Genomic DNA, 55,380 nt, shown 5'->3' with positions numbered 1-55,380 from the left:
GGAGGCGTCGTGAAGCTTGATGCCAGCCAGCGCCTGGGTGAAGACGATGGAGCGCGCGGTGTTATCGGAGCGGGCGCCTTCAAGGAGGGCGTCGGCAAGCTGCGTATCCTCCTTTGCCCACTCTGGGTCGGCGTAAGTGGACTGGGCCATGGCAGCTTGGGAGAGGATGCGCTCCAGCACGGCGAGCTCGGTCTCCGCTGCCGCACCGCGGGCCACGAGCGCCACGAAATCGCGGGCGCGCATCGAGCCCGCGCGGGTCATCTCCCACGCGGTGGACCAGCACAAAGTGCGGGCCATGGGGTCCTCGAACTTCTCGATATTCTCCAACAGGAACTCAAGGGAACCCGCATCCAGCTCGATGAGGCAGTAGGTGAGGTCATCGTCGTTTGTCAGCACGAAGTCGATGTCCGCCTGCTTGCGGCCGATGAGTTCCGGAACCTCGGTGGAGGCGCCATCGATATCCATCTCGATGCGCTCGGTGCGCACCACCTTCTCACCCTGCAGCGCGTAGACGCCGACGGCGACGCGGTGCGTGCGCAGGGTATCGCCGCGCTGGGTGAGGAAGGCCTGGGTGATGGTGCCGGACTCGTCCGTCTCCAGCGCCACACCCAGCGTGTTGACTCCTGTAGTCTTCAACCACTGCTGCGCCCAGAAGGATAGGTCGCGCCCTGAGGCCTCCTCCAAGTGGCGCAGCAGATCCCCGAAGGTGGCGTTCGACCACTGGTGCTCCTGGAAGTGGCGGCGTACCCCGGCGAAGAAGTTCTCGCGGCCCACGTAGGCCTGCAGCTGCTTCAGCACCGACGCCCCCTTGGCGTAGGTGATGCCGTCGAAGTTCTGCTCCACGGTCTCAATATCAGAAGCATCCGTGGAAATCGGGTGCGTCGTGGGCAGCTGATCCTGCTGGTAGGCCCAGGCCTTCTCCACGTTGGCAAAGGTCACCCACGCGGTGTCGTACTGGGTCTCCTCCGCCTGGGAAATCGCCGCCGACCAGGTGGCGAAGGACTCGTTGAGCCACAGGTCATCCCACCACTGCATGGTCACCAAGTCACCGAACCACATGTGTGCCAGCTCGTGCAGGACGGTGTCCGCTCGGCGCTCATACTTGTAGTGCGAGGCTTGCGACGTAAAGACGTACTCATCGCGAATGGTCACGCAGCCCGCGTTCTCCATCGCGCCGGCGTTGAACTCCGGCACGAAAATCTGGTCGTACTTGCCAAAGGGGTAGGCGAAGCCGAAGTTGCGGTGGTAGAAATCGAAGCCCTGCTTGGTCTCCGTGAACAGGCGCTCGGCGTCGAGCGATTCCAGCAGGGAGGGGCGGCAGTAAATCCCCAGCGGCACCTCAACGGACTTAGCAGGTGAGCCCTCCGAGTGCTCCGCCAGCATGCCTGTCCACGTATCCTTCACGCCGGCGTACGGGCCCGCGCACAGCGCAATCAGGTAGGTCGACAGCGGGTAGTCCACCGCCGCGCGCACGGTATTGCCCGAACGCGTGATGGGGGAGTTCGTAATCACGGTCCAGTGCTCCGGAACCTCAAAAGCCAGCGAGTACGTCGCCTTCAAATCCGGCTGGTCAAAGCAAGCGAAGACGCGCTTGGCGTCGGCAGTCTCGAACTGGGTGTAGAGGTAAGCCTCGCCGTCGACCGGGTCAACGAAGCGGTGCAGTCCCTCGCCCGTGCGTGAATAGCGGATTTTCGCCACGACCTTCAGCTCATACTCCGCCACCTGTAAACCCGATAGCGGGATCCCGTACGTCGGGTCATAAGCGCTGGTGGGCAGGGGAGCGCCGTTGAGGCGGACCTCGAGAAGCTCGTCGCCGCGCAAGTCAATAAACGTAGAACCGGCCTTCTTAACTCGGAACTTCACCACCGTGGTGGAGGTGAAAAACTCCTCCCCGGTGAGGTCGAGGGCAACGTCATAGTGGCTTACCTCCACCATGTCGGAGCGCTGCTGGGCTTCCTCGCGGGTGAGGTTAATCGAGGTCATAAGGTGCATCTCCTCTTTCTCTGTACCTAAAGTCTCTGCACCAGCGTAGTCACACGCCTAGGGTGGGGTGCCAAAGACCACAGAAACAAAGGGGATTTACCGTGGCTCAACAAGTGACGTTCTGGTTCGACTGCTCATGCCCCTTCGCGTGGCTGACCTCGCGCTGGATTAAGGAGGTGGAGAAAGTCCGCGATATCGAGGTGACCTTCCAGCCGATGTCCCTCTCCGTTCTCAACAAGGGCCGTGACCTGGATCCGGAGTACATGAAGATGATGGAAGCCAACTGGGGTCCTGCCCGCGTGGCGGCCAAGATTGCCGTGGAGGCCCCGGACAAGGTCGATGCCTTCTACACCGCCATGGGCACCCGCATCCACACGGAGGGCCAGGGCGGCAAGAAGGGTTACGGAGCCTACGACGACATCATCAAGCAGGCGCTTGACGACGCCTCCCTCCCCGCCACCTTCGCCTCCGTGGCCAACACCGAAGAGATGGATGAGAAGCTTACCGAGTTCCACAACCGCGGCATCTCCGAGGTCGGCGATGAGGTCGGCACCCCGGTGGTGAAGTTCGGCGATACCGCCTTCTTCGGCCCGGTCATTACGCGCGTTCCCACCGGCGAGGAAGCTGGCGAGCTTTTCGACGCCTCCGTGCGCCTCGCCCAGTTCCCGTACTTCTTCGAGCTCAAGCGCTCCCGCACCGAAGAACCCCAGGTTTAACGCGTGCGGTTGCGCATTGCCGCCACGATGACGCAGACCAGGACGATAGGGGTGAGCACGAAAGCGGGAAGTCCCGCGATGTTAATGATGGGCAGATAGCTCTGCGCCTGGTATTCCTCCCACTCGGCGGCTAGCCACGTGGCCCACGAAGCGCCCGCAAGTATCGCTAGGACGCCGGCGGTGATTCCGCCGGCGGTGCGTGGCTTATGCAGGAGCCACCACAGACCCACGCCGAGGTGGGCCAGCGTCATCACTGCTGCCAAGAGAAGTGGCAGGATGAAGACGTTGTCGGTGAAGAAACCGGCGGCGAATAAACCTGCGCCGACAAGGATTGCGCCGACGTAAAGAAAGCAGACGCGTGTGGTCATGGGCATAGCGGGGTCCTTCCTAGGGGAGTAGACGTGCCCCACCATATCAATTTTGAGTTATTGCTAAAACGGGTCGGCGGGCGTGCCCGCTGACCGCTAAGATGTGGGCCATGCGCGTTTATTTAGGAGCAGACCACGCAGGGTTCGAGACGAAGAACGTCATCGCCGAACACCTGAAGAAACAGGGCCACGACGTCATTGACTGCGGTGCCCATGAGTACGACGCCGAGGATGATTACCCGGCTTTTTGCATTGAGGCCGCGCTGCGGACCGTCAACGATCCGGGCTCGCTCGGCATCGTGCTGGGTGGTTCCGGCAACGGCGAGCAGATCGCCGCTAACAAGGTGAAGGGCGCGCGCTGCGCCCTGGCGTGGTCCCCGGAGACCGCACGCCTGGCCCGCGAGCACAACAATGCCCAGCTCATCGGCATCGGTGGCCGCATGCACTCTGAGGAGGAGGCACTCGCCATCGTGGACGCTTTCCTTGATCAGGAATGGTCCCGTGCCGAGCGCCACCAGCGCCGCATCGACATTCTTGCCGAGTACGAGCGCACCAACATTCCGCCGGAGCTTCCGGAGGCTTAGTTCATGTCCTTGGGGTGAGTGCCGCCGCGGCCCTCTTCCCCAAGGTCGAGAACGGTGATGGCGGCCATCTCGGAATCATCAAGCTCAAAGCCGAATACATCGAAGTTCTGCGCGATGCGCTCCGGGTTTTCGGACTTCGGGAACACGATGACGCCATTTTGTAGGTGCCAGCGGATGATCACCTGAGCGGGGGAGACGCCGTATTTCTCGGCGGGCTCGGTGATTTCCGGCTGCTCGAAGAGATCCGTCTTGCCCTGGCCTAGTGGGCCCCAGGCTTCGATATGCACCTGGTGGGCGCGGAAGGCATCGAGCTCGCGCCAGCGCTGCAGGTAGGGGTGCAGCTCTACCTGGTTGACCACGGGGGTTTCATCAGTCTGGGTTTCCAGCTGGTCCAAGTGCTCAAGTTCGAAGTTGGAGACACCGATGGACTTTGCCTTGCCGGCCTTCTTCAGCTCGATGAGCTGCTTCCATGCCTCGACGTAGTGGCCGTTGTCCGGACAGGGCCAGTGGATGAGGTAGAGGTCAACGTAGTCGAGCCCCAGTTTCTCCAAAGATTCATCGAGGGCTGCGGCTGCGTCAGTTTGGCGGTCATTCCACAGCTTCGTGGTGATGAACAGCTCCTCGCGCGGGATGCCAGACTTGGCAATCGCGCGGCCCACGCCTTCCTCGTTGCCGTAGATGGCAGCGGTATCGATGTGGCGGTAGCCCACCTTGAGGGCCTCGAGGACCAGCTCTTCGGTCTTGTCGGGGTCAACCTTGAAGACGCCGAAGCCGAGCTGCGGGATGGAGTTTCCATCGTGCAATTTGATATTAGGTACAGTCATGCGGCCCACTCTACGCAGAGCTTGGTCATCCGTGCAGAAAACGATTAAAACCGCACCAACTACCTAAATTAGGTGGTTAGCGCGGCTTTTCCTTGGAGGGAATGACGGGAATCGAACCCGCGTCTTCAGCTTGGAAGGCTGAGGTATTAGCCACTATACGACATTCCCACAACCGGCAATCTTCAACTTTCAAGGTCTTGACTTTGAAAGTCTCAACGTTGAAAGCCGTTGAATCGGCGTGCCGACTACTTTAGCGCACGCGGGCGCTGAAAGGAAAATGGGAACTTAAGCGGGGTAAAGCGCGTTAGTTTGGGTAGGCGTACAAGCAAAACAACACATAGTTCGACACGCAATTCAACTCTGAGATGAAAGTGGTGCTTTCGTGAGCTCGTTATTGCTCCTTATCCTCGTCGTCGGTGGTGGCGCATGGTTACTCTCCTCGAGAAGCGGGAAAAAGCAGCAGGAGCTGCGAGAATCCCAACGTTTTGAGGACGCGATGGCGGATGCCCGCCGGTGGACCGAGCGCCTTGGCGGTCAGGTGATGAACTTGAGTGGCACGGATACTGCCTCCCAGCAGGCCATGGCGGATGCCTCCGAGCGTTTTACCGCCGCCAACTCGGCGATTTCCCGCGCCACAACCGCAAAGCAAGCGCACCTCGCGCGAGAGTCCGCGCTGGAGGGGCTGTACTATGTGGCGGCCGCGCGCGAGATTATGGGCATGGACCCAGGCCCCGAACTCCCGCCGCTGGAGGGTCAGCGCCAGGCCGGCAAGGTCACGGAAACCCGCACGGTGGAAGCAAACGGGGAGACGCTGACGGCGTCGCCAAGCGCATCTGCGCAAACCCCGAACTACTACCCGGGCGGTGTCGTGGCTGGGCGCCCAGTCCCGGCCGGTTGGTACTCGCGCCCGTGGTGGGCTGATGCGTTGACCACCGGCGTGTGGATGGTGGGTTACTCCATGATGTTCAACGCCATGTTCGCGGGCATGTCCGGCGTCGGCTACTCCGCCGCGGCGGCTGAAAGCGGCGACTGGGGTGGAGACCTCGGCGGCGCTGAAGGCATGGACGGCGGTGCCCTGGACGGAGCCGGTGATGTGGGCGCTGGCGATGTTGGGGGAGGCGACGATGGTGGCTTCTTCGATGGCCTCTTTGGCGGCGACGGAGGCGATGGCGGAATGTTTGATTTCGACTTCGACTTCTAAGCGGTTAAACATCCTCTGACATGCATAAATGAACCTAAAATGGGGCCGGTGTTGGGATAGTCAAGCGGCTATCGGTACACTAGCCCCAGTATGAAGCGCAGCTGCGTTCGGAGCTTCCGGGCGCAGAGGCTTTCCATACGGGGCGTGGCGCAGCTTGGTAGCGCACCTGCTTTGGGAGCAGGGGGTCGCAGGTTCAAATCCTGTCGCCCCGACGTATGGGGGCCTGGACACGCATCCAGGCCCCTTCATTACATTTTTAGACGATCACAATCAGGAGAGTTTCTCGTGAAGACCACCGTAGACAAGCTGAGCGATACCCGCGTCAAGCTCACCGTCAACGTTCCGTTCGCTGAGCTGGACAAGGAAATCGCTCAGGCCTACGCGGCGATCGCGCAGCAGGTTTCCATCCCGGGCTTCCGTAAGGGCAAGGCTCCGCGCCAGCTTATCGACGCCCGCTTTGGTCGTGGCCCCATCCTCGAGCAGGTAGTCAACGACATGCTGCCGTCCCGCTACGAGCAGGCCGTTACCGAAAACGATCTCAAGGTTATTGGTCAGCCGGAGATCGACATTGCCAAGCTGGAGGACAACGACTTCGTCGAGTTCACCGCTGAGGTAGATATCCGCCCCGAGTTCGAGGTACCGGACTTCTCCAAGATTTCCGTTAAGGTGCCGGCGCTGGAGACCTCCGAGGAGGACGTCGACAAGGCGCTCGAGGACTTGGCTTCCCGCTTCGGTGAGCTCAAGGACACCAAGCGCAAGATGAAGACTGGTGACTACGCCATCATCGACATCACCACCGAGGTTGACGGCACCAAGCTGGACGAGGCTTCCCACGAGGGTATGACCTACCGCATCGGCGACGACAACCTGATCAAGGGGCTCGACACCGCTCTGCGCGGCATGAAGACCGACGAGGACAACGAGTTCACCACCACTATCCAGTCCGGTGAGCACGAGGGCGACGAGGCCACCGTGAAGGTCCACGTCCAGCAGACCAAGGAGCGCAAGCTGCCGGATCTCGACGACGAGTTCGCACAGATGGCCTCCGAGTTCGACACCATTGACGAGCTGCGCGAGGACACCAAGACCCGCGTCGAGGAGTCCAAGAAGTCCGAGCAGGCTGCCGCTATCCGCGATGAGGTTCTCAAGGCCGCGCTTGCCGACGTTGACTTTGAGCTCCCCGCCTCCGTGGTGGACGAGCAGGTCCACGCTCAGCTGCACCAGGTCATGGGGCAGCTGGCTCACGACGAGAAGGCTCTGGCTCAGCTGCTTGAGGCGCAGGGCACCACTCGCGAGGAGTTTGACGCTGATGCGCGCAAGTCCGCTGAGGAATCCGTGCGCACCCAGCTCTTCCTGGACGCACTCGCCGAAGTCGAGGAGCCGGAGGTGTCCCAGCAGGAGCTGACCGACCACATCCTCTTCACCGCGCAGTCCTACGGCATGGACCCGAACCAGTTCATCCAGCAGCTGCAGTCCAGCAACCAGCTGGGCAACCTGTTCTCTGACGTTCGCCGCGGCAAGGCCCTGGCTATGGCTATCTGCCGTGCAGAGGTCACCGACGAGGCTGGCAACAAGGTTGATGTTGACCAGTACTTCGGCGAGATCGACGAGGACGAGGCTGAGGCTTCCGAGGAGAAGTAATCTCCCGCTTGTAATGTGCCGCTGCCACATGTGTGGTGGCGAGCGCGCGTGAAACCCCGGATTCAGGTAACTCAAGGATGAGCCTGAATCCGGGGTTTGTGTCAGTGTGAACGCCCTCTAGGAGTCTTTGAGTACTTCGTAGAGGGCGTGATGGGTGTTGGCTGGGGATACCGCTAGCCGTTTGTGGCTCTAAAGGCCTTGTCGGTTAGCTGCAGGAAGCGCATAACGTAATCCCTGACAAAGTCTGCGGTGCGTTCATTGAGATGTCCGGACTCTTCGAAAAGGGTGGGGGATTGACCCAGAAATACTTCGGGCTGACCCGGAAGCGGCATATCGAAGTAGGACAGGGCGAGGCGAAGGTTCTTCTGTGAACTGTAGCCGCCCATGCGGCCTACAGAGTGGCTAATGATACCTGCGGGAAGGTTCTTCCACGCCACAGCTGAGTTGGGCTTAGAGCCGATGTCCACTGCGTTTTTGAGGCAGGCGGGGATAGTGCGGTTGTTCTCTGGCGTAATGAAGAGGATCCCGCTCGAGTTCTTGATGGTCTCGCGAAAGGTGGTGTACTCAGCCGGAGTGGGCTTGTCCGTGACGGCGGGGTCATCGTAGTCGAAGTCATAGAGCGGCAAGTCACGGATTTCCACGATGTTTGCCTCGTAGTCTTCAGGGATCATCGTGAGCACCTCGTGTGCAATCTTGCGTGCAAATGACTCTCGGCGCAGGCTGCCGACGATAACGCTGATACGTGGGGTGGTCATGGTAAACCTTCTTTCTTAGTTGGGTGTAGGGAGACGTGGTCAAGGGAGAAAAGGCTTGCAGCCAAAGGCCGGTGGTGGGCCGGCAGCGTGGGCGGCGGTGAGGAAGCCATCTACTTTGTCTCCTTCTTCATGGCGGAAGTACAGTTCGATGAGCCCTAGAAGACCCCCGAGGACGGCCTCTCGTGCGGCGGATGTATTCAACAGCCGCATGGCTGCGGGTTGGTTTCCTTCGCGGATGGCTTCAAACAGCGCAATGGTCTCAAGCCAGCTTCCTTGGTCCGGTCGCGGAAAAGGTTTAGAAATCCCAGTCATCATCACTCGTTTCTTCAGCAGTACCAATGACATAGGAGGAACCAGATCCGGAGAAGAAGTCATGGTTCTCATCTGCTCCGGGGGCTAGGGCCGCGAGGATTTCTGGGTTCACTTCCGTTTCTTCGGGCGGGAAATAGTCCGGGTAGCCCAAATTCATGAGTGCCTTATTGGCGTTATAGCGAACGAACACGGCTACATCATCCATGAGTCCCAAAGGCTCATATAGCTCGCCGGAATAGTCCAGCTCTAGTGCATAAAGCTCTTCGAGCAAAGAAATGGTGAAATCATGCATTTCCTTCTGCCGTAGCGGGGTCGTGGATTCCAAACCGCGCTGATACTTGTAGCCCGAGTAGTAGCCGTGCACTGCCTTGTCACGCAGAATGAGGCGAATCATGTCTGCCGTATTTGTCAGGGTGGCGTGGACAGAAAAGTGCAAGGGAAGATAGAAACCCGCGTAGAGAAGCAGCGAGGAAAGCAGCGTCGATGACACCTTGCGTTTGAGTGGATCCGGCCCAAAATAGTGCGCGAGCACTTTCTTGGCGCGTGCCTGGAGAAGGTCATTATTCACCGCCCAGCGGTATGCTTCATCAATTTCCTTTGTACTGCTCAGGGTAGAAAACACTGAAGAGTAAGAACGGGCATGGACTGACTGCATGAAGGCGATGTTGGTATACACGGCCTCCTCGTGTTCGGTGCGGGCATCTTGAATCTGACAGATTTCACCCACGGTGGCCTGGACAGTATCCAGGGTGGTGAGTCCCGTGAACACCCGCATGGTGAGGTTGCGTTCCTCGGGTGTCATCCTCTGCCATGCCGGGAGATCATTAGAAAGCGGGACTTTCTCTGGCAACCAAAAGTTAGCGGTGAGACGGTTCCACACTTCAAGATCCTTGTCATCGCTCACCCGGTTCCAATTGATGGCGCGGATGCGGGCTGAAGGATCATGCCGGTAGCTCGGCGGTGTAACTGAAATGCTGGTTAGTTCAGCACTGTTCGATGTTGAAGACATAGCTTCCTTCTTTCTGAGTGAATGGTTGTAGACAAGGGGAGGACCGTGTTCCTACAGAGCACAGGAAACGCAGCCTTCGACCTCGGTTCCCTGGAGTGCAGGTTGGCGTAAACGGATGTAGTACAAGGTCTTGATTCCGGCTTTCCAGGCATAGATTTGTGCCTTGTTGATGTCCCGCGTGGTGGTATCAGCGGTGAAGAACAAAGTCAGGGAAAGCCCTTGGTCCACGTGTTGGGTGGCCATAGCGTAGGTGTCGATGATTTTTTCGTACCCCACGGTGTAGGAGTCATCGAAATACTCCAAGTTGTCGTTGGTCATTTCCGGTGCGGGGTAGTACACGCGCCCCAAGCGGCCTTCCTTGCGTATTTCAATCTTGGAGGCAATCGGGTGTATGGACGCGGTGGAGTCATTGATGTAGGAAATTGATCCAGTGGGTGGAACTGCCTGCAAGTAGGCGTTGTAGATGCCGTCTTGCATCACTTGGTTCTTGAGGCGTAGCCAATCCTCGCGTTGAGGAATCTGCACGCCAGCCTCATGGAATAGCTGTTTTACGTGGTCAGTGGCCGGCACCCAGTCTTGGTCGATGTACTTGTCGAAGTAGGCGCCAGTGGCATAGGTGGATTCTTCAAAGCCAGTGAATCGTTGACCTTTCTCAACCGCGAGTGCATGGGATGCACGGAGCGCATGATAGGTCACGGTCAGGAAATAGATATTTGTAAAGTCCAGTGCTTCGGCGCAGCCATAAGGAATACGCTTGGAAGCCAGGAAACCGTGGAGATTCATTTGACCCAACCCGATGGCATGCATGGATGCATTACCGTGAGCGATGGAAGGAACAGCTTCGATATTTGTTAGGTCTGAGACCTTCGTGAGAGCGCGCACCGCGGTTTCAACAGTTTCCCCAAAGTCCGGTGATTCAAAAGCTTTAGCGATGTTGAGCGACCCTAGATTGCAGGAAATGTCCTGGCCAACGGTGGTGTAGTTACCTGAGGCGCCGTAGGTGGATGGCGTATTGACCTGGAGGATCTCACTACACAGATTGGACATATTGATATGTCCTTTGAGGGGATTAGCGCGGTTGACCGTATCCTCAAAGAGTATGTAGGGGTATCCAGATTCAAACTGAAGCTCAGCCAGCGTGGTGAAAAACTCGCGGGCTTTAATGGTCGTGTGAGAAATTCGCGGATTGGCAACCAACTCGTCGTAGTACTCGGTGATGGACATGTCAGACATGGCTACGCCGTACTCGCGAGCGATGTCATACGGGCTAAAAAGATGCATATCCTTGTTCTCTTTGGCCAGCCGGAAGGTTATATCTGGAATAACAACCCCCAGCGAAAGAGTCTTGATGCGGACTTTCTCATCGGCATTTTCCCGCTTGGTATCCAGGAAGCGAAGAATATCTGGATGGTGCGCATGCAGGTAGACGGCTCCAGCGCCCTGCCGGGCGCCCAATTGGTTGGCATAGCTGAAGCTATCTTCGAGAATTTTCATGACTGGGACTACTCCGGAAGCCTGGTTCTCAATCTTTTTGATCGGGGCTCCGGATTCGCGCAGATTGCTCAGCAACAAGGCCACTCCACCACCGCGCTTTGATAGTTGCAGTGCAGAGTTCACGCTGCGGCCAATGCTCTCCAGATTGTCTTCGATTCGCAGGAGGAAGCAGGAGACCATTTCGCCGCGCTGGGCTTTGCCTGCGTTGAGAAAAGTAGGGGTGGCGGGCTGGAAGCGTCCGGTCATGATGTCATCCACCAGCTTTTCTGCGAGCTCTTCGTCGCCCTGTGCAAGGTATAAAGCTGTGGTGGCGACACGTTCTTCGTAGCCTTCTAGGAATCGGGAGCCATCAAAGGTTTTCAGTGCATATGAAGTAAAGAACTTAAATGCGCCGAGGAAGGTGCGGAACTGGTGCTTAGCTTGATGTGCTCTGTCGTACATGGCGCACAGAAAGGCGTCATCATAAAGCTCAAGGAAATCCCGCTCGTAGTACTCGTTATCAACCAACCATTCCAAGCGTTGCTTGGTGGAATCGAACTGATGCATGCGGGGAGCGACATGGTGCGTGACATAGTCTTGTGCTGCCTGAATGTCCTTGTCAAACTGGATTTTTCCAGAAGCGTCGAACAAGTTCAGCTGCGCGTTGAGTGCGTGGTAGCTTTTGCGCTTGCCGACACCGCCGGCATTGTCTGCTGAAGCAGTGCGGGGCGTAGCGCCAATAGTCTGTGTGGGGGTGGCATCAAGAGGCCACATTGTGTTGTCCAATCTGTGTGATGCGGATGTGTTCTTCATCTTGTGGGGGATTAATGGGGTGTCATCGTTAGCTGCTTTTGCTGCTCCCAAAACTTTTGAAGGCCCTGCTTTACGGCGGCGATGTCCTTCTGGGTGCCGAGAAGCTCGAAGTGATACAGCTCCGGTACGTGGCACTTGGCGGAAATGATGCGTCCGGCGACGCAGTAAGCACTTCCGAAGTTGGTATTCCCTGAGGTAATAACGCCCCGGATAAAGGAGCGGTTGATTGGGTCATTGAGGAAGTCGATGACCTGTTTGGGGACTGCGCGTTTGAGCGAGCCTCCGCCGTAGGTGGGAACGATGAGTACGTACGGGTGTGAAACCTGGATCATCCCGGTTTTCTTGGGGCGCAGTGGAATGCGCACCGCGGGTCTATCTAAGCGTTCGACGAATCTTTTTGTGTTTTCTGAAACGCTAGAAAAATACACCAAATCTGGTGAGTCTGACATAGCAATCCTGCTCATCCTGGCCTTAGCCATAAGTGGGATAGGTGATATTCGAAAAGACTAACTACGCAATGGCGTAGTTGCAACTACGGCCCAACGTAGTTTTGAAAAGGGCAGGTGAGAGTAGGATTAATGCAAAGGGGAAGGTCTAACGGCTGTGGTGTGCTACAAACACTGCGTCGGTAGCTGGGCGTCCAAGCACTACCCACTGAGTGCTGCCGGCCACCTGTATTTCGAGAGAATCTGAAAAGGGCGCTCCCTCGCGCGTGCTAAGAACAGCCCCTGTGACAATGCCGCGCTCTTCAAGGAACTTCAGCAGTTGTGGGTCGGAATCAGAAATGCGTTCCACGGTCACTTGCGGTTGCGCACCGCTGTCGGTGAGACGGTGCGCACTGGGGATTGTGATCTGTCCATCAACCGTAGGGATAGGATCGCCGTGCGGATCCCTAGTGGGGTAATTAAGGAACTTATCTACACGTTCTATGAGCATGTCGGACACCGCGTGTTCGAGATTTTCGGCTTCATTATGGACTTCGTCCCACGTGTAGTCCAATGCTTGAACCAAAAAAGACTCAAGCAATCGGTGGCGGCGCACCATGACCAATGCGTACTGCCTGCCAAGTTCGGTTAACTCCACAGAGCCATAGGGCGTGTGTGACACGAGCCCTTGCTTCGACATTTTGCGCACTGCATCGGAAACCGAGGAGAGCTTGAGTCCCAACTGTTTCGCTATAAGTGTGGCGGTAACGGGCTCGGACGACCATTCCTTTAGCCCCCAGATTGCTTTCAAATAGTTCTGGGTACTGGTGGATAGCTCGGAAACAGACATGAGCAAATGTTAACCCAGCTTCCGTATGCGCCTTTGGTGCTGCGCCCCAACGCTCATAGCGAACAGAGGCCAAGTTTGAGAGGAATGCCGGTAAGGTGGGGCCAGTTAAAGCATTCTTCACTTGAAGGAGAACCATTCATGTCTGAGAAGATTTCAATGAACTCGTCGTCTACGGGTATGAATCTGAGCGATAGCGTGTATGAGCGCCTGCTGCGCGAGCGCATTATCTTCCTGGGAACCCAGGTGGATGATGAGATTGCCAACAAACTGTGCGCCCAGATCCTCCTGCTGTCTGCAGAGGACCCCACGCGCGATATTTCGCTTTATATCAACTCGCCGGGTGGCTCCGTTACCGCGGGCATGGCAATCTACGACACGATGAAGTACTCGCCGTGCGATGTGGCTACCTATGGCATGGGCCTGGCTGCTTCGATGGGCCAGTTCCTCCTGTCTGGTGGCACCAAGGGCAAGCGCTACGCGCTGCCGCACGCCCGCATCATGATGCACCAGCCTTCCGCTGGTGTGGGTGGTACCGCTGCAGATATCGCCATCCAGGCTGAGCAGTTCGCGCAGACCAAGCGTGAGATGGCTGAGCTGATTGCTGAGCACACTGGCCAGACCTTCGAGCAAATCACCAAGGATTCGGACCGCGACCGCTGGTTCACCGCCCAGCAGGCCAAGGAATACGGCATCGTCGACCACGTCATTGAGTCCGTTAACGGTCCTATCACCAACTAGGGAACAAGGAGCTTTATCACCATGTCTAATCTTCAGATGCCTTCTTCCCGCTACGTTCTGCCGGAGTTCATTGAGCAGAACGCACAGGGATCCAAGACCACCAACCCGTATTCCAAGCTCTTCGAGGAGCGCATCATCTTCCTGGGCACCCAGGTCGATGACACCTCCGCCAACGACATCATGGCGCAGCTGCTGGTCCTGGAGTCCCAGGATCCGGACCGCGATATCACGATGTACATCAACTCCCCGGGCGGCTCCTTTACCGCGCTGATGGCCATCTACGACACCATGCGTTATGTACGTCCTGACGTGCAGACCGTCTGCCTGGGCCAGGCTGCTTCCGCTGCGGCTGTTCTGCTGGCCGCCGGTGCCCCGGGCAAGCGCGCCGCTCTGCCGAACTCTCGTGTGCTGATTCACCAGCCGCGCACGCAGGGCACGCAGGGCCAGGTCTCGGACCTCGAGATCGAGGCCAACGAGATCGAGCGCATGCGCCGCCTCATGGAGCAAACCTTGGCCGAGCACACCGGCCGCACCGCCGAGCAGGTGCGCATCGATACCGACCGCGACAAGATCCTCACCGCGCAGGAAGCAGTCGAGTACGGCCTCATCGATACCGTCTTTGATTACCGCAAGCTCAACGCCTAAGTGAGCAAGCTTAAAGCCCCGCTATCCGAAAGGAAGCGGGGCTTTAGTCGCGCTTAGGCCTCGTAGGGCGGCAGGATGGCCTCCGGGGACTCGGGAAGGATCTGGCCGCCGTCAATGATGAGGGTCTGTCCCGTGATGTAGCCTGCCTCGCGGGAAGCGAGGAAGGCCGCGGCGTTGCCGATATCGCGCGGGGAACCTAAGCGGTGCATGGGGACGGAGCGCGCCATCTGGTCGAGGTACTTCTGGCCCTGGCCCTCCAAACCCTCGGTGAGGATGTTGCCCGGTAGAACTCCATTGATGGTGATGTCATCGCGCGCCACTTCCAGGGCGGCGGAGCGCATGAAGCCCTGCTGCGCGGCCTTCGAAGCGCCGTAGTGCGCCCAGCCTGGGTAACCGGTGTGCGAGCCGGTGATAGACGTCGTGATGACGATGCGCCCGTAGCCCGCCTTCTTCATGTAAGGCAGCGCTTCCTGCACCACGGTGAACGTACCGTGCGTGTTGATGGCGAACATGGCGTCCCACTGCTCGTCGCTCATGTCCTCGAGCGGGCAGTTGGGGAAGACACCGGCGTTGGAACAGACAATGTCGATGCGGCCATAGCGCTTGACGACGTCCCCATAAAGGGTGCGGACGGAGTCGCGCGAGGTGACGTCGACAAGCAGGGCGTCCGCGCCGAGTTCTTCGGCGGTTTTGTGTGCGGCCTCCTCGTTGAGATCAGCGATGACGACGGTCGCGCCGGCCTCGCGCAGGGCGCTGACGATACCGCGGCCGATGCCGGCGGCACCTCCTGTGACGATGGCAACCTGGTCCTGAAGATCGAACATGTGAAGCTCCTTTGCGGTTGAGGGTGGCTCTGAGCCCCAGCCTAGGCCGCTACCGGTTGTGGCGTGCTGTGCTTCGTGGCCGCCGTGTAGGCACGCACGCCGATGAGGGAGAGCGCGGCCAGCACCACGGTAACACCAGCGAGGGTGTAGAGGCCCGTCGGGGTCCAGCCTGTTTCGAGGAGGTAGCCGGCCAGGATGGGCGCGAGGGTGGCGCCGACGCGGGCGATGCCGATGGCGGCGCCCGTTCCCGTGGTGCGCAGTGCGGAAGGGTAGGCCTCCGGGGTGACGGTATAGAGGCCGGAGATACAGGCGTTGAGGCTAAGGCCTACGCCGACACCGAGGGCGAACATGAGGGTGGGCACGGCGGTGGAGTTGATGAAGCCGACGAGGACGACGGAGGAGACAAGACAGAAGGCGATGAGCAGCGGGCGGGCGTCGATGCGCGTGGTGAATAGGCCGAAGAGGATGGCGCCGATAGCCCCGCCGAAGGAGAGCATGATGCCGCCGATGATGCCTTGTTGAGCAGTCAGGCCCTCGGCGGTAAGCAGCTTCGGGGTCCACTGTGAGGTGAAGTTGTAGGCAAACATGATGAAGCTGAATGCCAGCCAGAGCTTGATGGAGGTGCGCAGGAACTGTGGGGAGATGAGGTCCTTGTAGGACGCCGTGTGGGTGCTGCGGGGGCGGACGCTGACCTCGCCCTTGAGGCCGAGTTTGGCGGTGATGGTGCGCACGGCGCCCATGCGGCCGCGTGCGGCGAGGAAGTCGGCGGATTCGGGGACGACAGCAACCGTGAGAGCGAGGGCCACGACGGTGAGCGTTGCGCCGACCCAGAAGATGGGTTGCCAGCTATCGAAGGTTGATGCGATAACACCGCAGAAGGAGGCGCCAAGGCCGTAGCCGGAGGCATAGATGGCGACGGCCAGTCCGCGGAATCGCAGGTTGGAATACTCGCTGACGAGGACGGTGACGCAGACGAGGACGCCGCCGACGCCAATGCCGGTGATGAGGCGGAAGATGAGGAGAAGGCTAAACGTTGGCGCGAGGGCGGTGAGAACGAGGCCGACGAGGTCGATGATGAGTGAGACGGTAATCAGCGTGGTGCGCCCGAGGCGGTCAGCTAACGGGGCGAGGAAGAAGGAGCCGAGGCCGATACCGATAAGCGCGGCGGAGAGGAGCCAGCCCAGGGAGGAATCGGACAAGGCGAACTCTTCGCTGACAGGTCCGGCGCCGAAGGCCATGGCCACCATGTCGTAGCCGTCGAGAGCGTTGAGGAAAAGGGCGATGGCGATGATGAGCCACTGGCGCGCGCCCATGGGGGAGCGGTCGATGAGTTCGCGGATATCCATGAAAGTCTTTCTGCTGATGGAGAGGTTTCGATGTAAGTTAGTGAACCGCTCTGTCTATGTCCATTAACAGCCGTTTTAAATTCAATGGCACGCCGCCGCGCGAGGAATAGCGCTCGGGTCTGGGTGGTTTACTAGAGTGGAATGGACTGCGGTAAAATCGCTCCACCCAACCCCAGAGAAAAGAGTTGAAAGGCCTTCATGGCACGTATGCAAGAAAGCGCTGACCTGCTCAAGTGTTCCTTCTGTGGAAAGAGCCAGAAGCAGGTGAAGAAGCTTATCGCCGGCGGCGGCGTCTACATCTGTGACGAGTGCATCGAGCTCTGCAACGAAATCATCGAGGAGGAGCTCGGCGCGGCTCAGGCTGAGGCGGACGAAGAGAAGGAAATGCGTCTTCCGCGTCCTTCGGAGATTTCGGCTTTTCTGGATAAGTATGTCATCGGCCAAGACCAGGCCAAGCGTGTGTTGTCGGTGGCTGTGTACAACCACTACAAGCGCATCAAGGCTGAGGAAGCCGCCGGCCTGGAGGGCCGTCGGAAGAAGACTCAGGATGAAGAGGTGGAGATTGCCAAATCCAACATCCTGATGCTGGGGCCGACGGGCTCCGGCAAGACCTACCTGGCGCAGACCCTGGCGCGTTTGCTCGACGTCCCCTTTGCCATCGCGGATGCCACGAGCCTGACCGAGGCCGGTTACGTGGGCGAGGATGTTGAGAACATCCTGCTCAAGCTGCTGCAGGCTGCGGACTTTGATGTGGAGCGCGCGCAGCACGGCATCATCTACGTCGATGAGGTGGACAAGATCTCCCGCAAGTCGGAGAACCCCTCGATTACCCGCGATGTGTCCGGTGAGGGCGTGCAGCAGGCGCTGTTGAAGATCCTCGAGGGAACCGTGGCGGCCATTCCGCCGCAGGGTGGACGTAAGCACCCGAACCAGGAGTTCATCCAGCTGGATACCACGAATATCCTCTTCATCGTGGCCGGTGCTTTCGCGGGCTTGGACAAGGTGATTTCGGAGCGCGTGGGCAAGAAGGGCGTGGGATTCGGCGCCAAGCTGGAGAGCAAGGACGAGAAGGAGTCCGTCGACTTCTTCTCCCAGGTGCGCCCAGAGGACCTGGTGAAGTTCGGCCTCATCCCGGAATTCATCGGCCGCCTTCCGGTGGTTGCCACGGTGGACAACCTGGACCGCGAATCGCTGGTTAAGGTATTGGTGGAACCGAAGAACTCCCTGGTCAAGCAGTACCAGCGCCTGTTCAGTATGGATGGTGCGGAGCTGCACTTCGAGGATGCGGCGCTGGAGGCAATTGCCGAGCTAGCACTCGAGCGCAAGACCGGTGCCCGCGGCCTACGCGCCATCATGGAGGAGCTGCTCGTTCCCATCATGTATGACCTTCCGGACCGCGAGGACATTGCCAGCGTCCACATCACGCAGGACTGCGTGACTGACGGCGGCGAGCCGGAGTTCGTGTACTCGGATGAGGCGAAGGAATCCGCCTAAACGGCATCTTATAAAAGGCATCTTCACGGCTGAAGATGCCTCTTGCGCTGTCTAAAAGGCGTTTTCAGGCCTAAAAACGCCGTCTGTCAGATGCCATCTTCGTGCTGGGGGCAAAGGAACCAGATGAGTGGGACCATTTAGCTATGGCGCGAGATCGTGACCTGGGATTATGCACGGGCCGGCGGGTAAATGGTTCCTTTACTGTGGTTTTATTGCTCGCCCGGTGCTGGGAAGAGGGTTCTACTCGTAGAGGTCCCGGGACACGTCGCCTTCGTCCTCGGTGGAGTAGACGTCCAAGGGCGCGGATTCGGCTTCCAGCTCGGTCTCGTTCTGCTTGAGGTAGGACTCAAAGCCAATGTCGGGGATGTTCGCCGTGAGGAAGGCCAGCACGGCATCGACGGCCATGCGGTGCAGACCCTCGGTGTTGTTGTGGGTGTGCATATCGATGTCGAGCAGATTGCTCATCATCGCGTGATTTGTCACCCGGTACATCGTCAGCGCCGAAATCAGAGTGAAGATATCGTTCGCAGAAATGCCCGGGCGGAAGGCGCCGGAATCTTGGCCCAGCATAAGCAGCCTGTCGAGGTGGAGGGAGATCGCTGAAACGTCGACAAGCGCGTGCGAGGACTCCAGCACACTGTGAGAGGACTCCATCGTCAGCATCCGGATGGCCTCCGGGTTGTCCACGTGCTGGCGGAACATCCAGTCCACCAAAGTGCGCACGCCCTCTACCGGGACCGCGGAATTGATTTCCAAGCTGCCCTCCGGAGGGTTGAGCCGCTGGGCAGCTGCAGCCAATGCCTGCTGGTAGAGGCCCTTTTTATCCCCGAAGTAGTAATGGATCATGCGCTTGGACATTCCAGACAGCTTCGACACGGTTTCGAGCTTGGTATCGGCATAACCGTGCTCAGAAAACTGCGCTATCGCAACATCGATCACGTGCTCAACAGAGCCGGAGTCGACCGTTGCAGTCTCAGTGCTCATGGAAAGTCCCGTCTAGTCGATGAATATGCGTACAGTTGTCCACTATGCCGAAAAAAGACGGCCATGGAGTTCAAGTGCAAAGAACTCGCATCTTTCGGGGGTAAAATCACACCCCATGGGGGCGAAAAACGGGACTAGGGTGGGGAAGTGAGTACCCAGCCGAAAGGATTCACACATGACTGCTTCTCAACCCGTCAAGATCACCGTGACCGGCGCCGCCGGCAACATCGCGTACTCCCTGCTGTGGCGCATCGCTGCCGGCGATGTCTATGGCAAGGACACTCCAGTTGAACTCGCATTGCTGGAAATCCCGGACGCCGTTGGTGCCGCTGAGGGCGTGGCCATGGAACTTAATGACTCCGCCTTCCCGCTCCTTCGCGGCATTACCGTCACCGATGATCCGGAGGTGGCCTTCAAGGACACCAAGGCCGCTTTCCTCGTGGGCTCCCGCCCGCGCACCAAGGGTATGGAGCGCGCTGACCTGTTGGAGGCTAACGGCGCTATCTTCACTGTGCAGGGCAAGGCGCTGAACGCCGTCGCCGCACGCGACGTTCGCGTCCTCGTCGTGGGCAACCCGGCCAACACCAACGCCTATATCGCCGCGAACAGCGCTCCGGACCTGGACCCGAGCCAGTTCAGCGCGCTCATGCGTCTGGACCACAACCGCACGCTGAGCCAGGTGTCCCTCAAGACGGGCGTGCCCACCGCGGAGCTGACCAAGGTTGCCGTTTGGGGCAACCACTCCGCCTCCCAGTTCCCGGACCTGACCTACTCCAACGCCGAGGTAGATGAGACCTGGTACAAGGAGGAGATGATTCCGAAGGTGGCCAAGCGCGGCGCCGAGATCATCGCCGTGCGTGGCCGCTCCTCGGCAGCCTCCGCAGCATCCGCCGCGGTGGATCACATGCACGATTGGATCCATGGCACCGAGGATTGGCGCACCGCCGCCATCGTTTCGGATGGTTCCTATGGCGTGGACGAGGGGCTCGTCGCAGGTTTCCCCACCGTCTCCCGCGACGGAAAGTGGGAAATCGTCCAAGGCCTGGAGCTTAGTGACTTCCAGAAGGAGCGCATCGAGGCCTCCGTGCAGGAGCTGCGTGAGGAGCGCGAGGCCGTAGCCCACCTGCTGAAGGGCTAAGCCTCCAGCACCAAGTTATCGATGAGTCGCACCGGCCCCACCTGCGCTGCAACCAGCGCCAAGGCGGGCCGGTGTTGTGTATCTACGGGCTCGAGCGTGGCTGGGTCCACCACGGTGAGGTAATCCACCGTCACGCCGGGGGAGGTGGCGAGCTGGGCCTCGGCTTCTTTGAGCGAGGCGCCATCCTGCAGCGCGAAGAGCGCCTGGGATAGGGCGACCGCCTGCTCACGCTCGGCGGCACTGAGGCGTGCATTGCGGCTGGACTCGGCCACGCCGTCCGTTGCGCGCACGATGGGCACGCTGATGATGTCCAGCGGCACATCGAGGTCCGCCACCAGGCGACGGATGATGGCTACTTGCTGCGCATCCTTTTGCCCAAAATAAGCGCGGTCCGGTGCGACAAGGTGAAACAGCTTGCTCACCACGGTGGCTACGCCGTCGAAGTGGCCGGGGCGTGAAGCGCCTTCCAAGACCGAGCCCATCTCACCCGTGCGCACCCACACCCGCGGGGTACCGCCCGGGTACATTTCCTCCACGCTGGGGGCGAAGACCGCATCGACTCCCAACGAGTCCAGCAGCGCGGCATCCGCGTCGAGGGTGCGCGGGTAGGCGCGGTAGTCTTCGCAATCGCCCAGGTCCGTGAACTGGAGGGGGTTGACAAAGACCGAGCACACCACGGTGTCGTTGTCTTCGCGGGCGCGGCGAATGAGGGAAGCGTGGCCGTCGTGAAGCGCGCCCATCGTGGGTACCAAGCCCACGGAGCCGGACGTTGCCGCGCGGAAGGCACGGAGTTCGGATTTAGTTGTGAGGATCTGCATGGCTTAAGACCTTAGTCCTCGAAAGACTCCTCGGCGTTGGGGAAGGAACGTTCACCCACATCTGCGACATAGTCCTTCGCTCCTTCCAGCAGCGCGCCGCGCAGATTCGCGTAGCGGCGCACAAAACGCGGCGCCTTGGGACCGCCCAGGCCGAAGGCATCGGTCCACACCAGAATCTGACCGTCGGTCTGCGTGCCAGCGCCGATGCCGATGGTGGGGATGGGCAGCTCCTTGGTCACCTGCTCAGCAAGGGCTGCGGGGACCATCTCCAGCACCACGGCGAAGGCGCCGGCCTCGGCGAGGGCGCGGGCGTCGTCGTGAAGCTTCTCCGCACCGGCACCCCGGCCTTGGACCACGAAGCCGCCCAAGGCGTGGACCTGCTGGGGTGTAAAGCCAATGTGGGCGCAGACGGGGATGCCGGCGGCGACAAGCGCGGCAACAATGGGAGCGCGCTCCGCACCACCTTCCAGCTTCACGGCCTGCGCGCCGGTTTCCTTCATGACGCGCACCGCGGTCTCGAGCGCCTGGGAGGGGCCGTCCTCATAGGAGCCAAAGGGAAGGTCCACCACCACGAAGGCACGGGAGGTCGATGCAACCACCGCGCGGGCAAGGGGGATCATCTCATCCAAGGTGAGCGAGAGCGTGGTTTCGCGGCCCAGGACCACATTGGCCAGGGAATCGCCGACGAGCAGGAGATCTACCCCGGCTTCATCGAAGATTTCGGCGGTCATGCAGTCATAGCTCGTCAGGCACGCGAAGGCCTGAGAGTTTTCTTTAGAGCGGGCGAAATGGCGGGTGCGGAGGCGGGCGCGGTGGCCAGGGTTGTGAGACATGCCCTTACTCTAGACAGGCCGGTGGTGCCAGTTGACGCACAGGGTAGAGTTGGCCAGGTGACTGATCAGAATAAAGAGCAACTCGTTGGCACCAACCGCGCGGACCAGCTTCCCAAGTCCTGGGAGCCGCAGGCAGTAGAGAAAGACCTCTACGAAGGCTGGGTAAGCGCCGGTTACTTCACCCCGGATGCTTCCTCGGAGGCGGAGCCTTATTCCATCGTGCTGCCGCCGCCGAACGTCACCGGCCAGCTGCACATGGGCCACGCCCTGGACCACACTCTGATCGACTCCATCATTCGCCGCAAGCGCATGCAGGGTTATGCCACCCTGTGGCTGCCGGGCGCTGACCACGCAGGTATTGCCACCCAGACCAAGGTGGAGGCCCGCCTGCGTGAGCAGGAAGGCAAGAAGCGCTGGGACTATGAGCGCGAGGAATTCATCAACAAGGTCTGGGAGTGGAAGGAAGAATTCGGCGGCACCATCCAGAACCAGATGCGCGCCATCGGTGACTCGGTGGACTGGTCCCGCGAGCGCTTCACCCTGGATGATGGCCTCTCCCGCGCCGTGCAGACCATCTTCAAGACCCTCTACGACGAGGGCATGATCTACCAGGCCAACCGCCTGGTTAACTGGTCCCCGGTGCTGGAGACCGCGGTGTCCGATATCGAGGTCGTGTACAAGGACGTCGAGGGCGAGCTCGTGTCCATTCGTTATGGCTCGCTGAACGACGACGAACCGCACCTCATCGTCGCCACCACCCGTGTGGAGACGATGCTGGGTGACGTCGCCATCGCCGTCCACCCCGATGACGAGCGTTACGCCCACCTGGTGGGTAAGGAGCTGCCGCACCCCTTCCGCGATGATTTGAGCCTGAAGATCATCGCCGATGATTACGTGGACATGGAATTCGGTACCGGTGCCGTGAAGATCACCCCGGCGCACGATCCGAATGACTACGCCATGGGCCTGCGCCACGACCTGGACATGCCCACCATCATGGACACCACCGGCCACATCGCGAACACCGGCACGAAGTTCGATGGCCTGACCCGCGAAGAAGCCCGCGTGGAGATCCGTGAGGCGCTGCGCGAGCAGGGCCGCATTGTCAAGGAGATTCGCCCCTACGTCCACTCCGTGGGTCACTCGGAGCGCTCCGGCGAGCCCATCGAGCCGCGCCTGAGCCTGCAGTGGTTCGTGGCCGTGGAGAAGATGGCGAAGATGTCCGGTGATGCCGTCCGCGAGGGCGATACCACCATCCACCCGAAGTCCCTGGAGCCGCGCTACTTCGAGTGGGTCGATGACATGCACGATTGGTGCATCTCCCGCCAGCTGTGGTGGGGCCACCGCATCCCGATCTGGTACGGCCCGGAGGGCGAGGACGGCCAGCGCGACATTATCTGCGTCGGCCCCGACGAGGAAGCCCCAGAAGGCTACGTCCAGGACCCGGACGTTCTGGATACCTGGTTCTCCTCTGCGCTGTGGCCTTTCTCCACGATGGGCTGGCCGGAAAAGACCGCCGATCTGGAGAAGTTCTTCCCCACGAACGTGTTGGTCACCGCCTATGACATCCTCTTCTTCTGGGTCGCCCGCATGATGATGTTCGGCACCTTCGCCGGCGCCCACACCCCGGAGCTGCTCGGTGAGGGCAAGGACGGCCGCCCGCAGGTTCCGTTCACGGATATCTACCTGCACGGCCTGGTGCGCGATGAGCAGGGCCGCAAGATGTCGAAGTCCTTGGGCAACGGCATCGACCCGATGGATTGGGTGCGCGACTATGGCGCGGACGCACTGCGCTTCACCCTGGCCCGCGGCGCGAACCCGGGCGTGGACCTGCCGCTGGCTGTCGATGCCGCCGCTGCCGGCCGCAACTTTGCGACCAAGCTCTTCAACGCCACCAAGTTCGCGCTCATGAACGGCGCGGGCGTGGCTGAGCTGCCGGCACGCGACGCGCTGACCGACGCCGACCGCTGGATCCTCGACCGCTCCGAAGAGGTCCGCGCCAAGGTGGACGCCTACCTGGATGATTACCAGTTTGCCAAGGCTAACGAGCTGCTCTACCACTTCGTGTGGGATGAGCTGTGTGACTGGTACCTGGAGATTGCCAAGACCCAGATCCCGCGCGACTTCGATGCGGCGAGCGCCGAGGAGCAGGCCACCGGACGCACGACCCAGATCGTCCTGGGCCGCGTGCTCGACCTGGTTCTGCGCCTGCTGCACCCGACCATGCCGTTCGTCACCGAGGTCCTGTGGAAGGCCCTGACCGGCGGGGAGACCATCGTCACCGCGCAGTGGCCGACTCAGGAGCACACCAACGGCGGCGCCGAGAAGGACGAGGTCGCCGCCCGCCGCATTCAGGACGCAGACAAGCTCATCACCGAGCTGCGCCGCTTCCGCTCCGACCAGGGTGTCAAGCCTTCGCAGAAGGTCCCGGGCCGCCTCGATTTCGCCGCGGCCGACCTGCAGGAGCAGGAAGGGCTCATCCGCAACCTGGCCAACACCACCGAGCCGGGTGAGGACTTCACCGCGTCCGCCTCCATCGAGGTGCGCTTGTCCCAGGCCACCGTCGAGGTCACCTTGGACACTTCCGGTGCCGTCGACGTCGCCGCAGAGCGCAAGCGCCTGGAGAAGGATTTGGCCAAGGCCCAAAAGGAGCTGGACCAGACCGGCAAGAAGCTGGGCAACGAGGCCTTCCTGTCCAAGGCGCCGGAGGCAGTCGTGGAGAAGATCCGCGTGCGCCAGCAGGTGGCCCAGGAAGAAGTCGAGCGCATCACCGCACGTCTGGAGGGGCTCAAGTAGTGGCGGAGGAGAAAGACCGCGAGGAATTTGAGGTCGTCGATGCCCTCGCGGAGGGCACCGATGGCGGGCCGGTCGAAATCACCGACTCCGGCCTAACGCTCAACCTCGGCGGTGAGGATGACTACGAGGAGGTAGCGCCCGAGCAGGCCACGCCGGAGGAGCTCGCGGAGCTGGCTCAGGTGACCGCGGAGCTCAACGCGCGTGCCCCGGAGACTATCATTGAGCCCAGCCTCGAGCGCATCGAGATGCTCATGGATCTCTTGGGCAACCCGGAGCGTTCCTTCCACGTCATCCAGGTTGCAGGCACCAACGGCAAGTCCTCGACCGCGCGCATGATCGATTCGCTGCTGCGCGCCTTCCACCGCCGAGTAGGCCTCGTCACCAGCCCGCACCTGCAGTTGGTGACCGAGCGCATCGGCATCGACAGCCACCCCATCCACCCGCGCGACTTCGTGCGCATTTGGCGCGAAATCAAGCCCTATGTGGAAATGGTGGATTCCCGCTCCGACATCCCCATGTCCACCTTCGAGGTGCTCGTGGGTATTTCCTACGCGGCCTTCGCCGATGCGCCTATCGACGTCGCCGTGGTTGAGGTCGGCCTCGGCGGCACGTGGGATGCCACGAACGTGGTCAACGCGGAGGTAGCCGTGGTCATGCCGGTGGGTCTCGACCACACGGATTACCTCGGTGACACCATCACCGAGATCGCCGGTGAAAAGGCCGGCATCATCAAAGCCCGCGAGCACGACGCCGATGATGTGCTCACGCCGGGGGAGAACATCGCCATCATCGCCGAGCAGGAGCCGGAGGCCATGCGCGTGCTGCTGCAGCGCACCGTCGACGTCGGCGCCGGCGTAGCGCGCGCGGGCTCCGAGTTCGCCGCGCTGGAATCCCGCATTGCCGTCGGCGGCCAGCAGCTCACCATCCAAGGTCTCGGCGGCCTCTATGAGGACATCTTCCTGCCGCTGCACGGCGAGCACCAAGCCAAGAACGCGGCCGTCGCTTTGGCGGCGGTGGAGGCTTTCTTCGGGGCGTCGTCAGGCAATCAGCTCGACATCGCCTCCGTGCGCACCGGCTTTGCCAAGGCCATTTCCCCCGGACGCCTGGAGCGCGTGCGCACCAGCCCCACGACCTTCTTGGACGCCTGCCACAACCCGCACGGCGCTAAGGCCCTAGCCGCAGCGCTCGACCGCGACTTCGACTTCGCCCGCCTCATCGGCGTGGTGTCCATCTTCGCCGACAAGGACGCCGCCGGCATCCTCACGGCCCTGGAATCCGTTCTCACGGAAGTCGTCATCACGCAGAACACCTCGCCGCGCGCCCGCGATGCCTACGAGCTAGCGGAGCTCGCCCGCGACATCTTCGGTGAGGAGCGCGTGTATGTCGAACCCGAGCTGCCCAGCGCCTATACCCAAGCCGTGGAATTGGCGGAGGAGGCCGATGTGCAGTCCGGTTCCGGCATCGTGATTACTGGCTCGGTGGTCACGGCAGGTGACGCCCGCGCACTCTTTGGAAAGGAGCCCGCATGAGCCCCCGCAAACCCGTCCCCGAGGAGGAGATCGGCCCGCTCGGACTAGGCCAAGCGCCGGCCAAGGATCCCCTCAAGCAATTCGGTGGCATGGTGGTGGCCAGTTCCCTCACGCTGGAACTCATCACCTTGGTTTTGGCGCTGCCGATGCTGTACAAGCTGTATGACGGCACCCTGTGGACCCCGTTCAACTATGGCGTGGTCATCGGATTTATGGTGCTGTTGTTAGCGTCCTTCCCGTTCATGAACAAGTCCTGGGTCGTCGGGGTATTGATCGTGTTCCACGTCATCGGCATTGTTCTTGGTTTCATGGTCCACTGGTCCGTGGCCACGATCTTCATCATCTTCGCCCTTCTCTGGGCTCTGGCGGCGTATATGCGCTCGGTGCTCGTTGCCCGCATGGACCGCGGCTACCTCACTACGCAGCACCTGACTGAGAAGTAGACCGCCGCGGTGTATATCCGGCCGGAGCTGCGCGCGGGCGCAGCATTCATGTCTTTGTGGGATCCGACCAACCCGCTGATCCGCCGCGCCGGGCGTGTAGTTCCAGCGCTGTGGCCCGCCCCCTATATCCAGGGCGTGCGCACGCGGCGGGTGAGAAACGCCGAAATCCGCGCGACCATCTATAGCCCGGAGAACCCACGCGGCGCCGTGTTGTGGATCCACGGCGGAGGGCTGCTCATGGGCCATCCGCGCCAGGACGTCAAACACCTCAAAGAGACCGCCGCGGAAGTCGGCGTCACCGTCATCGCGCCGCGCTATCGCTATGCCCCGGAAAACCCCTATCCGGCCGCGCTTGACGACGTCCACTCGGCCCACCACTGGCTCCTCACGCACGCGGAGGAGCTGGGAATTAGTCCGGATCGGATTGTCATCGGCGGCCAAAGCGCCGGGGGAGGGCTCGCCGCCGCCTTGTGCCAGCGCCTCTATGATGAAGGCGGAATCCAGCCGGCGGGGCAGTGGCTATTTTGTCCGATGCTGGATGACCGCGCAGCGTCCACCGACCGCAACCCCATCTGGGATGCGGATTCCAACGCGCAGGCCTGGCGCTACTACACCAACGGCAAGCCGGACGCGCCCTATGCCGTGCCCGGCCGCCGCGCGGAACTGTCTGGCCTACCGCCGGCGTGGCTGTATGCGGGCAGCAGCGAGCTCTTCTACGGCGAGATTGTGGATTACGCCGAGCGCCTGAAGTCCGCAGGCGTGCCCACGCAGTGCGAGGTTGTGGATGGCGGCGTCCACGCCTTCGAGTTGTGGGCTCCCCATACCGCGGAGGCGAAGCGCCTGCTCATGAACTCTCGCGTCTGGCTGCAGTCGACGCTGAACGCGCTAGACTAGCCGGCATGCTCTTTCTTCTCTACGGCCTGTCCGCCCTGCTGTGCATCGCTGCTCTCGTGGCCAAGCTGTATTTTGGCGGTTTTGCGCTGCCACTGGCGCTGTTGATTCCGGCCTTCGTCTTCCTCGTCGTCGGCGTGCTCAAACAGCAGCGCGACGAGCGCCCGGTGGAGTTTGCGGATTTGGAAGAATGGCACCGCGAGGAGCTGAAAGGCCTGCTGGAGAGCGGCCAATACGGCACGGCCGTGCGTCAAGTACAGATGTGGTTTCGTGGCACGAGCCATGAGCGCGCGGAGGAAATCGTGCGCCGCCTCACGTAGCGCTTAATAATTGGCCCACTGTCGGGACGCGGGAGCACCTGTTCTGTACTATGTGCCCTATGACTGAACGTACACTCATTCTCATCAAGCCGGACGGCGTGAAGAACGGCCACGTGGGCGAGATCATCTCCCGCATCGAGCGCAAGGGCCTGAAGCTCGTCGCCATGGATCTGCGCGTCGCCGACGAGGAGACCGCAAAGAAGCACTACGCAGAGCACGAGGATAAGCCTTTCTTCGGCGATCTCGTTGACTTCATCACCTCCGCACCGCTGGTTGCGGGCGTTGTCGAAGGTGAATCCGCCATCGCCGCATGGCGTCAGCTCGCCGGTGGCACCCACCCAGTGGAGAAGGCCACCCCGGGCACCATCCGCGGTGACTTCGCTCTGACCGTTGGCGAGAACGTCGTTCACGGTTCCGACTCCCCGGAGTCCGCTGAGCGTGAGATCTCCATCTGGTTCCCGAACCTCTAACTATGATTACTGCGCTGAGCGCGTAACGAAGCCCGAGCAGATGCTCGGGCTTTTTCTATTTCCCGCCCCGCTATTGCACGCTGGCTAACGGGTGCACGCTGGTTCGCGGGTCAATCGAAAGAGAGAAGTGTGCGCAACGCCGTAAAAGCGTCTTTTTCAACGCGATGAGTGACGGTACGGCCTCTTTGCTCTCGGGTGAGGAGGCCAGCTTCCCGCAGACGTGCCAAGTGGTGGGAGACTGTGGGTTGGCTCAGTGCGGTGAGCTCTGTGAGTTTCGTGACGCTCATCGGTCCGCACCCTTCATCACACAGAATGGACAGGAGCCGGAGGCGGGCTGGGTCAGCCAGGACTTTAAATTGCTGGGAAAAGTGCGCCGCCTCGGCGGCGCTCAGAGGGCCCGTGCTGAGGGAACAACACTCAGCCGCGTCAGCGCTGGTCTTGGGAGCGGGGGAGGAAGCCATGTGTTCAGTATATGGGCTATGCTTGCCTTCGTAATCATATTGACGTGCATCAATACGAGCTGTATATTGCACTTTCGTATCCTGCTCTGTTCAACAATGAAGGAAGAGGAAGACATGGCCCTGCCGCAGCGTCCCACGTTGTCTTTTCTTGACCGCTTTCTACCCGTGTGGATCATCTTGGCGATGGCCATTGGACTGCTTTTCGGCCACTTTCTCCCCGGAATTGGTCACGCCTTAGGGGCCGTCAAAATTGGTGGGATTTCCATTCCGATCGCAATTGGCCTCCTCCTCATGATGTATCCGCCTTTGGCGAAGGTCCGCTATGAGAAAACCCGGGAAATTGCTACTGATGGCCGTCTTATGGTGGTGTCGCTCGTCCTCAATTGGCTGGTGGGGCCTGCGCTCATGTTTGCCCTGGCATGGCTCTTTTTGGCTGACCAGCCGGAGCTTCGCACCGGCGTGATCATTGTGGGTCTTGCTCGCTGTATCGCCATGGTGCTCGTGTGGTCGGATCTGTCGTGTGCTGACCGCGAGGCAACGGCGATCCTTGTCGCGCTTAACTCTGTTTTCCAAGTGGCCATGTTTGGCGTGTTGGGATGGTTCTACCTTCGCATCCTCCCAAGCTGGTTGGGACTTGATACCACGAGTGCAGAGTTCTCTTTTTGGGCCATCGTCAAGGCTGTTCTCGTGTTCCTGGGCATTCCGTTCCTTTTGGGTGCGTTGTCCCGCTTCTGGGGCGAAAAGGCGAAGGGAAGAGAGTGGTTTGAGGACCGCTTCCTCCCTGCTGTATCGCCTCTGGCTCTGATCGGATTGCTTTACACCATCGTTCTGCTGTTTTCTCTGCAAGGCGAAAACATCGTGGAGCAGCCAGCAGCGGTAGCACGCGTTGCTGTGCCATTAGTTATCTATTTCGTTGGCATGTTTGTGTTGTCATTGGGCGTAGCTAAGTCCGTAGGGATGAACTATGCGCAATCTGCCAGCGTGGCTTTTACTGCTGCAGGAAACAATTTTGAGCTTGCGATCGCGGTATCCATTGGAACGTTCGGCGCGACTTCTGCCCAGGCCCTAGCCGGAACGATTGGTCCTCTCGTTGAAATCCCCGTTCTCGTGAGCTTGGTCTACCTTATGCTGTGGATCGGGCCGAAGCTCTTTCCGGGCGATGACACCCTTCCACGCTAGCGTGTGTGCGCGGCGTCCATGCTGCGCACACCTGCCTCGGTAAGCGTGATGTTGTAGGTGCGTTTTCCTTTGCCGTATATCAAGCCAGACATCTTCACCACGCCTGCCTTCTCGAGCTCGCGCATTTCCTCCTCGAGCCCCTCCTCGTAGCCGAGTAGCTTGCTCAATGCTGGGATGGAAATCGTGTTACCGGTAACGGCGCCCGCCGCCACCAATCCGCTGAGGGCCTCTGGGTGTTCCTCAACGGCGGCAATGCTTTTCTCTGTGACGCCATCCAAACTGTCCTTTTCTGTGATGGCTTTGATGCGGCGCTTGCCCACGCGGAAAGAGGTGGTGCCGAAGGCGCGGCCACCGATGATGAACGCCGGTATGGCAAAGGCCGTGTGGCCCGCTGCGACGAGGATGGGGTTGAGCGATATATCGCCGAGAATCCCGGTGGACTTAATCCCTTCGGTGATAAGCGGCGAAAAGATGGCGAGCACCGGCAACAAGTAGGCAAGGGTGGGGTAGTCGCCCGCCCGAAACTCTTCCTGCGCGGCTTGTACAAACTTTGGTTTGCTGCGAATGATGCGGAAGGCTCCGTAGAGCATCACCATGATGAGCACCGCGTAGACCGGGACCGCGTAGGGATAGGGGAAGTCAACGACGCGAAGGCCTGAAGCGATGCCCGCGGGTACGGCTACGGTCACGATATTCCGCAGCGCGATCTCGTTGCGGGCGCGCGCCTGCGCCACAGTGCGTGGCGCGTGGACAGGTATTTTCCGCTCTGCAGGTGTGTTTGTGGGCGCGCCGTTGGACATAGCGGCGATACTAACATGTGAGCCTTAATCGAGCTCTGTGCCAGAATAGAAGGCGCTGACAACTTAATAAAGATGATGAGAATTTTTCAAAGACTCACTACCGTGTGGCGGCAACCTGCGCCCGGGGTGAGCACAACGTCAGGAGATAAGCCACTGATGGCATCCAAGAAGAAAACAAAAGAAGAACGTATTGAATCGACGTTGGCTGCGGCTGTAGCGGGGATTGACCGCGAGGCACTCGCTCCCAAGACTCGCCTTTATGCCTTGGCCAAGCAGGTGGGCGTGGCTTCCAAGGAATTGGTGGCCCAGTTCGCGGAGATGGGAATCAAGAAGTCCGCACAGTCCACACTTACGCCGGAAGAGGTGGGCCAGCTTATCGACGTCCTCGTGCCCGCCACCGAAGCTCCCGAGCAGGCCGCCACCGAGGGCACCGACCAGGCTGCAGCCACGGCTGATGCTGCGCAGACCCCCGAAGAACCTGTCGAAGAAACTACTGAAGCCCCGGCTGAGGAAAAGCCGGAGAAGACCGTGAAGAAGAAGCGCGCCAAGCGCGCGGCGAAGCGCGTGAGCAAGGCAGGCAAGAAGGCTGAGCCGAAGGGGCAGGCAGGGGAACCCACACCGGAAGAGCCTGCTGCGCAGCCGGAGCAGCCGGAGCAGTTGAGCGAGGAAGAAGAAAAGCTGCGTGAGCGCGTGCGCAAGAACGTTGATAACGAGATTTCGCAGATCGTCGACAAGGTCGATGCCGAAATGCTGCACGAGGCGCTCGTCGAGGCCGGTGATAGCGCCGAGGACGAGGACCTCACCCCGTTGATCACCCCGATGGCTGAGGAAGACCCGGACGTGTACGACTTCGCGCCGGTCTTCATGGCGCCGAAGATCACTCCGCTGGCCAAGTGCCAGAAGCCAGAAAAGCGCGAGGAAGAAACCGAGGAAGATTCGGAGCCGGTAAGCCAGCCGCGTGGTCGCCGTCGCGGCAGCCGCGGAACTTCCCGTGGCCGCGGGGCGGAAAGCCGCGGGCCAGCCCGCGAGGAAGTCGAGCACATTGAAGAGCCGAAGGCCATCAAGGGCTCAACCCGCATCGAGGCGCAGCGCCGCCGCCGTGCGGAGCTGCGGGAGAAGGGTCGCGAGCGCCAGCACATCGTCTCCCAAGCGGAGTTTCTCGCGCGTCGCGAATCTGTAGAGCGCACCATGGTGGTGCGCGATAAGCAGCGCACCGACGGCGCGGGCATCATCACCCAGGTCGGTGTGCTGGAGGATGATCTCCTGGTCGAGCACTTCGTCACGACGGAGACGCACCCCTCCCAAATTGGCAATATCTACTTGGGCCGTGTGCAAAACGTGCTGCCCTCGATGGAGGCAGCCTTCGTCGATATTGGACAGGGCCGAAACGGTGTGCTGTATGCGGGAGACATCGACTGGCGCGCATTGGGCATTGGCGGACGCGGCCGCAAGGTGGAAAATGCCTTGAAGTCCGGTGATCAGGTCCTAGTTCAGGTGGCCAAGGATCCTATCGGCCACAAGGGCGCGCGCTTGACCACTCAGATTTCTTTGGCCGGCCGCTTCCTGGTGTATGTGCCCGGCGGGCGCAGCGCGGGAATCTCCCGCAAGCTGCCGGTGCCGGAGCGCAAGCGCCTCAAGGGGATTCTGGAGCGCGTCATCCCGGGGGATGGCGGCGCCATCATTCGTACCGCAGCGGAGAACGTGTCGGAGGAGGACATCGCGTCCGACGTCAACCGCCTGCACTCCCTGTGGGAGGACATTAGCGCCCGCGCCGCGCACGAGAAGGCAACGAAGGGCGCCAAGCCGGTCACCCTGTACGAAGAGCCGGACCTGCTCATCAAGGTGGTGCGCGACCTTTTCAATGAGGACTTCAGCACTTTGGTTGTGGACGGCAAGCGTTCCTACAACACGGTCAGCGCCTACGTGGACTCCATGGCGCATGACTTGGCGGACCGCGTTGTGCGCTACGACGCCCGCGACCACGATGGCGAGGATGCCTTCAGCGCCTACCGCATTGATGAGCAGCTACAGAAGGCCTTGGGCCGCAAGGTGTGGCTGCCGTCTGGCGGCACCCTCGTCATAGACCGCACTGAGGCCATGACGGTCATTGACGTCAACACGGGCAAGTTCACCGGCTCCGGCGGCAATCTCGAGGAGACGGTGACCCGCAATAACCTCGAGGCGGCCGAGGAGATCGTGCGCCAAATGCGCCTGCGCGATATCGGCGGCATGATCGTCGTGGACTTCATCGATATGGTGCTGCCGGAAAACCAGGACCTTGTGCTGCGCCGCCTCAAGGAAGCGCTGGGACGTGACCGGACGCGCCACCAGGTTTCTGAGGTCACCTCACTGGGCTTGGTGCAGATGACGCGCAAGCGCGTGGGCACCGGCCTCATCGAGACTTTCTCCACCGAGTGCGAGGCCTGCCATGGCCGAGGAATCATCATTCACGAGTACCCGGTTGATGAGGATGGCGAGGAGGAGAACTCGAAGCCACAGCGCCGAGGCCGCAAGGAGCGCCGCGCACCGCAGCGCGATCCGAAGCAGCACCCGGCTGCCGTGCGCATGCACCGCGACGACGAGGAAGCCGCTGAGCACGAAACTGCCACAGAAAAGGAAGCTTCGCGCGATGACGAGTCCTCCTTGGAGGAGCTCGTGGCCAACGTGGTCGTCGTCGACGAGGACGAGCCGGATACCCCGGATAGCGCTTCCATTGGCTATGCCGTAGCGGAAAGCCTGGACGCGAAGCGCTCGAAGCCGAAGTCGAAGGCGAAGCGCTCGCGCAAGCCGCGCCGGGCAACGCGTACCTTCCGGGAGCCACAGCGCGAGGAGACGAGTGAGGGCTCGAGCGCGAAGCACGGCAAGCGCGATGAGCACGCCGGTGCGGAAAAGGCATCCAACCAGCGCTCGGAGCAGACCTATGACGAGGCTGTTGAAGCCTTTGAGAAGTCACCGCGCCGCAAGCGCCGCACGCGCGGAAATTCCCGCTCGGATATTCGCCCGAAGCGTGAAGACTTCGCGCAGGACGAGACCCCAGCAAAGGACGCTCAACTAGCCACCTCTAAAAAGGAGGCCAAGGCTGAGCGCAAGGGTGCGGAGCCGGGCGAGAACGCGAGCGTGCGCGCGACCCGCAGCCGCGGCCGCCGCCGAGTGGTGCGCAAGATGGCACAGAGCCAGTCCACCCCGGCGTCGAATGAACGCGGACAGGGGAGCGAAGCGCAGCGGCGAGAGTCTTCCGCACAGACCACAGCGTCGAAGGCACGAAAGGGCGGGCGCGGGAGGCGTCGAGTAGCACGGCGCAGGTCGCGCTAGAAAAGGCGTTTTGCCTTTTCGCCCCCTCACGGGGTAGTCTTTGACAGTCGCTGTTTAGACCATGAATGCGCTCGATGGGACGCTCTGCGGTTCCCGCACGTCTCTCGCGGATGTGGTTCTAAACGCCAATGTCCAATGTCCATTCGTTAGCGGCACCACCCAGCTGCTAGCGAGCCGAGTTTAGATAAGGGGTAGCCCTCTATGTACGCGATCGTCAAGACCGGCGGAAAGCAGTACAAGGTTGCTGAAGGTGACCTCGTCAAGGTCGAGAAGATCGAGGGTGAGCCGGGTTCCTCCGTTGCTCTCACCCCGGTTCTGCTCGTCGATGGCGCAACCGTCAAGTCGAAGGCTGCAGACCTGGAGAAGGTCTCCGTCTCCGCTGAAATTGTCGAGCAGGGCAAGGGCCCGAAGATCGACATCCTCAAGTACAAGAACAAGACTGGTTACAAGCGTCGCCTTGGTCACCGTCAGCCGGTGACCACGCTGAAGATTACCGGTATCAAGTAAGCCTTAACCGGCTCTAATTCATCCCTGAAGGAGGGGAAACCACATGGCACACAAGAAGGGTGCTTCCAGCTCCAGCAACGGTCGCGATTCCGAGTCCAAGCGCCTCGGCGTTAAGCGCTTCGGTGGTCAGCAGGTTAAGGCCGGCGAGATCATCGTGCGTCAGCGCGGCACCAAGTTCCACCCGGGTGAGAACGTTGGTCGCGGCGGCGACGATACCCTGTTCGCTCTCGCGGCAGGCTCTGTTGAGTTCGGCGTCAAGCGTGGACGTCGTCTGGTCAACATTGTTCCGGCCGAAGAGGTTGTTGCAGAAGCAACTGCCTAAGAGCTTCATGGCGTAATCCCGAGCTTTTCGCTCGGGATTTTGTCGTTTTCACGCGGCCGGCGTGGCGGGGGAGCGTGGAGAAAACTAAAGGGGCGTTGCTTCAGATCCCCGCAGTGCTCAACTAGGACGGTATGCCAGGAACCGTTAGACTAGCGGGCATGGCACGATTCATTGACCGAGTGGTTTTGCACTTGCAGGCAGGCGACGGCGGACACGGCTGCGCCTCCGTCCACCGCGAAAAATTTAAGCCGCTCGGCGGGCCCGATGGCGGCAACGGCGGCCACGGCGGAGACATCCTGCTGGAGGTCTCAACCCAGATCCACACCCTCATGGATTTCCACTACCGCCCGCACCTGAAGTCCGGCCGCGGCGGCAACGGCGCCGGTGACTGGCGCAACGGCGCGCGCGGCGAGGACCTCATTCTCGAGGTCCCTGAAGGCACCGTGGTCTATACCGAGGACGGGGAGATGCTCGCGGATCTCACGGTCCCGGGAACCCGTTTCGTGGCCGCGGAGGGTGGTTTCGGTGGACTTGGAAACGCAGCGCTAGCCTCGGCCGCCCGCAAGGCCCCGGGCTTTGCGCTGCAGGGCGAGCCGGGCGAGGCGCGCGATCTAATCTTGGAGCTGAAGTCCATGGCGGACGTTGGGCTCGTCGGTTTCCCTTCCGCGGGCAAGTCCTCCCTCATCTCCGTCCTTTCGGCAGCCAAGCCGAAGATCGGTGACTATCCCTTCACCACCCTCCAGCCCAACCTGGGCGTGGTGGACATGGGCTACGAGTCCTTCACCATGGCGGATGTCCCGGGCCTCATTCCGGGGGCTGCCGAAGGCAAGGGCCTAGGCCTCGACTTCCTACGCCACATCGAGCGCACAGCGGTTCTCGCCCACGTGGTGGATACCGCTTCCATCGAGCCGGGCCGCGATCCGCTCTCCGACATCGAGGCGCTCGAGACCGAGCTGGCCAAGTACCAGGAGCTCCTGGAACAGGACACCGGCCTCGGTGACCTGCGCGAGCGCCCGCGCGTCATCATCCTTAACAAGGCGGATGTTCCCGAGGCAGAGGAGCTCGCGGAATTCGTCAAGGGTGACCTCGAGGAGAAGTACGGCTGGCCGGTCTTCATCATTTCCGCGGTGGCGCGCAAGGGGCTAGAGCCCCTCAAGTACAAGCTGATGGAGATGGTGAAAGAACACCGCAAGTCACAGCCCAAGGCGGCGGTGGACAAGAACCACACCATCATTCAGCCCAAGTCCGTGGGCAAGAAAAAGAAGGGCTCCTTCGCGGACTTCACCGTCCGCCCCGATCCCGAGGTGGAAGGCGGATTCATCGTCGAGGGCGACAAGATCGACCGCTGGATTCGCCAGACCGACTTCGAAAACGACGAGGCCGTGGGCTACCTTGCGGACCGCCTGGCCAAGGCCGGAGTCGAGGAAGAGCTGCACCGCCAGGGGGCGGAGGAAGGCTGCCCGGTTACCATCGGGGACATTACTTTCGAGTACGAGCCGATGGCCGGTGGCCGCGCCACCGACGCGGGCCGCGGACAGGACGGCCGCCTCATGGGCACCGACCGCGTTTCCGCCGCTGAGCGCAAGCGCGCCTCCCAGGCGCGCCGCGGCCTCGTGGACGAGTTCGACTTTGGCACGGACGGGGAAGTCACTCGCGAGTCCGCGAACCGCGATCGCTGGCAGGGTTAGCCCGGTATACTGAGCCGGTATGTCATCCGAACACGACAACCAGCTCGACTATCCTCTCCCCCTCGAACCCTTCGAGGGGCCGACCCCGGACGTGGACTACCCGGAGACCACCACGCTATCGGAGAAATCCAGCGGTTTCTCCTCGCCCCTGCGCGAGGAGATCTCTAAAGCCAAGCGCATCGTCATCAAAATCGGATCCTCGTCGCTAACGCGCGATGACTTCGTGACCTCCACCGAGAAGATCGACAAGATCGTCGACGCCGTCTGCGCACGCATGAACGTCTCCGACATCATCATCGTCTCCTCCGGTGCCGTGGCCGCCGGAATGGGCCCGCTGGGCCTGACCACGCGACCTACCGATCTGGCCACCAAGCAGGCCGCCGCCGCGGTGGGCCAGGTTCACCTCGCCTACGAGTGGGGCGTGTCCTTTGCCCGCTATAACCGCACCATTGGGCAGGTGCTGCTGACCGCGTCGGACGTCGGCAAGCGCGATCGCGCCCGCAACGCCCAGCGCACCATTGACCGCCTGCGCCAGATGCGCACGGTGCCCATCGTCAACGAGAACGACACCGTCGCGACCTCCGAGATGCACTTCGGTGATAACGACCGCCTCTCCGCGCTCGTGGCCAACCTGGTCGGCGCGGATGCCCTCTTCCTCTTCTCCGACGTGGACGGCCTCTACGACAAGAACCCGGCCGAGCCGGACGCCAAGTTCGTGGAGGAGGTGCGCACCGGCAAGGACCTCAAGGCGGTCGTGGCCGGTGACGGCGGCAAGGTCGGCACCGGCGGCATGGCCACGAAGGTCTCCGCTGCCCGCCTGGCCACGCGCGGCGGCATTCCCGTGTTGCTGACCTCGGCGGACAATATTGGGCAGGCGCTTGACGACGCCTCCGTAGGCACCGTCTTCCACACCCGTGAGGAACGCCGCCTGTCCGCCTGGAAGTTCTGGGCTCTCTACTGCGCGGATACCGGCGGCTCCCTGCGCCTGGACGAGGGCGCCATGGAGGCCGTGGTCCGCGGCGGAAACTCCCTGCTGGCCGTGGGCATTACCGACATTAAGGGTGAGTTCAACGCCGGCGAGATCGTGGACATCATGGGCCCCAAAGGCCAGGTCATCGGCCGCGGCGAGGTGGGCTATGACTCCACCACGCTGCACAACCTGCTGGGCAAACACACCGATGAGCTGCCGGAGGATATGCGCCGCCCGGTAGTCCACGCCGACTACCTGTCCAACTTCGCCTCCCGTATTTAATGCGCTATTTCATGGGCCCCGACGTGTGGGCGGCAACTGTGGCAGATATCGACGCAGCCGGACACGAGCGCGTCGAAAGTTTGGCGGAAGCCGAGGTCTTTGTGAATACCGCCTCGGACCCGGCGCAGACCCCGGAGATCCCCGAGAACATCCAGTGGGTGCAGTACTGCTTCACCGGGGTTAACCGCCACATCGATGCCGGGCTCATCCGGCGCGATGGCCTGCCGTGGTGTAACTCCGCGGGCGCTTTTGCCAAGCCCGTGGCGGAATCTGCGCTGGTACTCATGTTGTCTCAGGCACACCACCACAAGGCTTTCGCCCTGGCGAAGTCCTGGTCGGTGGCGCGTGAGCTCGATGAATCCCAGGCCTGGCTCTATGACCAGCAGGGGCCAACGCGCGTGCTCATCGTGGGCGCGGGAGGCATCGGCAAGCAGCTCATGGCCTACCTCGCGCCCTTCGGCGTGCACATCACCGCGGTGAACCGCTCGGGCCGCCCGGTAGAGGGAGCGGACGTGACGCTGCCCATCGAGCGCGTCGACGAGGCCTGGGGCGAGGCGGATTTCGTCGTGAGTATTTTGCCGGCGACGGCCGCCACGGAAGCCTTCTTCGACGCAGCGGTGTTTCGCGCCATGAAGCCTTCGGCGGTATTCGTCAACGTCGGCCGCGGTAGCACCGTGGTGACCGATGATCTCGTGGAGGCTCTGCGCACGGGCGAGATCGCCGGCGCGGGCTTGGAGGTCATGGACCCGGAGCCGCTCCCGGATGGCCACCCGCTCTACGATTTGCCCAACGCCACGCTGACGCCGCACATGGCGGCCTCGGATCACGTGGCCCAGTACCACCTGGGTGCTATCTTCAATGCCAACGCCGCCGCGTGGGAGCGCGGCGAGGATATGCCCACGCGCGTCGACCCGGACGCCGGCTACTAGCTAAGGAGGATGTGCATGAAGTACGCCATCGAACCACACCCCTGGGAGGAAACCATCGAGGTGCTCGACGCCGCGGGCTTTGAGCGCGCCCCGCTATATGAGGCCTCCTTCCTCATCTACACCGGCGACGGCACCGACTTCCCGGACCCGCTGCCGGAGAACATTGGCTTCGTGCAGATTCCTTCGGCGGGCGTGGACCACGTCTTGGATGCTATGAAGACGACCACCGTGCCGTGGTCGAATGCCGCTGGCGTCTATGACAACACGGTGGCGGAATCCACCATCGCGCTGCTTTTGGCGCAGCTGCATGCGCACCGCCGCGTCAATGGCACGTTTGATTCCTATGCAGAGATGGAAGCCCATACCTCCTACCTCTATGACGAGAAGACGGTGGCCATTATTGGTGCCGGTGGTATCGGCAAGCGCCTGATTAGCATGCTCTCCGGCTTTGGGCCACGCATCATCGCGGTCAACCGCTCCGGCAACCCGGTCGAGGGGGCGGAGGAAACCTACCCGATTTCCCAGGTGGACAAGGTCTGGCCGAAGGCGGATTACTTCGTTCTCATCGCGCCGCTTACCCCGGAGACCCGCCACATGGTGGATGCGGAAGCGTTCCAGCAGATGCCGGAGCACGCGGTGGTGGTCAACGTGGGCCGCGGCCCGCTTATCAACACCGAGGACCTCGTTGCGGCGCTGGAGGCAGGGGAGATTGCGGGTGCGGCACTCGACGTCACCGACCCTGAACCGTTGCCGGAGGATCACCCGCTGTGGCAGGATAAGCGCGTGGTTATCACCCCACACATTGCCAATACGCAGCGCTCCGTGCGCGAAAAGATTGGCGCGCACACCGTCAAGGTGGCCAAGGCTTTCGCGGCGGGGGACAAGCTGCCCACCCTAGTTGACCCGAAGGCAGGCTATTAATGGAGAACCCCGAAATCCGCGTTGGTGATGCCGAGCGTTCTGAGGCCCTAGAGCAGCTGAGCCAGCACTTCGTCAACGGTACGTTGGCCCCTGATGAATTTGAGCAGCGCACCGGCGAGGCCGCCGCGGCGCGCACGCGCGGGGACGTCGAAAAGCTCTTTGCGGACCTGCCGGAGCTTTCCACCCCACGTGCTACAGCACCCGCCACCCGCCACGAGGCGGAGCTGGAGGATATGCTCTCCCGCGGGCGCAAGGTGCAGATAGTGGATTCCGTCATCTGGTCGGTGGCGATGATCGCCCTCTTCCTTGGGCTTTTTGTCTTCGACTGGAGCTATTTCTGGATCTCGCCCGTCATCGCGTTCTTCGCTTCCTGGGCTGCACGCGGGGTGCTGAAGTTCAGTGAGTCGGATGAAGAGCTCTTCGATGAGCTTTCCGAAGGGGAAAAGAAGAAGCGCGCCGAGCGCCTGCGTGCCGCGGCGGAGCGCCGCCGCGAACTCGGGGCTTAAGACTGGCGCTCATTAAGAGCCCATAGCTGCACAAAATCCCTGACAAGCGGGCAGACCTTCCGTACGCTGGTATGGCATGAGCAACACCGAACGTGAAGAAGTTCTGTCCAAAGCCCGCGCCGCCAAGGCGGTGGCGCCGCAGTTCGCGCAGCTGCCCACCCCGCGCAAGAATGAAATCCTCAACCGCGCTGCCGAGAACCTCATCGCGCACAGCGAGGACATCCTCGCCGCGAACCAGCTCGATATCGAGGCCGGCCGCGCCAACGGCATGTCCGAATCCCTCATCGACCGCTTGTCGCTTGATGCAGCCCGCATCGAGGGCATTGCCGGCGGCCTACGCCAGGTAGCCTCCCTCCAGGACCCGGTAGGGGAGATCCTGCAGGGGCGCATCATGGATAATGGCATCCAGATGAAGCAGGTCCGCGTGCCGCTCGGCGTGATGGGCATGGTCTATGAGGCCCGCCCGAATGTCACCGTCGATGCCTTCGGCTTGGCCCTGAAGTCCGGCAACGTGCCGCTGCTGCGCGGCTCGAAGTCCGCGAAGAACTCCAACGCCAAGCTCGTTGAGCTCCTACAGGACACCCTCGTGGAGTTTGATCTGCCGCGCGAAGGCGTGCAGCTTCTGCCCTGTGAGACCCACGATTCCGTGCAGGACCTCATCACCGCCCGTGGCCTGGTGGACCTGGTCATCCCGCGTGGCGGCGCGCGCCTCATCAACGCTGTGGTGGAAAACGCCACCGTCCCCGCCATCGAGACCGGTACCGGCAATTGCCACTTCTACGTCGATGCCTCCGCCGACCTGGACAAGGCCATCGACATGGTGATCAACGGCAAGACCCGCCGTCCCTCTGTGTGTAACTCGACGGAGTGCGTGCTGATCGACGCTGCCCTTGACGACGCCTCGAAGCTTCGCATCATCACCTCCCTTCAGGAGGCAGGGGTTACCATCCACGGCGATGTGAAGGAGCTTGAGGCCTTCGGTGTTAAGGACGCCGTGGAGGCAACCGACGAGGAGTGGTGCGAAGAATTCCTCTCCATGGATATCTGCGCCAAGGTGGTCGACGGCGTCAACGGCGCCATCGCGCACATTGCCGAGTACACCACCGGCCACACTGAGGCCATTGCGGCCCAGGATGCTGACGTGCTGCTGACCTTCGCCAACGAGGTAGATGCCGCAGCGGTCATGCTCAACGCCTCCACCGCGTTTACCGATGGTGAGGTATACGGCATGGGCGCCGAAATCGGCATCTCCACCCAGAAGCTGCATGCGCGCGGCCCGATGGCGCTGCCGGAGCTAACATCCACCAAATGGGTGCTGCAGGGCACCGGCCAGACCCGCCCCTAGGGACAGCTAGAAAAGCTACTCGAAAGGTACTCGAAAGCTACTCGAAAAGAATTTTTCGAGGCTGACCTGCGCAAAACAATCTACTCGAAAACTTTTCGAGTAGATTGTTTGCCTTGCGCGGGGTTCGTGCTGCGCGCCGGGGGAGCACTGGGTATTCTAAAGCGCGGTAATAACAAAGAACTGAATGGTGCCTTCTCCCATGCTGTCCCGCATTGCTTCCTCCGTGGCCGCCGCCGTCATGGCCGTGTCCGCCTTCATTGTCCCTCAAACCATCTCTGCACCCGCCGCGCACGCTGACGAACAGTGCCCCGCAGTGGTCGTCGTCGCCGCGCGCGGCTCTGGCCAAAACGGTCAGGTCTACCCCACGCAGTATTCGAACCAGGGCGGCCGCGCATCCAATGGATGGGAGGGCGAATCCATCCGCGCCATGCTGCAGGGCGCCGAGGCACGCTACCAGGCCACTCACGGCGGAAATTCGCTGATGAAGGACGTCTACGTGCTGGGCCTGGAGCCGCAGTACTATCCGGCGACCTACCCGGAATACTCTGTTCCGAACGAGTCGGTTCCGAACACCGCGGCTGACCTCGTGCGCCTGGCCACGCAGTACGCCAACCCGGTCATCAACACCGCGGTCTCCGCCATCAACCAGTTCATGTACTCCGTGCAGACCGGCAATCGTGGCGTGACCAGCGCGATCAACAGCTATGAAGCCGCCACCGGTTGCCACCCGCAATACATCCTGTCCGGCTACTCCCAGGGCGCCATGATTCTGGCCAACCACGAGGTGGAACTGGCCCACCGCGGTCAGCTCGCTGGCGTCGTGACCTTTGGTAACCCGCTGACCCGTGCAGGGGACCCGGCCGTCGTCGGCGCAACCCAGGGCGCGGGCGGCCCGATGGGCTACTTCCCGCAGATGCGCGCCAACGTCAGCCGCGTGGACTACTGCCTGCCGCTCGACGCCGTGTGCGACCTCTCCGCCCAGACCCTCTACGCCGCCAAGCCCACCGGCGGCTCCCATGGCCAGTACTTCTTCACCAACCACCAGTGGGATAACCAGGTCTACGATTCCATCGGCCACATGGTAGATGGCGTCCGTTTCCGCTAAACAGGAAAGAATGAAGTCTCTTTCCTTTCGCGTTTCCTGTGCAGCTGCCGCCCTTGGCACGGCAGCGTCCCTTCTCAGCGCGCCGGTGGCCTCGGCGAGCGGTGTCGGCACGTGCCCCGACACCGTGGTGCTTGTCGCACGCGGTTCAGACCAGAACGAGGAGCAGGGCGAATACGTAGGTCCGCAGCGTTACTCCGAGCGTGCGCCGGAATCCACCGGCTTTGAGGGACGCAACTTTGCCGCCCTGTTCCATCAGGTAGAGCAGCGCCACCCCGGCACAATGGATGGCGTTTATGTTCTGGCTTTGGGGCCGGAGGCGTACCCGGCCGCGATGAACCTGCCGCCCTTGGCGCAGGAGGGTGAAGACCTGGGCCCGCTTCAGCTTGTGCAGCGAGCGCTCGGGATTCTCCAGGAGCATTCCATCGGGGAAATGGCGTATTCGGTGACGTTTGGAGCTGCCGATAGCCTACGCACCGGCGCCCGCAATGCGCCGAAGGTGGTGGACAACTATGAGGCCACCACCGGCTGCCACCCGCGTTGGGTAGCCGCTGGCTATTCGCAAGGAGCGCTCGTCGCGACAAGCACGGAGGAGTACCTCGCAGAATCCGGGCGCCTGCATGGTGTGCTCACCTTTGGCAATCCCTTGCACCAGGTGCCGTGGGCTAAGAACCGCACCGGGCTGCCGGCGCAGCGCTACGTCGATTATTGCCTGGAAGGGGATTTCGTCTGCGATTTCTCCCTCGACGCCGCTAACCGCGCCCTGGCCACCAAGGCTGAGCGCCATGCCTCCTATTTCTTGGCGGAGCCTTCCGGGCAGGACATGCAGGTCATCGACTCCGTGGCCGGTATACTCACCAGCCATGACTAGTCCGCAACGCATCGGCATCATGGGCGGCACCTTTGACCCCATCCATAACGGTCACCTCGTCGCCGCCAGCGAGGTAGCCCACCGTTTCCGCCTCGACACGGTGGTCTTCGTCCCCACCGGCCAGCCCTGGCAAAAAGCCGATAAGCAGGTCACCGCCGCCGAGCACCGCTACCTGATGACCATGGTGGCCACGGCGTCGAACCCGCGCTTTACTGTCTCCCGCGTGGACATCGACCGTGAGGGGCCCACCTACACCATCGATACGCTGCGGGATCTGCGCGGAATCTTCCCGGACGCCGAGCTTTACTTCATCACCGGCGCGGATTCGGTGGCCTCCATCATGAGCTGGCGCAACTGGGAGGAGATGCTGGAGATGGCCCACTTCGTCGGCGTGACCCGTCCCGGCTATGACCTGCGCAAGGACATGCTGCCGCAGGATTCCCAGGATGATATCGAGCTGATTGAAATCCCCGCCATGGCCATTTCCTCTACTGATTGCCGCGCCCGCGCGCAGCAGGGCCAGCCGGTGTGGTACCTCGTGCCGGATGGGGTGGTGCAATACATTGCCAAGAACCACCTCTATGGTCCGCACCCGGAAAAGCCCCTGTAACGTCTGTGCCTTTCCGGTAGTCGGGCGGGGGAATTCGACTAGGAAAATGAGCCTTGTCGTGTAAGACTAGAGTTCTTAAGCAGAAAAGTACTTGTGTAGGGATTGTCATGTCGATTACTGATGAAGCACGCCGCATGGCGGAAACCGCCGCCCTGGCTGCGGATGAGAAGCTGGCCACCAACATCGCCGCTATCGATGTTTCCGACGTGCTGGCGATTACCGAGGTCTTCGTCTTAGCCTCCGCCGATACCGAGCGCCAGGTGGCCTCCATTGTGGAGGAAGTTGAAGACGAGCTGACCAAGCAGGGCTTCGAGCCCAAGCGCCGCGAAGGCAACCGCGAGAACCGGTGGGTTCTGCTCGATTACGGCCCCATCGTGGTCCATGTCCAGCGCAACGATCAGCGCGAGTTCTATGGCCTGGACCGCCTCTACCACGATTGCCCGCTTCTCGACATCCCCGGTGTAGACACCCCGGAGCGCCCCGGCGAGTGGTCCAATGACGTCAACCCGCGCGACATCGACTCCTTCGATGAGCTTCCCCTGGCCCAGCCAGAGCCGGAAGACGACGAATTATGACCCGCCGCCTCCTCCTCATCCGCCACGGCCAAACGACGTACAACGCCACCGGCCGGATGCAGGGGCACTTGGACACCGAGCTTTCGGAAGCGGGCCACTCCCAGGCCCGTGCCGCGGCCGATCTGCTCGAGGGCAAAGGGATTACCGCGATTGTCTCCTCGGATCTCATCCGTGCCCGCGATACCGCTGAGATTATTGCTCGGCGCTTGGGGCTTGAGGTGTCCGTCGATAAGCGTCTGCGCGAAACCCACCTCGGTGAGTGGCAGGGGATGACCTCCGCTGAAGTAGATGAGCAGTTTCCTGGGGCGCGTGCGCTGTGGCGCCACGACCCCACCTGGGCGCCGCCGCAGGGCGAAAGCCGCGTCGATGTGGCCAACCGTGCCCGCCCCGTGATTGATGAGCTCATGCAGAATCACCCGCAGTGGGATGAGGGGGCTGTCCTCGTCGTCGCGCACGGCGGCGCCATTTCAGCGCTGACCTGCCACCTGCTGGGCTTGGAACACCACCAGTACGGGATCCTGTCTGGGCTGAAGAATACGCACTGGTCGCAGCTGACCGCGCGGCCCGAGTTTGATGCTGCACGGCCGCTGTCTCCGCTGGAATTCACCCCGGAGAACGTCGGCCGCGCCCAGTGGTACTTCGATGGCTGGAATATGGGCGGCGCCGTCATCGGGGGCGCGGGGGCGGACGTCTAGTGATCCGCGTTGTTACCGATTCCGCCGCGGGCTTGCCGGAGGATATCGTCGAGGAGCTCGGCATCTGCGTCGTGGACCTGCACGTCATGGAAAGCCACGGCAAGGATGGCGCGGAGCTGTCCACGTCCGGGCTGACTGCCCTTGAGCTGGCTGCTTTATACGGGCGGCAGATGGAGCGCTCCGGTGATGATGGTGTGCTGGCCATTCATCTGTCGAAGGAGCTGTCCTCGACGTGGTCGGCGGCGGTGACGGCCTCCGGAGTTTTCCCGAACAACGTGCGTGTTATCGATTCCGGCACCGCCGGGATGGCGATGGGCGCGGCTGCCATGGCGGCGGCCAGGCTTGCGCAGGAGGGCGCTTCCCTCGACGAGTGCTATGCCGCGGCCATCAACACCCTTGAGCGCGGGCACACCTTGGTCTACCTCAGCTCGACGGAGGAGCTTCGCCGCTCCGGGCGCATGTCCGCGGCCACGGCGATGCTGTCCACTGCGCTGCTGGCCACCAAGCCGATCATGGCCATTCAGGGCGGCAAGCTGGAGATGGTGGGCAAGACCCGCACCCAAACCAAGGCCTTTACCAAGCTGGTGGATCTGGTGGCCTCCCGCGCCGAGGGCAAGCCGGCCTTCATCGCGGTGCAGTACAACGAGGACAAGGTCTCAGCACGCCGGCTGGAGGACTTGCTGCGTTTGGCCCTGCCGGATTCCTCTTTCATGCTGGTGCCGCTTACCGACGTCCTCGCAGTCCACGTCGGCCCCGGAGCCATCGGCGTCTCCGCGGTCTTTAGCTGACGGCGGAGCCGAGCTAAAGACGTTGTTGACGTCTTCAACAAGTTATCCACAGGCTGCGGCTTAAGCCCTCGACGGGGGTGTGGACGCTGCGTAGCGTCGCGGGCATGAACGCCATTGCTGATCGCCTCCGCGACCTCACCCGCCCGACCGGGGAAGAAGAACTGCTCAACGTCGACTTTCCGCGCGTGCGCGTCCCGCCCTGGTTGGCGCTGGCTGTTGTGGGCGTGGCTGGCGTTGCACTTCTGGCCTGGCTGGGGGCGAGCCGCAGTGCGGAGAACCCCTATGAGGTTGCCGCGCCGAGCAGCGAGGCAGCGGCGGATATCGTGGTTGCGGTCGTGGGTGAGGTAGAGCAGCCCGGGCTGGTGACCTTGGCGCCGGGCGCGCGCATTAACGACGCCCTCGAGGTGGCGCGCCCGCGCGTGCCCACCGATAACCTCAACCTGGCGCAGAAGCTTAACGACGGCGAGCAGATCACCGTCGGCGCTCCACCCGCTGCCCCAGGCGCTGCGGCCGAAGACACTATCTCCCTCAACTCCGCCAGCGAGGAGGAGCTGACGGAGCTTCCGGGTATTGGCCCGGCCACGGCGGCGGCGATCATCGCGCACCGCGAAGAGGTCGGGAGCTTTAGCACCGTGGAGCAACTCATGGACGTCTCCGGCATTGGCCCGGCGAAGTTCGCCAAGCTGAAGGACAAGGTCCGGCCGTGAGAGAGCTGCGGCTCGTGCCCGCCGCGGTGGTGGCGTGGCTGGCCACGCTCGCCGTGCTTTTCGGGCATCCGTGGTTGTTGGGCGGGCTGGTGTGTTTCGCTCTAGCGCGCGGTCAGTGGCGCGGGCAGGGCATTTTGTGCGCGGCGAGCGGAGTCATCTTCGCCACCCTGGCTTATGTGCGCTCGGTGCGCGCCGCGGCGTTCCACTTCGGCTCGGAGGTGACGGGAAAGCTCGCCGCCGACCCGGTTCAGACGGCATCCGGGTGGATGGTGCGCCTGCGCGTGCCGGGCTACCCGGCGCAGCTGCCCGTCTTCCTCAAGGAGGAACCGGAGGCCTTCGGTGGCTCGCTGGTGACGGTGCACGGTCACCCCGGCCCCTCGGATCAGGTTGGCGTGGGCACATCCGTCTTTAGTGGTGAGCTCACCGCGCACGCCCATAGCTGGACGGCGACGGTCGCAGAAAACTTCCGCGCCGTGTGTGACAACGGCCTCATCCCCGGCATGGTCTTGGGCGATACCAGCCTGCAAAGCCCCGAGGATAAGCAGCTCTACATCGACACGGGTCTATCGCATTTGAGTGCTGTGTCCGGCTCCAACGTTGCCATCGTGTGCACCGCGGCCGCGTTGGTGGTGCCGGGGCAGAGGGTGAGGGTGGGGGCGTCGGCAAGCGCGTTGGCGTTGTTCGTGGCACTTGTGGGGTGGGAACCCTCCGTCCAGCGCGCCACCGTCGCCGGGCTGGCGGGACTGGCGGCGGTGCTCAGCTCCTCGAAGATGGAACCGCTCCATGCCCTGGCTCTTGGCGTGCTCTTTCTGCTCGCGGCGGACAGCGACCTAGCGGTCAGCTTCGGCTTCGCGCTCTCCGTCGCGGCCACCGCCGGCATCGTAGTACTCAGCCCGCTGCTATTGCGGGTGCTGGGCACGGGCATCGTGGCCCGGGCCTTTGCGGTCGCCATCGCCGCGGACATCGTGACCATGCCGCTCATTGCGCTGATGAGCGGGCGGGTCTCGGTGGTGTCAGTCATTGCCAACGTGCTGGTGGCCCCGGTCGTGCCTATTATCACCGTCGTGGGGCTCATCGCCGCCGTCCTGGCGCAGGTGGGGTGGGGCAGGCCCCTGGTGATCCTTATTGAGCCGCTGGCGGATTGGATCCACTTCGTCGCCTCCTCCATGCCGGTGACCACCGTGGCGGCGGGGCCCGTCGCGATGCTCCTACTTGGCGGGTGGGTCATTGCGGCGTTGCTAAGATGACAGGCATGTCTTCTGCCCCCGTGCACCTCATCCTCGGTGATGATGAATTCCTGGCCGAGCGCGCCCGCCTGTCCATCCAACAAGGTGAGGTAACCAAGCTCAAGGCCTCCGAGGTCAGCGAGGGCGAAATCCTGGAAGCCACCAGCCCCTCCTTGTTTGGGGAGGACCGCGTCATCGTCATCAGCGACGTGGAGAGGGCCGGCAAGGAGGTCACGAAGATCCTCCTCGACGCCTGCGCTAACCCCATGCCCGGTATCACGCTCATTTTGATGTACTCGGTGACGGCGAAGACGCTGAAGAAAAAGAAGAAGCCGCCGGAGCTCATCGCGGCGCTGCGCAAGACGGCCGAGGTGCATGAGGTCTTTTCCCTCTACCCGAACGAGCTCGCGCAGTGGGCTACGCGTGAGTTCGCCTCGCATGGGGTGCGGCCTACACCGGATGTGGTGCAGGCGCTTCTCGACGGCGTCGGCTCCGACCTCCGCGAGCTCGCCTCCGCCATCTCGCAGCTCGTCTTCGACACAGGCGGCAAGGTGACCCGCGAGGCGGTGCACGCGTACTACGTAGGTGTGGCCGAGGTGGCCAACTGGGATATCGCGGATGCCGCTGTGGCAGGCCGCGTGGAGGCGGCGGTGTCCACGTGCCGCCGCGCGCTGCAGTTGGGGGCGAGCCCCGTGGCCATTGCATCTGCCCTGGCGAACAAGGTGGGCAACATCGCGCGCCTCTACACCGCGCGCGGGGATCAGTATTCCCTGGCCTCCCAGACCGGCATGGCGCCCTATGCCATCAAGCTCACCCAGCCGGTGGCGCGGCGCTGGTCGGGAGAGAATATCACCAAGGCCGTGATCCTCATGTCGGAGCTGGATGCCGCGGTCAAGGGTCAGGGCGGGGACGAGGACTTCGCCATCGAGGCGGCCGTTAAGCGGGTGGCGGAGCTGGCGCGCTAGACTAACCCTCCATGGATGACATCCAGAACTTTGCCACCAAGCTTTTCGATTTTGCCCGCAACGGCGATGCCACGCTGCTCGAGTACATCAAGCAGGGCGTCAACGTGGACATGGTGAACCAGGACGGGCAGTCCTTCATCATGCTCGCCGCCTACCACGGCCATGCGGAGCTGGTGCGCCAGCTCGCCGCGGCGGGTGCCGACGTCAACCTCCTCAACGATCGCGGCCAGTCGCCGTTGGCCGGGGCTATTTTCAAGAAGGAAGACGCGGTGATCGACGCCCTTCTCGACGCCGGCGCCGACCCCACTGCCGGCCAGCCAAATGCCCTCGACTCGGCTCGCATGTTCGGCCGTGAGGATCTTCTCGAGCGCCTGTCATGAGCTGGTCCGCGTTTGCGGCCATCCTCCTCATGAACCTCGTCGGCGCGGCGGCACCCGGCCCCGACATTGTGCTGGTGACACGCTATGCCACGCGCTCGCGCCGCCACGCCATCGCGGCGTCGACGGGCATTCAGGTCGGCGTGCTGTTCTGGTGCACGCTGACTGTGTTTGGCGCGGCCGCTTTGCTGACCGCCTTCCCGGGAGTTCTCTCCCTGATTCAGGTGATTGGCGGTTGCTTCCTCGTCTTCATGGGCGTGCTGTCCATTCGCTCCGGGCTAGAGCTGCGCAAGCAGCCGCCGGTGGATGAGGAGGAGGCCGCCGCCCGCTTGGGTTCGGTGGGCAAGGTCTTCCGCACGGGGTTGGCCACCAACCTGTCCAACCCAAAGATCGTGCTTTTCCTCGCCGCCATGATCGCCCCGCTGCTGCCGCCGCACCCGCCGGTGTGGCTTTCGGTGGCCTTGGTGTTGAGCCTGTCCCTGTCGAGCTACCTGCTCTTCGTTGTCCTCTCGGCGGTCATCTCGACCCGCGCGATCCGCCGCCGCCTGTTGGCCGCCGGCCCGTGGATCGACATCGGTTCCGGTGCCTTCTTCGTGGTGGCCGGCTGTGCGTTGGTGTGGGCCGGTATCCAGGCCGCCTAGGACTGATCGAGTAGTTCTTTGAGCCACTGGGACCACGCCGCGACCGTGGCGGAGCGGCGGCGTAGGGTCGTCTCACTCAGGCCAAGGTTGGCCGCGCGCATGAACCCGGCCGCCTCGGCCTTGCTCAGCGCGCAGTGCTTATCGACGACAAACCGCACCATCTCCCGGAACACCGGCCGCGAGGCCAGCGCCTCAACGAGGGCGAGGTTGCGCTCGTCGCGCGTGCCGCTGAGCTTGGTCAAACCTAAGTAGCGGGCGGCGTTGGTGTAGTAATCAGCCTGGCGCGGGGTAAAGCCGAAGGCCTCGGGCATCTCCGCCTTCGGCACGGGGTTCTCCAGCAAGCTGATGACGCGGGCAAAGGAATCCGCCTGGGGGAAGGGAACGCGCGTGCCCTCGACCTTCGTGTGCTCCAGAACCTCGCGCACCGCCGCATCAGTCACACCGGACTCGCCCAAAACGTAGCGCGCCGCGCTCACCAGCTCGATGCTGCGGAAGTCCTCCGGCTGCCTAAACACATAGCGGTAGAAGTGAAAGATGCCATTGGAATAGACCAGATACACCGGCACCACTTCTTTATCCAGTGCCCGCGAGAAGCGGCGGAAAGGGAAGTAGAGCTGACGGATGTTGAAGTCGGGGGAGATGTGGTTCTTCGCCTCCACGAGCACGAGGTGCTCGGCGGATTCGAAGCCGGCGTCGATCTCCATCTGGGCGCGGTCCACCTCGATATCGCGTCCGCCGACCCGCATGGGCAGCGTGAGCGTCGACATGCGCCCGCTGACGGTCGGTACCAACTCACCGCCCAAGAAATCATCAAGCATGCCGCTTAAGTGCGCTGCGGTCAACGCTGCGGCCTCCGAGGTCAAGTTCTCGAAGTCAATGGACTGGATGTGCCCCGGAACCGGCATCGACTTCAGCGGCCCGGCCTCCTCCGGGAAAGGCTGGTACAGGTCAAAGCGGCCAATCAGGTAGGCATCGCGGCGAATCGGCAGCATGGACAACCCGTGCTGGCGAAGCACCTCGGGGCGCGCGGCGGAAAAATCGTGCTTGGCCATCAACCGCGGCTCGCGCCCGGAAAGCTCCTTGAGCTTCGCGGCGGGCAACACCACATAGCCCTGGTCCGCGATGTCGGCGGCGAGGTGGGGATAGACACGGTCCCAGGCGGCGTCGTTAAGCATAATTGCGCACGAGCACCTCATCGACCTTGCCGCGCTTCGACGCCACGGAATTCACCGCGCGCGTAGCCCCCACGATCTCGATGCGATAGTCCGCGTACAGCTCCTTGATGAAGTCCGTCGCCGAATTCGACAGCAGGAACTTCACCCCGCGCGCAGTAAGGGCATCGCAGGTTTCCTTCAGCCGAATCTGGTCCTCGCGGCCGAAGCCCCCCGACTGATAGCCGGTGAAATTGCTCGTGGGGTTGACCGGATCGTATGGCGGATCGAAGTAAACAAAATCCCCCTCGTTGGCCTCCACCGCGGCATAATCGCCGTTATAGAACGTCACGTCGTGGGAGGACAGGTACTCCGAAACCGCGCGCAGATTCGGCTCATCACAGATCTTCGGGTTGGCATAGCGGCCAAACGGGGCGTTGAACTGACCCGAGTTATTCACCCGATAAAGACCGTTGTAGCAGGTCTTATTCAAATAAATCGTGCGTGCAGCCCGCTCCACGGGACTCAAGTGCGCAAACTCCGGCTCGCGGTCGCGGGCGCGCATCTCGTAGAAGAAATCCGAATCATTCGGATAGCCCTTTAAAAGGGCAATGAGCTCGTCCACGTCATCGCGGACCACCTCGTAGACGGTGATGAGCTCGGTGTTCAGGTCATTGACCCGGGCGCGTTCGGGCGCCAAAGAAAAAAGAACCGCCCCGCCGCCCAAGAAAGGCTCGACATAAGCGTCGAAGCTCTCGGGCAGCATGGAGTGGATAATGGGTAGCAGTTGGCGCTTTCCCCCCACCCACTTCAGGAGCGGTTTCATTTAGGCCATCTTGTTGAAGGCGTTGGCCATACCGGACTTCTTGTTAGCCGCGGTGTTGCGGTGGAAGACGCCCTTGGACACGGACTTGTCCAGTGCGCGGGAAGCAACGCGCAGCTGCTTCTCGGCTGCAGCCTTGTCACCAGCGGCGACGGCCTCGCGGAACTTGCGGATCTCGGTACGCACGGCGGAGCGTACGGACTTGTTGCGCTGACGAGACTTCTCGTTGGTCAGGATGCGCTTCTGCTTGGACTTGATGTTTGCCATCGATATACCTCTTAGAGTCGTAGGAATTCTTTACCGAGGAAGGCGGACCCAAGGTCCTGACCGCCAGCGTGCCCCGGCATCCCAAGAAATTTATCAGGGCGCAGGCTAAATCCCCAAATCACGCCCAGTGATAGCGGGAGCGCAGGCGGTTGGCAATGCGCTCGAAGCGGCGTTCCGGAAAGAGCGTTCCCTGCCGGCGGCACTGTTCCTCCGAAATCTCCAGCACTCGATCCATCCGCACCCAGCATTGCCGGCCGGTTTCATCCCACTCGCCGGTGCCGATATCGAGCCACTCTTCTTTGTTCGCGTGACCCGGGTTGGAGGAGATGAGAAGGCCGAGCACCGTGGTGCGCGTGCGGGAGACAATCAGCACTGCGCGCTCGCGCGGCGGGGATTGCTTGCCATCGGAGGGCGCCCACACCCACACGACCTCCCCGGAGTCAGCCTGCCCGTCCATGTCGGGGGTGAAGAAGACGCTGCGCGGGTGGGCGGAGGCGGCCTCGACGCGGATATCGGCGGCCTTGCGGGGTTCCGTCACGGAATCGTTTTGGTTCAACCCCAAGCGTTCGGTGATGCGCTCGAGGCCGGCGTCGACAGGCTCGGGGCCTCCGATGCCGAGAATGCGGGCCAACCTAGACATGTCGTCTATTCTAAACGCATGTCTACAAACTTCGCGGCTACTACGTTTACGGATCCGTCCAAGATCCGAAACTTCTGCATTATCGCCCACATCGACCACGGCAAGTCGACGCTGGCTGATCGCATCCTGCAGTTGTCGCAGGTGGTAGAGGAGCGCGACATGCGCGACCAATACCTCGACAACATGGATATCGAGCGCGAGCGCGGCATCACCATTAAGGCGCAGAACGTGCGCCTGCCCTGGATTCCCCAGTCCGGTCCCCTGAAGGGGGAGGAGATCGTCATGCAGATGATCGATACGCCCGGCCACGTGGACTTCACTTACGAGGTCTCCCGCGCGCTGGAGGCGTGTGAGGGCGCCATCCTGCTTGTCGACGCCGCCCAAGGCATCGAGGCCCAAACCCTGGCCAACCTTTACCTGGCCATGGAGAATGACCTGGAGATCATCCCGGTCCTTAACAAGATTGACTTGCCCGCGGCCGACCCGGAGAAGTACTCCCTGGAGATCGCCCACATCATCGGCTGCGAGCCGGAAGAGGTGCTGCGCGTCTCCGGTAAGACCGGCGAGGGCGTGGCGGAGTTGCTGGACAAGGTTGCGGAGCTTGTCCCGGCGCCCACCTCCGAGTTCGGGCCCGATGCTCCGGCCCGTGCCATGGTCTTCGACTCGGTCTACGACACCTACCGCGGCGTGGTGACCTACATCCGCATGATGGACGGCAAGCTCACCCCGCGCCAGAAGGTCACTATGATGTCCACGGGCGCCAACCACGAGCTTCTGGAGGTGGGCATTGTTTCACCGACCATGCAGAAGTGCGAGGGCCTAGGCCCGGGCGAGGTGGGCTACCTCATTACCGGCGTAAAGAACGTGCGTGAGACCAAGGTGGGTGACACGATTACGTGGGCGTCGAATGGCGCGAGCGAGCCGCTCAAGGGCTACGCCGACCCGAACCCCATGGTGTACTCGGGTTTGTTCCCGATCTCCCAGGCAGACTTCCCGGACTTGCGCGATGCACTGGAGAAGCTGCAGCTTAACGACGCCTCCCTCACCTTCGAGCCCGAGACCTCCGTGGCCCTGGGCTTCGGCTTCCGCTGTGGATTCTTGGGCCTGCTGCACATGGAAATCACGCGTGACCGTTTGGAGCGCGAGTTTGGATTGGACCTGATTTCCACCGCCCCGTCGGTGACCTACCGCGTGGTGGCAGAAGACGGCGAGGAATCGTATGTGCACAATCCCTCCGACTGGCCGGCGGGCAAGCTGCGTGAGGTTCACGAGCCGATTGTGAAGATGACCATCATCGTGCCGGAGGAGTTTGTGGGCCCGACGATGGAGCTGTGCCAGTCCAAGCGCGGCCAGATGGGTGGCATGGACTACCTGTCTGAGGACCGCGTGGAGCTGCGCTACACCATGCCGCTGGGTGAAATCATCTTCGACTTCTTCGACATGCTGAAGTCCCGCACCAAGGGCTACGCTTCCCTCAACTACGAGGAGGCCGGCGAACAGCTGGCGGACCTGGTGAAGGTGGATATCCTGCTCAACGGTGATCCGGTGGATGCCTTCTCCGCGATTGTGCACCGTGATTCCGCGCAGTGGTACGGCAATAAGATGACGAAGAAGCTCAAGGAGATCATTCCGCGCCAGCAGTTCGAGGTGCCGGTCCAGGCGGCCATCGGCTCAAAGATCATCGCGCGTGAAAACATCCGCGCGATGCGCAAGGACGTGCTGGCCAAGTGCTACGGCGGCGATATCTCCCGTAAGCGCAAGCTGCTGGAGAAGCAGAAGGCCGGTAAGAAGCGCATGAAGTCCATCGGTTCCGTTTCCGTGCCGCAGGAGGCCTTCGTGGCGGCGCTGTCCACGGACGCCGACTAACGCATCGAGCACCTCCGGTACCGGTCGGGCCACCATCACTGTCTGGAGCTATTGGTGCTGATCAGGGCGAACTTGCGCTGTTGGAGGCTGAAAGCGCCCGGTTTGATATGGCGCTTTCAGCCTGCCTACTGGGCGTTAAAGGAGTAGCTGCCGGTGAGCTGATTGTGGATTGTCACCGAGTAGTCCTGGCCGTTGGCGGTGGCGCCGTCCACAAGCATGGCGAGCTCTTGTGAGTTGTAATAGCGGCTTAGACCCACGTAAAGAATAAGCAGGAGGATGCTGCCCGCGACTGCGATTGAGGTGGCAATCTTCCACACGCTTACTTGGTTAGTCACGAGTAGTCCTTTCATGCGTGAAAACTTCGGTCACTGTAGCTACTAGTACGATAACAAGTCTTTTATGTGCACGGTATTGAATTAGAACCAGTGCACCCACTATTCCGGGGAAGTTCAGGCAGGGATCACCGGTTTTCGTCTCAACCTGTCCTAGGCCGACGAGTGCGCTGACTTAAGGATCACCGATGTGCCCGTCAACCATCTTTCGGTTGGCGGGGCCGGTGGTTGGCGCTGTCCTTTCTGCCGTTGCTGTGTTTGGTGGGTGTTAGCTGCTGTCGGGTGGTTCCTCTGGTGGT

At 61.9% G+C, this 55,380-nt stretch carries 56 protein-coding genes and 2 tRNA genes (1 of these 58 cut by a window edge); 37 read left to right on the top strand and 21 right to left on the bottom strand.

From position 1 onward, the window contains the following. Positions 1-1,983 carry the 5' portion of an aminopeptidase N gene (gene pepN, locus HMPREF2808_RS09410; protein ID WP_070624523.1) on the bottom strand. 558 nt of this gene lie to the left of the window's left edge, so 1,983 of the gene's 2,541 nt are visible here — the first part of the coding sequence; it begins with the start codon at positions 1,981-1,983; the stop codon falls past the left edge of the window. Positions 1,984-2,084: 101 nt separating this feature from the next. On the opposite strand from pepN, the gene HMPREF2808_RS09405 reads away from it, so the two are divergent. Further along, complete coding sequence (locus HMPREF2808_RS09405) at positions 2,085-2,699, top strand: mycothiol-dependent nitroreductase Rv2466c family protein (protein ID WP_070597434.1); 615 nt, start codon at positions 2,085-2,087, stop codon at positions 2,697-2,699. Here the strand turns inward: HMPREF2808_RS09405 and HMPREF2808_RS09400 are convergent. Next, positions 2,696-3,067, bottom strand: a complete 372-nt coding sequence (locus tag HMPREF2808_RS09400; protein WP_070565211.1) for a hypothetical protein — start codon at positions 3,065-3,067, stop codon at positions 2,696-2,698. The genes HMPREF2808_RS09405 and HMPREF2808_RS09400 overlap by 4 nt on opposite strands. A 110-nt stretch (positions 3,068-3,177) precedes the next feature. Between HMPREF2808_RS09400 and HMPREF2808_RS09395 the strand changes: the two genes are divergently transcribed. Beyond that, positions 3,178-3,651, top strand: a complete 474-nt coding sequence (locus tag HMPREF2808_RS09395) for a ribose-5-phosphate isomerase (protein WP_010191143.1) — start codon at positions 3,178-3,180, stop codon at positions 3,649-3,651. Here HMPREF2808_RS09395 and HMPREF2808_RS09390 read toward each other — a convergent pair. Both HMPREF2808_RS09390 and HMPREF2808_RS09385 read right to left on the bottom strand, forming a co-directional pair. Next, positions 3,648-4,475: an aldo/keto reductase gene (locus tag HMPREF2808_RS09390; RefSeq protein WP_070597435.1), complete on the bottom strand. Its 828-nt coding sequence runs from the start codon at positions 4,473-4,475 to the stop codon at positions 3,648-3,650. The two genes, HMPREF2808_RS09395 and HMPREF2808_RS09390, sit on opposite strands and share 4 nt — an antisense overlap. A gap of 93 nt (positions 4,476-4,568) precedes the next feature. Further along, positions 4,569-4,643, bottom strand: a tRNA-Gly gene (locus HMPREF2808_RS09385). A 214-nt stretch (positions 4,644-4,857) separates the two neighbouring features. On the opposite strand from HMPREF2808_RS09385, the gene HMPREF2808_RS09380 reads away from it, so the two are divergent. From HMPREF2808_RS09380 to tig, 3 genes are all read left to right on the top strand, one after another. Beyond that, a complete protein-coding gene (locus tag HMPREF2808_RS09380; RefSeq protein ID WP_070597436.1) occupies positions 4,858-5,676 on the top strand; it encodes a hypothetical protein in 819 nt (272 codons plus the stop codon). Between the two features lie 138 nt (positions 5,677-5,814). After that, positions 5,815-5,888, top strand: a tRNA-Pro gene (locus HMPREF2808_RS09375). A 73-nt stretch (positions 5,889-5,961) separates the two neighbouring features. Then, complete coding sequence (gene tig / locus HMPREF2808_RS09370) at positions 5,962-7,317, top strand: trigger factor (RefSeq protein ID WP_070524649.1); 1,356 nt, start codon at positions 5,962-5,964, stop codon at positions 7,315-7,317. A 173-nt stretch (positions 7,318-7,490) separates the two neighbouring features. Here tig and HMPREF2808_RS09365 read toward each other — a convergent pair whose 3' ends face one another. The 5 genes from HMPREF2808_RS09365 to HMPREF2808_RS09340 all read right to left on the bottom strand — a co-directional run bounded on the left by HMPREF2808_RS09365 (position 7,491) and on the right by HMPREF2808_RS09340 (position 12,954). Next, positions 7,491-8,072, bottom strand: coding sequence for an NADPH-dependent FMN reductase (locus HMPREF2808_RS09365; protein WP_070564612.1), 582 nt, complete (start codon positions 8,070-8,072; stop codon positions 7,491-7,493). Positions 8,073-8,367: 295 nt separating this feature from the next. After that, positions 8,368-9,393, bottom strand: coding sequence for a class 1b ribonucleoside-diphosphate reductase subunit beta (gene nrdF / locus HMPREF2808_RS09355; protein WP_012715216.1), 1,026 nt, complete (start codon positions 9,391-9,393; stop codon positions 8,368-8,370). A 51-nt stretch (positions 9,394-9,444) separates the two neighbouring features. Beyond that, entirely contained in the window at positions 9,445-11,640 is a 2,196-nt protein-coding gene (gene nrdE, locus HMPREF2808_RS09350) for a class 1b ribonucleoside-diphosphate reductase subunit alpha (RefSeq protein WP_070597437.1), read from the bottom strand. 50 nt (positions 11,641-11,690) lie between these two features. Further along, complete coding sequence (gene nrdI / locus HMPREF2808_RS09345) at positions 11,691-12,158, bottom strand: class Ib ribonucleoside-diphosphate reductase assembly flavoprotein NrdI (RefSeq protein ID WP_005324049.1); 468 nt, start codon at positions 12,156-12,158, stop codon at positions 11,691-11,693. Between the two features lie 115 nt (positions 12,159-12,273). Continuing rightward, positions 12,274-12,954 (bottom strand): metal-dependent transcriptional regulator, encoded by a 681-nt coding sequence (locus HMPREF2808_RS09340; RefSeq protein ID WP_010190918.1) that lies wholly within the window; start codon positions 12,952-12,954, stop codon positions 12,274-12,276. Positions 12,955-13,092: 138 nt separating this feature from the next. Here HMPREF2808_RS09340 and HMPREF2808_RS09335 point away from each other — a divergent pair, with 138 nt between their 5' ends. Both HMPREF2808_RS09335 and HMPREF2808_RS09330 read left to right on the top strand, forming a co-directional pair. Beyond that, complete coding sequence (locus HMPREF2808_RS09335) at positions 13,093-13,692, top strand: ATP-dependent Clp protease proteolytic subunit (protein ID WP_010190917.1); 600 nt, start codon at positions 13,093-13,095, stop codon at positions 13,690-13,692. A gap of 21 nt (positions 13,693-13,713) precedes the next feature. Then, a complete protein-coding gene (locus HMPREF2808_RS09330) occupies positions 13,714-14,337 on the top strand; it encodes an ATP-dependent Clp protease proteolytic subunit (protein ID WP_070530420.1) in 624 nt (207 codons plus the stop codon). 53 nt (positions 14,338-14,390) lie between these two features. On the opposite strand, the gene fabG is transcribed toward HMPREF2808_RS09330, so the two are convergent. After that, entirely contained in the window at positions 14,391-15,161 is a 771-nt protein-coding gene (gene fabG / locus HMPREF2808_RS09325; protein ID WP_070624522.1) for a 3-oxoacyl-ACP reductase FabG, read from the bottom strand. A 41-nt stretch (positions 15,162-15,202) separates the two neighbouring features. Beyond that, positions 15,203-16,507, bottom strand: a complete 1,305-nt coding sequence (locus tag HMPREF2808_RS09320; protein WP_070624521.1) for an MFS transporter — start codon at positions 16,505-16,507, stop codon at positions 15,203-15,205. Positions 16,508-16,705: 198 nt separating this feature from the next. Here HMPREF2808_RS09320 and clpX point away from each other — a divergent pair, with 198 nt between their 5' ends. Beyond that, a complete protein-coding gene (clpX, locus tag HMPREF2808_RS09315; protein WP_070624520.1) occupies positions 16,706-18,001 on the top strand; it encodes an ATP-dependent Clp protease ATP-binding subunit ClpX in 1,296 nt (431 codons plus the stop codon). A 240-nt stretch (positions 18,002-18,241) separates the two neighbouring features. Here clpX and HMPREF2808_RS09310 read toward each other — a convergent pair whose 3' ends face one another. Then, positions 18,242-18,985, bottom strand: a complete 744-nt coding sequence (locus HMPREF2808_RS09310) for a TetR/AcrR family transcriptional regulator (RefSeq protein WP_070519465.1) — start codon at positions 18,983-18,985, stop codon at positions 18,242-18,244. A 175-nt stretch (positions 18,986-19,160) separates the two neighbouring features. Between HMPREF2808_RS09310 and HMPREF2808_RS09305 the strand changes: the two genes are divergently transcribed. Then, positions 19,161-20,123, top strand: a complete 963-nt coding sequence (locus HMPREF2808_RS09305) for a malate dehydrogenase (RefSeq protein ID WP_070530427.1) — start codon at positions 19,161-19,163, stop codon at positions 20,121-20,123. Here HMPREF2808_RS09305 and panC read toward each other — a convergent pair. After that, positions 20,120-20,941: a pantoate--beta-alanine ligase gene (gene panC / locus HMPREF2808_RS09300; RefSeq protein ID WP_070519469.1), complete on the bottom strand. Its 822-nt coding sequence runs from the start codon at positions 20,939-20,941 to the stop codon at positions 20,120-20,122. The two genes, HMPREF2808_RS09305 and panC, sit on opposite strands and share 4 nt — an antisense overlap. 11 nt (positions 20,942-20,952) lie before the next feature. Continuing rightward, on the bottom strand, positions 20,953-21,774 hold the full coding sequence (gene panB / locus HMPREF2808_RS09295) for a 3-methyl-2-oxobutanoate hydroxymethyltransferase (RefSeq protein ID WP_070519471.1): 822 nt from the start codon (positions 21,772-21,774) through the stop codon (positions 20,953-20,955). A 57-nt stretch (positions 21,775-21,831) separates the two neighbouring features. On the opposite strand from panB, the gene HMPREF2808_RS09290 reads away from it, so the two are divergent. From HMPREF2808_RS09290 to ndk, 6 genes are read left to right on the top strand one after another with little or no spacing between them, the layout of a single operon-like run. After that, on the top strand, positions 21,832-24,570 hold the full coding sequence (locus HMPREF2808_RS09290) for a valine--tRNA ligase (protein ID WP_070624519.1): 2,739 nt from the start codon (positions 21,832-21,834) through the stop codon (positions 24,568-24,570). Beyond that, positions 24,570-26,099, top strand: a complete 1,530-nt coding sequence (locus tag HMPREF2808_RS09285; protein WP_070624518.1) for a bifunctional tetrahydrofolate synthase/dihydrofolate synthase — start codon at positions 24,570-24,572, stop codon at positions 26,097-26,099. Before HMPREF2808_RS09290 ends, HMPREF2808_RS09285 begins: the two co-directional genes overlap by 1 nt. Continuing rightward, positions 26,096-26,542, top strand: a complete 447-nt coding sequence (locus HMPREF2808_RS09280; protein WP_070519477.1) for a DUF4233 domain-containing protein — start codon at positions 26,096-26,098, stop codon at positions 26,540-26,542. The genes HMPREF2808_RS09285 and HMPREF2808_RS09280 overlap by 4 nt, the downstream gene beginning before the upstream one ends. Positions 26,543-26,590: 48 nt before the next feature. After that, complete coding sequence (locus HMPREF2808_RS09275; RefSeq protein WP_070624526.1) at positions 26,591-27,436, top strand: alpha/beta hydrolase; 846 nt, start codon at positions 26,591-26,593, stop codon at positions 27,434-27,436. A gap of 5 nt (positions 27,437-27,441) precedes the next feature. Beyond that, positions 27,442-27,753, top strand: coding sequence for a hypothetical protein (locus tag HMPREF2808_RS09270; protein WP_070519479.1), 312 nt, complete (start codon positions 27,442-27,444; stop codon positions 27,751-27,753). Positions 27,754-27,812: 59 nt separating this feature from the next. Next, on the top strand, positions 27,813-28,223 hold the full coding sequence (gene ndk / locus HMPREF2808_RS09265) for a nucleoside-diphosphate kinase (protein ID WP_070519481.1): 411 nt from the start codon (positions 27,813-27,815) through the stop codon (positions 28,221-28,223). 110 nt (positions 28,224-28,333) lie between these two features. Here the strand turns inward: ndk and HMPREF2808_RS13115 are convergent, their stop codons facing one another. Continuing rightward, complete coding sequence (locus HMPREF2808_RS13115; RefSeq protein ID WP_083299213.1) at positions 28,334-28,684, bottom strand: ArsR/SmtB family transcription factor; 351 nt, start codon at positions 28,682-28,684, stop codon at positions 28,334-28,336. A 114-nt stretch (positions 28,685-28,798) separates the two neighbouring features. Here HMPREF2808_RS13115 and arsB point away from each other — a divergent pair, with 114 nt between their 5' ends. Continuing rightward, a complete protein-coding gene (gene arsB / locus HMPREF2808_RS09260; protein ID WP_070520131.1) occupies positions 28,799-29,863 on the top strand; it encodes an ACR3 family arsenite efflux transporter in 1,065 nt (354 codons plus the stop codon). Here the strand turns inward: arsB and HMPREF2808_RS09255 are convergent. Next, positions 29,860-30,663, bottom strand: a complete 804-nt coding sequence (locus tag HMPREF2808_RS09255) for a hypothetical protein (RefSeq protein WP_209167744.1) — start codon at positions 30,661-30,663, stop codon at positions 29,860-29,862. The two genes, arsB and HMPREF2808_RS09255, sit on opposite strands and share 4 nt — an antisense overlap. 156 nt (positions 30,664-30,819) lie before the next feature. Between HMPREF2808_RS09255 and HMPREF2808_RS09250 the strand changes: the two genes are divergently transcribed. The 20 genes from HMPREF2808_RS09250 to HMPREF2808_RS09155 all read left to right on the top strand — a co-directional run bounded on the left by HMPREF2808_RS09250 (position 30,820) and on the right by HMPREF2808_RS09155 (position 50,002). Next, entirely contained in the window at positions 30,820-33,975 is a 3,156-nt protein-coding gene (locus HMPREF2808_RS09250; protein WP_070624517.1) for a translation initiation factor IF-2 N-terminal domain-containing protein, read from the top strand. A gap of 201 nt (positions 33,976-34,176) precedes the next feature. Further along, a complete protein-coding gene (gene rplU, locus HMPREF2808_RS09245) occupies positions 34,177-34,482 on the top strand; it encodes a 50S ribosomal protein L21 (protein ID WP_010190885.1) in 306 nt (101 codons plus the stop codon). A 43-nt stretch (positions 34,483-34,525) separates the two neighbouring features. Continuing rightward, positions 34,526-34,804 (top strand): 50S ribosomal protein L27, encoded by a 279-nt coding sequence (gene rpmA / locus HMPREF2808_RS09240; RefSeq protein ID WP_070519487.1) that lies wholly within the window; start codon positions 34,526-34,528, stop codon positions 34,802-34,804. Between the two features lie 158 nt (positions 34,805-34,962). After that, complete coding sequence (gene obgE / locus HMPREF2808_RS09235; RefSeq protein WP_070519489.1) at positions 34,963-36,492, top strand: GTPase ObgE; 1,530 nt, start codon at positions 34,963-34,965, stop codon at positions 36,490-36,492. Positions 36,493-36,511: 19 nt separating this feature from the next. After that, complete coding sequence (proB, locus tag HMPREF2808_RS09230; RefSeq protein WP_070564657.1) at positions 36,512-37,744, top strand: glutamate 5-kinase; 1,233 nt, start codon at positions 36,512-36,514, stop codon at positions 37,742-37,744. Further along, on the top strand, positions 37,744-38,673 hold the full coding sequence (locus HMPREF2808_RS09225; protein ID WP_070624516.1) for a D-isomer specific 2-hydroxyacid dehydrogenase family protein: 930 nt from the start codon (positions 37,744-37,746) through the stop codon (positions 38,671-38,673). The genes proB and HMPREF2808_RS09225 overlap by 1 nt, the downstream gene beginning before the upstream one ends. A 15-nt stretch (positions 38,674-38,688) precedes the next feature. After that, the gene (locus HMPREF2808_RS09220; RefSeq protein ID WP_070624515.1) at positions 38,689-39,594 is read left to right on the top strand and encodes a D-isomer specific 2-hydroxyacid dehydrogenase family protein; all 906 of its coding nucleotides are present in this window, start codon (positions 38,689-38,691) and stop codon (positions 39,592-39,594) included. After that, positions 39,594-40,100 (top strand): DUF1707 SHOCT-like domain-containing protein, encoded by a 507-nt coding sequence (locus HMPREF2808_RS09215; protein ID WP_070624514.1) that lies wholly within the window; start codon positions 39,594-39,596, stop codon positions 40,098-40,100. Before HMPREF2808_RS09220 ends, HMPREF2808_RS09215 begins: the two co-directional genes overlap by 1 nt. Before the next feature lie 76 nt (positions 40,101-40,176). After that, entirely contained in the window at positions 40,177-41,445 is a 1,269-nt protein-coding gene (locus tag HMPREF2808_RS09210; RefSeq protein WP_070624513.1) for a glutamate-5-semialdehyde dehydrogenase, read from the top strand. Between the two features lie 184 nt (positions 41,446-41,629). Then, complete coding sequence (locus tag HMPREF2808_RS09205; protein ID WP_070564671.1) at positions 41,630-42,550, top strand: cutinase family protein; 921 nt, start codon at positions 41,630-41,632, stop codon at positions 42,548-42,550. A gap of 10 nt (positions 42,551-42,560) precedes the next feature. Further along, positions 42,561-43,418 (top strand): cutinase family protein, encoded by an 858-nt coding sequence (locus HMPREF2808_RS09200; protein WP_070624512.1) that lies wholly within the window; start codon positions 42,561-42,563, stop codon positions 43,416-43,418. Then, positions 43,411-44,028, top strand: a complete 618-nt coding sequence (gene nadD / locus HMPREF2808_RS09195; protein ID WP_070530460.1) for a nicotinate-nucleotide adenylyltransferase — start codon at positions 43,411-43,413, stop codon at positions 44,026-44,028. The genes HMPREF2808_RS09200 and nadD overlap by 8 nt, the downstream gene beginning before the upstream one ends. 107 nt (positions 44,029-44,135) lie before the next feature. Beyond that, positions 44,136-44,603, top strand: coding sequence for a ribosome silencing factor (rsfS, locus tag HMPREF2808_RS09190; RefSeq protein ID WP_070519508.1), 468 nt, complete (start codon positions 44,136-44,138; stop codon positions 44,601-44,603). Further along, a complete protein-coding gene (locus HMPREF2808_RS09185) occupies positions 44,600-45,298 on the top strand; it encodes a histidine phosphatase family protein (RefSeq protein ID WP_070564677.1) in 699 nt (232 codons plus the stop codon). The genes rsfS and HMPREF2808_RS09185 overlap by 4 nt, the downstream gene beginning before the upstream one ends. Next, on the top strand, positions 45,298-46,086 hold the full coding sequence (locus HMPREF2808_RS09180) for a DegV family protein (protein ID WP_070564680.1): 789 nt from the start codon (positions 45,298-45,300) through the stop codon (positions 46,084-46,086). The genes HMPREF2808_RS09185 and HMPREF2808_RS09180 overlap by 1 nt, the downstream gene beginning before the upstream one ends. Before the next feature lie 104 nt (positions 46,087-46,190). After that, complete coding sequence (locus HMPREF2808_RS09175) at positions 46,191-46,793, top strand: ComEA family DNA-binding protein (protein WP_070624511.1); 603 nt, start codon at positions 46,191-46,193, stop codon at positions 46,791-46,793. After that, positions 46,790-48,040: a ComEC/Rec2 family competence protein gene (locus HMPREF2808_RS09170; RefSeq protein ID WP_070624510.1), complete on the top strand. Its 1,251-nt coding sequence runs from the start codon at positions 46,790-46,792 to the stop codon at positions 48,038-48,040. The genes HMPREF2808_RS09175 and HMPREF2808_RS09170 overlap by 4 nt, the downstream gene beginning before the upstream one ends. Then, the gene (gene holA, locus HMPREF2808_RS09165) at positions 48,037-48,984 is read left to right on the top strand and encodes a DNA polymerase III subunit delta (protein ID WP_070519517.1); all 948 of its coding nucleotides are present in this window, start codon (positions 48,037-48,039) and stop codon (positions 48,982-48,984) included. Before HMPREF2808_RS09170 ends, holA begins: the two co-directional genes overlap by 4 nt. A gap of 11 nt (positions 48,985-48,995) precedes the next feature. Further along, entirely contained in the window at positions 48,996-49,364 is a 369-nt protein-coding gene (locus tag HMPREF2808_RS09160) for an ankyrin repeat domain-containing protein (protein ID WP_070530472.1), read from the top strand. Beyond that, complete coding sequence (locus HMPREF2808_RS09155) at positions 49,361-50,002, top strand: LysE family translocator (protein ID WP_070519522.1); 642 nt, start codon at positions 49,361-49,363, stop codon at positions 50,000-50,002. Before HMPREF2808_RS09160 ends, HMPREF2808_RS09155 begins: the two co-directional genes overlap by 4 nt. Here the strand turns inward: HMPREF2808_RS09155 and HMPREF2808_RS09150 are convergent. From HMPREF2808_RS09150 to HMPREF2808_RS09135, 4 genes are all read right to left on the bottom strand, one after another. Beyond that, positions 49,999-51,177, bottom strand: coding sequence for a type II restriction enzyme (locus HMPREF2808_RS09150; RefSeq protein ID WP_246816549.1), 1,179 nt, complete (start codon positions 51,175-51,177; stop codon positions 49,999-50,001). The genes HMPREF2808_RS09155 and HMPREF2808_RS09150 overlap by 4 nt on opposite strands. Beyond that, on the bottom strand, positions 51,170-51,979 hold the full coding sequence (locus HMPREF2808_RS09145; protein ID WP_070624508.1) for a DNA adenine methylase: 810 nt from the start codon (positions 51,977-51,979) through the stop codon (positions 51,170-51,172). Before HMPREF2808_RS09145 ends, HMPREF2808_RS09150 begins: the two co-directional genes overlap by 8 nt. Further along, complete coding sequence (gene rpsT, locus HMPREF2808_RS09140; protein ID WP_070519529.1) at positions 51,980-52,243, bottom strand: 30S ribosomal protein S20; 264 nt, start codon at positions 52,241-52,243, stop codon at positions 51,980-51,982. Positions 52,244-52,361: 118 nt separating this feature from the next. After that, complete coding sequence (locus HMPREF2808_RS09135) at positions 52,362-52,883, bottom strand: type II toxin-antitoxin system PemK/MazF family toxin (protein ID WP_070519531.1); 522 nt, start codon at positions 52,881-52,883, stop codon at positions 52,362-52,364. An 18-nt stretch (positions 52,884-52,901) separates the two neighbouring features. Between HMPREF2808_RS09135 and lepA the strand changes: the two genes are divergently transcribed. Continuing rightward, positions 52,902-54,749 carry a translation elongation factor 4 gene (lepA, locus tag HMPREF2808_RS09130; protein ID WP_070519533.1) on the top strand — a complete coding sequence of 616 codons (1,848 nt, stop codon included), beginning with the start codon at positions 52,902-52,904 and terminating at the stop codon, positions 54,747-54,749. 125 nt (positions 54,750-54,874) lie between these two features. On the opposite strand, the gene HMPREF2808_RS09125 is transcribed toward lepA, so the two are convergent. Then, complete coding sequence (locus HMPREF2808_RS09125; protein WP_070519535.1) at positions 54,875-55,084, bottom strand: hypothetical protein; 210 nt, start codon at positions 55,082-55,084, stop codon at positions 54,875-54,877. Positions 55,085-55,380: the final 296 nt, after the last annotated feature.

The sequence above is a fragment of the Corynebacterium sp. HMSC078A10 genome, assembly GCF_001811565.1.
Classification (GTDB): domain Bacteria; phylum Actinomycetota; class Actinomycetes; order Mycobacteriales; family Mycobacteriaceae; genus Corynebacterium; species Corynebacterium hesseae.
This window is presented reverse-complemented; position numbering and strand designations above follow the sequence as displayed.

Bases quoted from the DNA above. Each gene is read 5' to 3' on its own strand.
- HMPREF2808_RS13115 (WP_083299213.1), bottom strand. From the start codon at position 28,684: ATGGCTTCCTCCCCCGCTCCCAAGACCAGCGCTGACGCGGCTGAGTGT.
- HMPREF2808_RS09225 (WP_070624516.1), top strand. From the start codon at position 37,744: ATGCGCTATTTCATGGGCCCCGACGTGTGGGCGGCAACTGTGGCAGAT.
- nrdE (WP_070597437.1), bottom strand. From the start codon at position 11,640: ATGTGGCCTCTTGATGCCACCCCCACACAGACTATTGGCGCTACGCCC.
- nadD (WP_070530460.1), top strand. From the start codon at position 43,411: ATGACTAGTCCGCAACGCATCGGCATCATGGGCGGCACCTTTGACCCC.
- obgE (WP_070519489.1), top strand. From the start codon at position 34,963: ATGGCACGATTCATTGACCGAGTGGTTTTGCACTTGCAGGCAGGCGAC.
- HMPREF2808_RS09155 (WP_070519522.1), top strand. From the start codon at position 49,361: ATGAGCTGGTCCGCGTTTGCGGCCATCCTCCTCATGAACCTCGTCGGC.
- HMPREF2808_RS09310 (WP_070519465.1), bottom strand. From the start codon at position 18,985: ATGAGCACTGAGACTGCAACGGTCGACTCCGGCTCTGTTGAGCACGTG.
- HMPREF2808_RS09160 (WP_070530472.1), top strand. From the start codon at position 48,996: ATGGATGACATCCAGAACTTTGCCACCAAGCTTTTCGATTTTGCCCGC.
- HMPREF2808_RS09205 (WP_070564671.1), top strand. From the start codon at position 41,630: ATGGTGCCTTCTCCCATGCTGTCCCGCATTGCTTCCTCCGTGGCCGCC.
- arsB (WP_070520131.1), top strand. From the start codon at position 28,799: ATGGCCCTGCCGCAGCGTCCCACGTTGTCTTTTCTTGACCGCTTTCTA.
- nrdF (WP_012715216.1), bottom strand. From the start codon at position 9,393: ATGTCTTCAACATCGAACAGTGCTGAACTAACCAGCATTTCAGTTACA.
- HMPREF2808_RS09330 (WP_070530420.1), top strand. From the start codon at position 13,714: ATGTCTAATCTTCAGATGCCTTCTTCCCGCTACGTTCTGCCGGAGTTC.
- panB (WP_070519471.1), bottom strand. From the start codon at position 21,774: ATGTCTCACAACCCTGGCCACCGCGCCCGCCTCCGCACCCGCCATTTC.
- HMPREF2808_RS09255 (WP_209167744.1), bottom strand. From the start codon at position 30,663: ATGTCCAACGGCGCGCCCACAAACACACCTGCAGAGCGGAAAATACCT.
- HMPREF2808_RS09135 (WP_070519531.1), bottom strand. From the start codon at position 52,883: ATGTCTAGGTTGGCCCGCATTCTCGGCATCGGAGGCCCCGAGCCTGTC.
- HMPREF2808_RS09200 (WP_070624512.1), top strand. From the start codon at position 42,561: ATGAAGTCTCTTTCCTTTCGCGTTTCCTGTGCAGCTGCCGCCCTTGGC.
- HMPREF2808_RS09150 (WP_246816549.1), bottom strand. From the start codon at position 51,177: ATGCTTAACGACGCCGCCTGGGACCGTGTCTATCCCCACCTCGCCGCC.
- HMPREF2808_RS09270 (WP_070519479.1), top strand. From the start codon at position 27,442: ATGCTCTTTCTTCTCTACGGCCTGTCCGCCCTGCTGTGCATCGCTGCT.
- HMPREF2808_RS09340 (WP_010190918.1), bottom strand. From the start codon at position 12,954: ATGTCTGTTTCCGAGCTATCCACCAGTACCCAGAACTATTTGAAAGCA.
- holA (WP_070519517.1), top strand. From the start codon at position 48,037: ATGACAGGCATGTCTTCTGCCCCCGTGCACCTCATCCTCGGTGATGAT.
- proB (WP_070564657.1), top strand. From the start codon at position 36,512: ATGTCATCCGAACACGACAACCAGCTCGACTATCCTCTCCCCCTCGAA.
- HMPREF2808_RS09400 (WP_070565211.1), bottom strand. From the start codon at position 3,067: ATGACCACACGCGTCTGCTTTCTTTACGTCGGCGCAATCCTTGTCGGC.
- HMPREF2808_RS09210 (WP_070624513.1), top strand. From the start codon at position 40,177: ATGAGCAACACCGAACGTGAAGAAGTTCTGTCCAAAGCCCGCGCCGCC.
- HMPREF2808_RS09280 (WP_070519477.1), top strand. From the start codon at position 26,096: ATGAGCCCCCGCAAACCCGTCCCCGAGGAGGAGATCGGCCCGCTCGGA.
- rplU (WP_010190885.1), top strand. From the start codon at position 34,177: ATGTACGCGATCGTCAAGACCGGCGGAAAGCAGTACAAGGTTGCTGAA.
- HMPREF2808_RS09320 (WP_070624521.1), bottom strand. From the start codon at position 16,507: ATGGATATCCGCGAACTCATCGACCGCTCCCCCATGGGCGCGCGCCAG.
- rpmA (WP_070519487.1), top strand. From the start codon at position 34,526: ATGGCACACAAGAAGGGTGCTTCCAGCTCCAGCAACGGTCGCGATTCC.
- HMPREF2808_RS09275 (WP_070624526.1), top strand. From the start codon at position 26,591: ATGTCTTTGTGGGATCCGACCAACCCGCTGATCCGCCGCGCCGGGCGT.
- HMPREF2808_RS09335 (WP_010190917.1), top strand. From the start codon at position 13,093: ATGTCTGAGAAGATTTCAATGAACTCGTCGTCTACGGGTATGAATCTG.
- HMPREF2808_RS09185 (WP_070564677.1), top strand. From the start codon at position 44,600: ATGACCCGCCGCCTCCTCCTCATCCGCCACGGCCAAACGACGTACAAC.
- nrdI (WP_005324049.1), bottom strand. From the start codon at position 12,158: ATGGCTAAGGCCAGGATGAGCAGGATTGCTATGTCAGACTCACCAGAT.
- ndk (WP_070519481.1), top strand. From the start codon at position 27,813: ATGACTGAACGTACACTCATTCTCATCAAGCCGGACGGCGTGAAGAAC.
- HMPREF2808_RS09365 (WP_070564612.1), bottom strand. From the start codon at position 8,072: ATGACCACCCCACGTATCAGCGTTATCGTCGGCAGCCTGCGCCGAGAG.
- HMPREF2808_RS09215 (WP_070624514.1), top strand. From the start codon at position 39,594: ATGGAGAACCCCGAAATCCGCGTTGGTGATGCCGAGCGTTCTGAGGCC.
- fabG (WP_070624522.1), bottom strand. From the start codon at position 15,161: ATGTTCGATCTTCAGGACCAGGTTGCCATCGTCACAGGAGGTGCCGCC.
- HMPREF2808_RS09395 (WP_010191143.1), top strand. From the start codon at position 3,178: ATGCGCGTTTATTTAGGAGCAGACCACGCAGGGTTCGAGACGAAGAAC.
- HMPREF2808_RS09175 (WP_070624511.1), top strand. From the start codon at position 46,191: ATGAACGCCATTGCTGATCGCCTCCGCGACCTCACCCGCCCGACCGGG.
- panC (WP_070519469.1), bottom strand. From the start codon at position 20,941: ATGCAGATCCTCACAACTAAATCCGAACTCCGTGCCTTCCGCGCGGCA.
- HMPREF2808_RS09390 (WP_070597435.1), bottom strand. From the start codon at position 4,475: ATGACTGTACCTAATATCAAATTGCACGATGGAAACTCCATCCCGCAG.
- rpsT (WP_070519529.1), bottom strand. From the start codon at position 52,243: ATGGCAAACATCAAGTCCAAGCAGAAGCGCATCCTGACCAACGAGAAG.
- HMPREF2808_RS09305 (WP_070530427.1), top strand. From the start codon at position 19,161: ATGACTGCTTCTCAACCCGTCAAGATCACCGTGACCGGCGCCGCCGGC.
- rsfS (WP_070519508.1), top strand. From the start codon at position 44,136: ATGTCGATTACTGATGAAGCACGCCGCATGGCGGAAACCGCCGCCCTG.
- HMPREF2808_RS09220 (WP_070624515.1), top strand. From the start codon at position 38,689: ATGAAGTACGCCATCGAACCACACCCCTGGGAGGAAACCATCGAGGTG.
- clpX (WP_070624520.1), top strand. From the start codon at position 16,706: ATGGCACGTATGCAAGAAAGCGCTGACCTGCTCAAGTGTTCCTTCTGT.
- lepA (WP_070519533.1), top strand. From the start codon at position 52,902: ATGTCTACAAACTTCGCGGCTACTACGTTTACGGATCCGTCCAAGATC.
- HMPREF2808_RS09145 (WP_070624508.1), bottom strand. From the start codon at position 51,979: ATGAAACCGCTCCTGAAGTGGGTGGGGGGAAAGCGCCAACTGCTACCC.
- HMPREF2808_RS09250 (WP_070624517.1), top strand. From the start codon at position 30,820: ATGGCATCCAAGAAGAAAACAAAAGAAGAACGTATTGAATCGACGTTG.